This is a genomic window from Pseudoalteromonas luteoviolacea CPMOR-1 (assembly GCF_001625685.1).
GTDB lineage: Bacteria > Pseudomonadota > Gammaproteobacteria > Enterobacterales > Alteromonadaceae > Pseudoalteromonas > Pseudoalteromonas luteoviolacea_K.
The window spans coordinates 57672-115342 of sequence record NZ_AUYC01000029.1 but is presented as its reverse complement, the minus strand read 5'-3'; the positions used below and the strand labels follow the sequence as shown (position 1 = coordinate 115342).

Annotated in this window: 54 protein-coding genes (1 of these 54 only partly in view); 33 read left to right on the top strand and 21 right to left on the bottom strand. The window is 44.3% G+C overall.

The window, feature by feature from the left end; all coding sequences use genetic code 11:
• The 5 genes from N473_RS12385 to N473_RS12365 all read right to left on the bottom strand — a co-directional run.
• Positions 1-483: the 5' portion of a chemotaxis protein CheW gene (locus N473_RS12385; protein ID WP_063368173.1), read on the bottom strand. It extends 366 nt beyond the left edge of the window; 483 of the gene's 849 nt are visible here — the first part of the coding sequence; it begins with the start codon at positions 481-483; its stop codon lies beyond the left edge, outside the window.
• A 38-nt stretch (positions 484-521) separates the two neighbouring features.
• Positions 522-1628 (bottom strand): ABC transporter substrate-binding protein, encoded by a 1107-nt coding sequence (locus N473_RS12380; RefSeq protein ID WP_081221134.1) that lies wholly within the window; start codon positions 1626-1628, stop codon positions 522-524.
• Positions 1594-3708, bottom strand: coding sequence for a GNAT family N-acetyltransferase (locus tag N473_RS12375; protein ID WP_155735594.1), 2115 nt, complete (start codon positions 3706-3708; stop codon positions 1594-1596). Before N473_RS12375 ends, N473_RS12380 begins: the two co-directional genes overlap by 35 nt.
• Positions 3650-5815, bottom strand: coding sequence for a DNA helicase II (uvrD, locus tag N473_RS12370; protein ID WP_063368170.1), 2166 nt, complete (start codon positions 5813-5815; stop codon positions 3650-3652). Before uvrD ends, N473_RS12375 begins: the two co-directional genes overlap by 59 nt.
• Before the next feature lie 149 nt (positions 5816-5964).
• Positions 5965-6906 (bottom strand): chemotaxis protein CheV, encoded by a 942-nt coding sequence (locus N473_RS12365; RefSeq protein WP_063368169.1) that lies wholly within the window; start codon positions 6904-6906, stop codon positions 5965-5967.
• Positions 6907-7109: 203 nt separating this feature from the next.
• Between N473_RS12365 and N473_RS12360 the strand changes: the two genes are divergently transcribed.
• Positions 7110-8171: a potassium channel family protein gene (locus tag N473_RS12360; RefSeq protein ID WP_063368168.1), complete on the top strand. Its 1062-nt coding sequence runs from the start codon at positions 7110-7112 to the stop codon at positions 8169-8171.
• Positions 8168-8374, top strand: a complete 207-nt coding sequence (locus tag N473_RS12355; RefSeq protein ID WP_231099565.1) for a hypothetical protein — start codon at positions 8168-8170, stop codon at positions 8372-8374. The genes N473_RS12360 and N473_RS12355 overlap by 4 nt, the downstream gene beginning before the upstream one ends.
• Before the next feature lies 1 nt (position 8375).
• Here the strand turns inward: N473_RS12355 and N473_RS12350 are convergent, their stop codons facing one another.
• A complete protein-coding gene (locus N473_RS12350; RefSeq protein WP_063368167.1) occupies positions 8376-8837 on the bottom strand; it encodes an EVE domain-containing protein in 462 nt (153 codons plus the stop codon).
• Between the two features lie 74 nt (positions 8838-8911).
• On the opposite strand from N473_RS12350, the gene tesB reads away from it, so the two are divergent.
• A complete protein-coding gene (gene tesB, locus N473_RS12345) occupies positions 8912-9769 on the top strand; it encodes an acyl-CoA thioesterase II (RefSeq protein WP_063368166.1) in 858 nt (285 codons plus the stop codon).
• Between the two features lie 20 nt (positions 9770-9789).
• Here the strand turns inward: tesB and plsB are convergent, their stop codons facing one another.
• On the bottom strand, positions 9790-12216 hold the full coding sequence (gene plsB / locus N473_RS12340; protein WP_063368165.1) for a glycerol-3-phosphate 1-O-acyltransferase PlsB: 2427 nt from the start codon (positions 12214-12216) through the stop codon (positions 9790-9792).
• 524 nt (positions 12217-12740) lie between these two features.
• Between plsB and rpsJ the strand changes: the two genes are divergently transcribed.
• The 12 genes from rpsJ to N473_RS12280 all read left to right on the top strand — a co-directional run bounded on the left by rpsJ (position 12741) and on the right by N473_RS12280 (position 18554).
• Positions 12741-13052 (top strand): 30S ribosomal protein S10, encoded by a 312-nt coding sequence (gene rpsJ, locus N473_RS12335; RefSeq protein WP_005495349.1) that lies wholly within the window; start codon positions 12741-12743, stop codon positions 13050-13052.
• Between the two features lie 27 nt (positions 13053-13079).
• Positions 13080-13715 (top strand): 50S ribosomal protein L3, encoded by a 636-nt coding sequence (gene rplC, locus N473_RS12330; protein WP_010376387.1) that lies wholly within the window; start codon positions 13080-13082, stop codon positions 13713-13715.
• A 17-nt stretch (positions 13716-13732) separates the two neighbouring features.
• Complete coding sequence (rplD, locus tag N473_RS12325; RefSeq protein WP_023398458.1) at positions 13733-14335, top strand: 50S ribosomal protein L4; 603 nt, start codon at positions 13733-13735, stop codon at positions 14333-14335.
• Positions 14332-14634 (top strand): 50S ribosomal protein L23, encoded by a 303-nt coding sequence (rplW, locus tag N473_RS12320; protein WP_023398457.1) that lies wholly within the window; start codon positions 14332-14334, stop codon positions 14632-14634. The genes rplD and rplW overlap by 4 nt, the downstream gene beginning before the upstream one ends.
• Positions 14635-14651: 17 nt before the next feature.
• Positions 14652-15476 carry a 50S ribosomal protein L2 gene (rplB, locus tag N473_RS12315; RefSeq protein WP_023398456.1) on the top strand — a complete coding sequence of 275 codons (825 nt, stop codon included), beginning with the start codon at positions 14652-14654 and terminating at the stop codon, positions 15474-15476.
• A 16-nt stretch (positions 15477-15492) separates the two neighbouring features.
• The gene (gene rpsS / locus N473_RS12310) at positions 15493-15771 is read left to right on the top strand and encodes a 30S ribosomal protein S19 (RefSeq protein WP_010367084.1); all 279 of its coding nucleotides are present in this window, start codon (positions 15493-15495) and stop codon (positions 15769-15771) included.
• A gap of 12 nt (positions 15772-15783) precedes the next feature.
• Entirely contained in the window at positions 15784-16116 is a 333-nt protein-coding gene (gene rplV, locus N473_RS12305; RefSeq protein WP_010386167.1) for a 50S ribosomal protein L22, read from the top strand.
• A 12-nt stretch (positions 16117-16128) separates the two neighbouring features.
• Complete coding sequence (gene rpsC / locus N473_RS12300; protein ID WP_023398455.1) at positions 16129-16830, top strand: 30S ribosomal protein S3; 702 nt, start codon at positions 16129-16131, stop codon at positions 16828-16830.
• A 13-nt stretch (positions 16831-16843) separates the two neighbouring features.
• Positions 16844-17257 (top strand): 50S ribosomal protein L16, encoded by a 414-nt coding sequence (rplP, locus tag N473_RS12295; protein WP_023398454.1) that lies wholly within the window; start codon positions 16844-16846, stop codon positions 17255-17257.
• The gene (rpmC, locus tag N473_RS12290; RefSeq protein WP_039607538.1) at positions 17257-17448 is read left to right on the top strand and encodes a 50S ribosomal protein L29; all 192 of its coding nucleotides are present in this window, start codon (positions 17257-17259) and stop codon (positions 17446-17448) included. The genes rplP and rpmC overlap by 1 nt, the downstream gene beginning before the upstream one ends.
• Positions 17448-17705 (top strand): 30S ribosomal protein S17, encoded by a 258-nt coding sequence (gene rpsQ / locus N473_RS12285; RefSeq protein WP_039607539.1) that lies wholly within the window; start codon positions 17448-17450, stop codon positions 17703-17705. The genes rpmC and rpsQ overlap by 1 nt, the downstream gene beginning before the upstream one ends.
• A 159-nt stretch (positions 17706-17864) precedes the next feature.
• Positions 17865-18554 carry a hypothetical protein gene (locus tag N473_RS12280; RefSeq protein ID WP_063368164.1) on the top strand — a complete coding sequence of 230 codons (690 nt, stop codon included), beginning with the start codon at positions 17865-17867 and terminating at the stop codon, positions 18552-18554.
• Between the two features lie 7 nt (positions 18555-18561).
• Here N473_RS12280 and N473_RS12275 read toward each other — a convergent pair whose 3' ends face one another.
• The 4 genes from N473_RS12275 to N473_RS12260 form a co-directional block, all read right to left on the bottom strand.
• Positions 18562-18843: a hypothetical protein gene (locus tag N473_RS12275; protein WP_063368163.1), complete on the bottom strand. Its 282-nt coding sequence runs from the start codon at positions 18841-18843 to the stop codon at positions 18562-18564.
• Between the two features lie 125 nt (positions 18844-18968).
• The gene (hemN, locus tag N473_RS12270) at positions 18969-20339 is read right to left on the bottom strand and encodes an oxygen-independent coproporphyrinogen III oxidase (RefSeq protein ID WP_063368194.1); all 1371 of its coding nucleotides are present in this window, start codon (positions 20337-20339) and stop codon (positions 18969-18971) included.
• A gap of 121 nt (positions 20340-20460) precedes the next feature.
• Positions 20461-22392, bottom strand: a complete 1932-nt coding sequence (locus N473_RS12265; RefSeq protein WP_063368162.1) for a HAMP domain-containing methyl-accepting chemotaxis protein — start codon at positions 22390-22392, stop codon at positions 20461-20463.
• A gap of 324 nt (positions 22393-22716) precedes the next feature.
• The gene (locus N473_RS12260) at positions 22717-24747 is read right to left on the bottom strand and encodes a methyl-accepting chemotaxis protein (protein ID WP_063368161.1); all 2031 of its coding nucleotides are present in this window, start codon (positions 24745-24747) and stop codon (positions 22717-22719) included.
• Between the two features lie 256 nt (positions 24748-25003).
• Between N473_RS12260 and N473_RS12255 the strand changes: the two genes are divergently transcribed.
• On the top strand, positions 25004-25768 hold the full coding sequence (locus tag N473_RS12255; RefSeq protein ID WP_063368160.1) for an NAD-dependent epimerase/dehydratase family protein: 765 nt from the start codon (positions 25004-25006) through the stop codon (positions 25766-25768).
• 11 nt (positions 25769-25779) lie between these two features.
• On the opposite strand, the gene hutC is transcribed toward N473_RS12255, so the two are convergent.
• Positions 25780-26490, bottom strand: a complete 711-nt coding sequence (hutC, locus tag N473_RS12250) for a histidine utilization repressor (RefSeq protein WP_039607544.1) — start codon at positions 26488-26490, stop codon at positions 25780-25782.
• Between the two features lie 155 nt (positions 26491-26645).
• Between hutC and hutI the strand changes: the two genes are divergently transcribed.
• The gene (gene hutI, locus N473_RS12245) at positions 26646-27827 is read left to right on the top strand and encodes an imidazolonepropionase (RefSeq protein ID WP_231099566.1); all 1182 of its coding nucleotides are present in this window, start codon (positions 26646-26648) and stop codon (positions 27825-27827) included.
• A gap of 20 nt (positions 27828-27847) precedes the next feature.
• Entirely contained in the window at positions 27848-29692 is a 1845-nt protein-coding gene (locus N473_RS12240) for a GGDEF domain-containing phosphodiesterase (RefSeq protein WP_081221133.1), read from the top strand.
• On the opposite strand, the gene N473_RS12235 is transcribed toward N473_RS12240, so the two are convergent.
• Both N473_RS12235 and rraA read right to left on the bottom strand, forming a co-directional pair.
• Positions 29689-30744 carry a formimidoylglutamase gene (locus N473_RS12235; RefSeq protein WP_063368158.1) on the bottom strand — a complete coding sequence of 352 codons (1056 nt, stop codon included), beginning with the start codon at positions 30742-30744 and terminating at the stop codon, positions 29689-29691. The genes N473_RS12240 and N473_RS12235 overlap by 4 nt on opposite strands.
• A gap of 90 nt (positions 30745-30834) precedes the next feature.
• Positions 30835-31338 (bottom strand): ribonuclease E activity regulator RraA, encoded by a 504-nt coding sequence (rraA, locus tag N473_RS12230; protein ID WP_039607547.1) that lies wholly within the window; start codon positions 31336-31338, stop codon positions 30835-30837.
• A 160-nt stretch (positions 31339-31498) separates the two neighbouring features.
• Here rraA and N473_RS12225 point away from each other — a divergent pair, with 160 nt between their 5' ends.
• The 3 genes from N473_RS12225 (at position 31499) to N473_RS12215 (ending at position 35051) form a co-directional block, all read left to right on the top strand.
• Positions 31499-32020: a phosphatase PAP2 family protein gene (locus N473_RS12225; RefSeq protein ID WP_063368157.1), complete on the top strand. Its 522-nt coding sequence runs from the start codon at positions 31499-31501 to the stop codon at positions 32018-32020.
• Complete coding sequence (locus N473_RS12220; RefSeq protein WP_063368156.1) at positions 32017-33063, top strand: MJ1255/VC2487 family glycosyltransferase; 1047 nt, start codon at positions 32017-32019, stop codon at positions 33061-33063. Before N473_RS12225 ends, N473_RS12220 begins: the two co-directional genes overlap by 4 nt.
• Before the next feature lie 107 nt (positions 33064-33170).
• Positions 33171-35051 (top strand): methyl-accepting chemotaxis protein, encoded by a 1881-nt coding sequence (locus tag N473_RS12215; RefSeq protein WP_063368155.1) that lies wholly within the window; start codon positions 33171-33173, stop codon positions 35049-35051.
• A gap of 79 nt (positions 35052-35130) precedes the next feature.
• Here N473_RS12215 and N473_RS12210 read toward each other — a convergent pair whose 3' ends face one another.
• The 5 genes from N473_RS12210 to priA all read right to left on the bottom strand — a co-directional run bounded on the left by N473_RS12210 (position 35131) and on the right by priA (position 40193).
• On the bottom strand, positions 35131-35505 hold the full coding sequence (locus N473_RS12210; RefSeq protein ID WP_063368192.1) for a gamma-butyrobetaine hydroxylase-like domain-containing protein: 375 nt from the start codon (positions 35503-35505) through the stop codon (positions 35131-35133).
• Positions 35506-35541: 36 nt separating this feature from the next.
• The gene (hslU, locus tag N473_RS12205; RefSeq protein WP_039607552.1) at positions 35542-36870 is read right to left on the bottom strand and encodes an HslU--HslV peptidase ATPase subunit; all 1329 of its coding nucleotides are present in this window, start codon (positions 36868-36870) and stop codon (positions 35542-35544) included.
• A gap of 11 nt (positions 36871-36881) precedes the next feature.
• Positions 36882-37400 carry an ATP-dependent protease subunit HslV gene (gene hslV, locus N473_RS12200; RefSeq protein ID WP_039607553.1) on the bottom strand — a complete coding sequence of 173 codons (519 nt, stop codon included), beginning with the start codon at positions 37398-37400 and terminating at the stop codon, positions 36882-36884.
• A gap of 75 nt (positions 37401-37475) precedes the next feature.
• A complete protein-coding gene (locus N473_RS12195) occupies positions 37476-38015 on the bottom strand; it encodes an SPOR domain-containing protein (RefSeq protein WP_063368154.1) in 540 nt (179 codons plus the stop codon).
• Between the two features lie 6 nt (positions 38016-38021).
• The gene (priA, locus tag N473_RS12190; RefSeq protein ID WP_063368153.1) at positions 38022-40193 is read right to left on the bottom strand and encodes a primosomal protein N'; all 2172 of its coding nucleotides are present in this window, start codon (positions 40191-40193) and stop codon (positions 38022-38024) included.
• Between the two features lie 253 nt (positions 40194-40446).
• Here priA and rpmE point away from each other — a divergent pair, with 253 nt between their 5' ends.
• Entirely contained in the window at positions 40447-40662 is a 216-nt protein-coding gene (gene rpmE / locus N473_RS12185; protein ID WP_039607556.1) for a 50S ribosomal protein L31, read from the top strand.
• A gap of 625 nt (positions 40663-41287) precedes the next feature.
• Positions 41288-42529 carry a malic enzyme-like NAD(P)-binding protein gene (locus N473_RS12180; RefSeq protein ID WP_039607557.1) on the top strand — a complete coding sequence of 414 codons (1242 nt, stop codon included), beginning with the start codon at positions 41288-41290 and terminating at the stop codon, positions 42527-42529.
• Positions 42530-42590: 61 nt separating this feature from the next.
• Here N473_RS12180 and metJ read toward each other — a convergent pair whose 3' ends face one another.
• A complete protein-coding gene (metJ, locus tag N473_RS12175; RefSeq protein WP_039607558.1) occupies positions 42591-42911 on the bottom strand; it encodes a met regulon transcriptional regulator MetJ in 321 nt (106 codons plus the stop codon).
• A 329-nt stretch (positions 42912-43240) separates the two neighbouring features.
• Between metJ and metB the strand changes: the two genes are divergently transcribed.
• Together metB and metL are read left to right on the top strand one after the other, a co-directional pair.
• Positions 43241-44464: a cystathionine gamma-synthase gene (gene metB / locus N473_RS12170; protein WP_063368152.1), complete on the top strand. Its 1224-nt coding sequence runs from the start codon at positions 43241-43243 to the stop codon at positions 44462-44464.
• 4 nt (positions 44465-44468) lie between these two features.
• Entirely contained in the window at positions 44469-46817 is a 2349-nt protein-coding gene (gene metL, locus N473_RS12165) for a bifunctional aspartate kinase/homoserine dehydrogenase II (protein WP_063368151.1), read from the top strand.
• A gap of 78 nt (positions 46818-46895) precedes the next feature.
• On the opposite strand, the gene N473_RS12160 is transcribed toward metL, so the two are convergent.
• A complete protein-coding gene (locus N473_RS12160) occupies positions 46896-49343 on the bottom strand; it encodes a penicillin-binding protein 1A (protein WP_063368150.1) in 2448 nt (815 codons plus the stop codon).
• A gap of 226 nt (positions 49344-49569) precedes the next feature.
• On the opposite strand from N473_RS12160, the gene N473_RS12155 reads away from it, so the two are divergent.
• From N473_RS12155 to N473_RS12120, 8 genes are all read left to right on the top strand, one after another.
• Positions 49570-50649: a pilus assembly protein PilM gene (locus N473_RS12155; RefSeq protein ID WP_039607562.1), complete on the top strand. Its 1080-nt coding sequence runs from the start codon at positions 49570-49572 to the stop codon at positions 50647-50649.
• Positions 50637-51239 carry a PilN domain-containing protein gene (locus N473_RS12150; protein WP_063368149.1) on the top strand — a complete coding sequence of 201 codons (603 nt, stop codon included), beginning with the start codon at positions 50637-50639 and terminating at the stop codon, positions 51237-51239. The genes N473_RS12155 and N473_RS12150 overlap by 13 nt, the downstream gene beginning before the upstream one ends.
• The gene (locus N473_RS12145; RefSeq protein ID WP_063368148.1) at positions 51236-51841 is read left to right on the top strand and encodes a type 4a pilus biogenesis protein PilO; all 606 of its coding nucleotides are present in this window, start codon (positions 51236-51238) and stop codon (positions 51839-51841) included. The genes N473_RS12150 and N473_RS12145 overlap by 4 nt, the downstream gene beginning before the upstream one ends.
• Positions 51838-52377, top strand: a complete 540-nt coding sequence (locus N473_RS12140) for a pilus assembly protein PilP (protein ID WP_039607564.1) — start codon at positions 51838-51840, stop codon at positions 52375-52377. Before N473_RS12145 ends, N473_RS12140 begins: the two co-directional genes overlap by 4 nt.
• Before the next feature lie 18 nt (positions 52378-52395).
• Positions 52396-54429 (top strand): type IV pilus secretin PilQ, encoded by a 2034-nt coding sequence (pilQ, locus tag N473_RS12135; protein WP_063368147.1) that lies wholly within the window; start codon positions 52396-52398, stop codon positions 54427-54429.
• A gap of 151 nt (positions 54430-54580) precedes the next feature.
• Positions 54581-55099: a shikimate kinase AroK gene (gene aroK / locus N473_RS12130; RefSeq protein WP_036975093.1), complete on the top strand. Its 519-nt coding sequence runs from the start codon at positions 54581-54583 to the stop codon at positions 55097-55099.
• A 29-nt stretch (positions 55100-55128) separates the two neighbouring features.
• Positions 55129-56199 (top strand): 3-dehydroquinate synthase, encoded by a 1071-nt coding sequence (aroB, locus tag N473_RS12125; protein WP_063368146.1) that lies wholly within the window; start codon positions 55129-55131, stop codon positions 56197-56199.
• Positions 56199-57662: an SPOR domain-containing protein gene (locus N473_RS12120; protein ID WP_063368145.1), complete on the top strand. Its 1464-nt coding sequence runs from the start codon at positions 56199-56201 to the stop codon at positions 57660-57662. The genes aroB and N473_RS12120 overlap by 1 nt, the downstream gene beginning before the upstream one ends.
• Positions 57663-57671: the final 9 nt, after the last annotated feature.

The window sequence follows — 57671 nt, the reverse complement described above, 5'->3', positions numbered from 1 at the left end:
TAAGGCGATTGCTTGCTCTTTTTGGGCCTTGCTGGACAAGGCGAGTATTTCATCGGCGATAGTATGTAAGCGAGTATGTGGCTCTTCAAAACGCGCTAAAATTGCTTTTAAGTCTTCATTATCTGTTTTGAAGTTATAAAACCATTTGCCAAACTCTGATTGCTTGGGGTCCCTGGCTTTCGTGAAAGGCACATCATTGTGCACGCTGATCTCAAGCTCTGAAAGCCACGCTTTTTGATCTTGCTCTCTTTGCTGTAACAGCTCAACCAAAGATTGGTTGGTGTCGGACGAAGATTGGTTGTTCAGGATAAGGCCCAAATCAAAGATGGGCGTGGGTGTGCCCATGTAATCTTTCACCCCCAAAAAGCTCGGGTTGTCGTTGGGCAATGAAGTGAGGTTTCCTTCATAGCGTTCGGTCAATAAGATATCTAAAATTTTGAGCGATATTGTTTTTTTTCCTACTCGAAAATTGATCAGGTCCATGTTTGCCTCAAACATTAATTGCTTGAGCTAAGCATAGATCAATATTTTAAATAAGACCTAAATACCGGGCGCTGTGAGGTACTTTTTTGTTGCTGGTTTAACAGCGATTGTAGCGATTTATCTGTGCTCAAAGTACGTGGCATCGCGGTGGCGATACACGCTGATAGCTTAGTATAGTCACAGTGCTGAAGCGATTTCGAAAATAAGTAGGCATTTACAAACCCTTCGAAGGACTGATAAGTCATGGTTTGCTGATGTGCTTTTGATAAGTTGCGAAATAAGTTGCAGATGTCTCCATGACACGTATTGGGATCGGGCAATACTTCGGTCACCATCACATGAGCGGGCACAGTGATGTCAGCAAACAGAGAGGCGGATGATACAAACGAAACGCTGGTATAGGTGCCTCTAAAACCACCTCTATGGGCTTGATTGATAAACGCAGCAAGCGGCTCGTAGGTGCCAATCATGGCAATGGCTGTTGCTTGTGTGGTTAATATCTGTGTCAGCGCTTTTGCGATATCATTGGTATTGCGACGAAAACGTGCGATGACAACGGGCTCAATGCCTTTGTTTTTAAGCGCTTGACGGTGACTTTTTTCTAATGTGAGGCCAAATTCATCTGCCTGAATAAACAACGCAATTTTTGTGTGCCCAAGTTCATCGACAAGATAGCGAACTTGCTCTTGGGCTTCATCTAAATAGCTTGCGCGGAGTTTAAAAATAGGGAAGCCTGGGTTTTGATATAAGAATTCGGCGCCAGTGTAGGGCATTAATAATGGCAGCTGGTGGCGTTTTAAAATCTCTTTGATTGCATGTGTGGTGGGCGTCCCCATGTTACCGATCAGGGCATCGATGTGCTGATGCCTGATAAGGTACTGCGTATTATCAACCGCGCGGCTCGGCTCATAGCCATCGTCGAGTGCAATGAGTTGAATATGGGGTTGTTTAATATCTGATTGCTGATTGGCGTAATTAAAGTAGAGCTCATGGCCTTGCTTAAGTTGTTGGCCAATATGACTGGCAGGTCCGCTCAATGCGACGCTCATGCCTAATTTAATGTGTGCTTTGGGCTGTGCCGCAATCTGCGCGGATCCAATGAATAACGTGCTAATAAGGGCCGTTTTTACGAGTAATTTCAGCATAAACTTCCGATAACAGTGACTGATAGGCCAGCTGTAATTGTTTTTTAGACTCTAATTTAAGTGCTTTGGCTAATTCTTTTGGCTGATGTCGCTGTAATAATAGTTGAATTACCTGCTGTTGAGCAATCCTTGAAAGCGAATTTATGATGCTGGGCTGTGTTTTTATAACTTGCTGTATTACTGGTGCAATTTGTTGCTCTGTGGCCGTTTTACTGGCCAAGTATGTCACTTGCTTATACAGCTGTTCAGGTAGCTCTTTGTTGGGGAGTGTAGTCACTAAGCTGCGCACAAGCGTCCACGGTAACGTGGCGTACAGACTGCTCAGTGCAAAGAATAATTGATCAGCAAACCCATCTCGCTCTGCGCTGAGCGCAATTTTGCTATGACTATGTACAACCAGTACTGCAAACTCGCCGCTGGCTTTGTCTTGCTTAAAACCTAACTTTATTGGTTTAAAGCCCAGCTGTTGCCAGTAATTGAGAAGCTGAGACTGCGCGCCAAAGCTGCTGCCAAAATAACTCACTTGGCTGTTTAACTGTGCCATGACAAAGCGAATTAGCTCGCTGCCAATGCCTAGCTTTTGGTGGGATGGTGCCACCGCAATACGTACGATGCGTGCGCCTTGTGCGGTGCAATACAGGGTGTTACCTAAGAGCTGAGTAAGCTGTTGCGCCATTAAATGCCCGGCTGGTCGGCGTTCACCGAGTGCAATTTTACTGGCAAGCTCAGGTGTTAAGTTACCCTCTAAACCGACTAAACACACTGCGACGGGCTGCTGATTTTGGCTGACGACAAACAGTCTGTTGCTGGGGCTATCCAATAGCTGTCTCAAGTCATTGACTGACGTTTGATAATGCGCCAAAACCAGCAATGCAAAGATTTGCTGCAACAAGGCTTCATTGTGGATAAGGGTCTCGCGACTCACTTCGCTGTATTCAAGTATGCTCTGCGCAGGCTCTATCGCTGAATATTGACTGTCGAGTGCCAGTAGTTGGCGCATATGCTGCTCTAATGGATCACCCGCGCCATAGCGAATAGGTTCTTGGAGATGCAAGTCTAAAAAATGTGGATGCTCGGCTTTGAGATGCGCTTTAAAACGCAGTGTATAGCCGCGACCATTGCCTTCATAGCCTACTAAGGTGCTGGCAAATATAGTATTGGGATATAAAGTGAGTAACTGTTTTAAAATTGGTACCGGTATCGCAGCAGCCTCATCGATGAGCAAGAAGTCGCACTGTGGCTTGGCTGCAATCACAATATCAGGGGGCATGTAGGATAATGTCTGGCAGTGGTTTTGATTCACCGCAGGTACAGTGAGATCAAGGGCCTGCGCATAGTGTTTAAAGCCATTTTGTACTGCTCGGCGCTGCTGTGCGCATAAGATAATCTGTTTGTCAGCGAAGGCAGCAGCAATTAATCCGAGTGTTGCTGACTTGCCGCGTCCTCTGTCCGCACTGAGTAATATTGGCGTATTGGATTCGCGTTGAAAATGTCTTGTGATCAGAGCGACTAGGTGTGCTTGAGATTGTAGGTCTAAAATGGATTTCTCTGCGCAGTATTGAGCGGGAAGATTTGCTTCGCCTGATTCATTAATTATCCAGCAGTTCTGTTGTTGGACTTGGTGTGCAAAGCGTTTTAAAAAGGGGCTTTGTGTCGCCTGTTCGCCTTCAGAGAGCCAGCGTGTCAGCGCTGGATCACACCAAGATACTAGATTTGATAATTCTGGCAGCAACAGTACTAGCAGCCCACCGGATCTGACTGTGCCAGTGCATGCTGCGAGTTTATTGGGGACTATGCCGCTGTAGCCGTCATACAGGACAAAATCGAACTCCTGACCTAAGATTTGGTGCAGGTGCTGTGGCCAAACAGCCTTGTCCAAGGCGCTATCATCACTCAGAATAAGCTGCTCAGTAGAGTGGGTAAGACGTTGAAAGTACGCTTGCCCCCAGCTTCTGCTGCCACAAAGTAGCAGCAGTTGGCGGTGTCTTGCGTTTTGCAACGCAAGGAGTAATGAGTCGAGATTAAATGGCTTGCAGTCTTGCATAAGCTGTGACCAGCCACTTAGTACCGACGTCGTCAAAATTGACCTGGATACGAGATTGCGCACCAACGCCTTCGTAATTGAGTACGGTACCGGCACCAAATTTTGCGTGTAGCACACGTTGCCCAAGGTTGAAGTCGCTGTCTTCAAATGCAGCATGGCTGACCGATGCGCTGAAGCGATTGGTGGTAGCCGGTCTAGATACTTGAGTTTTAATGCGGATCTCTTCAGTACAGTCTTCAGGTAGTTCACGCAAAAATCGAGATGGGCTGTGGTATTTCTCTTGGCCATACAAACGACGACTTTCAGCATGACTGATATACAGCTTTTGCATTGCGCGAGTCATACCGACATAACACAGTCTGCGTTCTTCTTCTAAGCGCCCAGACTCTTCATGGCTTTGCTGTGACGGGAACATGCCTTCTTCTACACCCACCATAAAGACCAGTGGAAACTCTAGACCTTTGGCCGAGTGCAGCGTCATCATTTGCACTGCATCTTCGTGTTCATCAGCTTGACCTTCGCCAGACTCTAGCGAGGTATAGGCTAAGAAGCCTTGCAGTGGCGAGCTAAACTCTTCTTCTACTGGCAGCTCAAATTGGCCACAGGCATTGATTAATTCTTCTAAGTTCTCCACTCGCGCACGGCCTTTTTCACCTTTTTCAGCTTGGTACATGGCCAATAAGCCCGAATGTTCAATTGTGGTTTTGGCTTGTTCAGCCAGTTCGAGTTCAACCAGCTTTTCATCTAACTGTTCAATTAATTCAATAAATCGGGTGACCGCTGTGGCTGCGCGACCGGCTAAATGTTTTTGCTCGATCACTGCTTTGGCTGCATACCATAGTGGAAGAGACTCATTGCGTGCACAGTCACGAATATGACTCAGCGTTTTGTCGCCAATACCGCGAGTCGGTGTATTGATCACACGCTCGAATGCAGCATCATCGTTACGGTTGCTGATCAGGCGCAAGTAAGAGAGTGCATCTTTGATCTCTTGACGCTCGAAGAAGCGCATACCGCCGTAAATGCGATACTTTAGGCCTTCTTGTAAAAGGGCTTCTTCCAGTACACGAGATTGCGCATTGTTTCTGTACAAGATGGCGCAGTCTGTCAGTGCATTGCCATCTTGCAGCCAAGATTTAATTTTGCCGACGGTAAAGCGCGCTTCATCTAATTCATTGAAAGCGGCATAAATGGAGATGGGTTCCCCCTGTGTGCCATCGGTCCAAAGGCTTTTACCCATTCGTTCTGAGTTATTTTGAATGAGGGCATTGGAGGCTTTCAAAATGGTGCCTGTCGAGCGATAGTTTTGCTCAAGGCGAATGGTATCGGCATCAAAGTCTTTTAAGAAGCGTTTGATGTTTTCAATTTTCGCACCACGCCAGCCGTAGATACTTTGGTCATCATCACCGACGATCATGATGTTGTTGTCGCCACCGGCAAGTAGGCGGAGCCATTGATATTGAATGCTGTTGGTATCTTGGAATTCGTCTACCAACATATGTTTGAAGCGCTGTTGATAGTGTCGCAGAAGTGTCGGTTGCTGCTGAAGCAATTCGTAGCAACGCAGCAAGATTTCCGCAAAATCAACTAAACCGGCTCTGTCACAGGCATCCTGATAGGCTGTGTAAACGTTCAGCATAAGTTGCTCACTGGCGTCATAGGCTTGAATGTCTTTAGGGCGCAATCCTTCATCTTTTCGGGCACTGATATACCAGCTAAGTTGCTTGGCAGGCCATTTTTTCTCGTCAATATTCATTGCCTTGAGTAGACGTCTGATCATGCGCTGCTGATCGTCTGAGTCTAGAATTTGGAATGACTCAGGTAAGTTCGCTTCTCTATGATGGGCGCGCAGAATACGATGTGATAAGCCGTGGAAGGTGCCGATCCACATTCCGCCAACTGGACTTTGCAGTGTTTCCTCAACACGGGTACGCATTTCTTTGGCGGCTTTATTGGTAAAGGTTACAGCAAAAATGCTGTAAGGAGAGGCATGCTCTACCTGCATTAACCAAGCGATACGGTGCACCAGCACTCGTGTTTTACCAGAGCCTGCACCAGCCAGAATAAGCATATTGCTGAGCGGTGCAGCAACCGCTTCACGCTGCTTGTCATTCAAGCCGTCAAGTAATTCAGATACGTCCATCTTTGCGCCTATTTCGAAAAGTGAGGGCAAAGTATACCTAGCGTCGCATTTAAAGCCCAGTTTTCAGCGAATATTTCAATGGTTTAAAATATAACTGATTGAAAATTAGGTATATTTAATTTTTGTTTTACTGTCTTTTTATACAGTTTTTAGCCTAGGATCTGCTTTAAACGTTTTTGCATTTCTTGGACTAACAAATCAGGCTGAAACTTAGATAAAAAAGCATTACACCCGACTTTCTCCACCATGGCTTGGTTGAAACTGCCGCTCAGTGACGTATTGAGTATGACATAGAGGTCTTTGAGTCTCTCGTCATTGCGTATTTCATAGGTCAGTCGATAGCCGTCCATGACTGGCATTTCTGCATCGGTGATCACTGCCATCAGTTCTTTGTTAACGTCAATGCCCTCATCAGCCCAGTGCTTAAGTAGATTAAGCGCTTCTTGGCCATCTGTCGCTGGAATGATCTCTATACCTATTTGCGCCAAGGTATCAGAAACTTGACGGCGCGCGGTCGCGGAGTCATCAGCGTGCAGGATCTTGCGTCCTTGAAATTGATTTAAGATGCTTTGGTCGAGCACGCCTTCAGGGATTTCGATGTCATAGTCAATGATTTCAGCGAGTACTTTTTCCACATCGATAATTTCTACAATGTGTTCGACCCCTTCACGGTGTACTTTCGTCAATGCCGTTAAATAATGATTGCGACCGACTGTTTTCGGAGTTGGCATGATGTCTGACCAAGTGGTATTGACAATGTGGTCCACTTTACCGACTAAAAACGCTTGGACAGTTCGATTATATTCGGTGATGACTAGGTTGCTGTCATCATCATATTCAGTAGGGGGCATGCAAATCGCTTGTCGCAAGTCGATAACGGGGATAGATTCACCGCGTATATTGGTGACGCCTGCGACCTTTGGATGGGCGTTGGGCATTTTGTTTAAATGAGGTAGTTTAACGACTTCTTTTACTTTAAATACATTCAGTGCAAACAGGTGTCGACTGTGTAAATGAAATAGCAATAATTCAAGCCGGTTTTCACCTACCAACTGTGTGCGTTGATCAACTGAAGCTAACACACCCGCCATACTTTCACCTCATCATCTTGCTGCTTTTCAAAGTATACACATATAACAGTAAAAATTACGAGTTCTTTACATCAGTCAGAGTATAAAAGCAGTATTTACTGAAAAATATAGGATAAATCAAAATTTTCCGTGTAAAGCATTGACTTGTTTATGTACTCATAGATGATGTCATATAGGGATAAAATAGAGGATCAGGAAAATCAATGCCTATCGTTATGAAGCGCATGCTGTTACAAATTCAAAGCCATATCAACCGAGCCAGTTGGCAAGTCTTAGTCTTGGCGACGGTCAGTCATATGTTATTGACTTGGGGACTATTATGGCTGGCGCAAGAACAGGCGCTATTACCGTTTAATACATTTGTTTATTACTATGTGGTCACCACTTCGACAGTGGGGTACGGTGATTTAAGTGCTGCATCGGAGTTTGGTCGATGGGTTGTTGCTTTGGTGCAAATCCCGTTTGGTTTAGCGCTCTTTGGGGTTTTATTAGGGAAAGTTGGACAAGAAATTACAATATGGGTGAAAAAAGCAATGAAAGGCGATAAAGATTTCTCACATTTACATGATCACATCATTATTTTTGGCTGGCACGCAACCAGAACGGAAAAAATGATTGAATTTATCCTCGCTGACAACAAGCGTATTGAGCGACGGATCATTCTTGCCGTACAAGAGGAAATGGAGCACCCATTATTACGTTACCCTCAAGTAGATTTTGTGCGCTTAGCAAGCTTCACAGATGATACAGAGTTATCTCGCACCGCCATTCAGGAAGCCGACAAGATCATTGTGGATGGTAAAGATGATGATCATACCTTCACAACGGCATTAAAGCTCAGCCCAATGGTGAAAGATACAGCACATATCAGTGCCCATTTTATCGATGAAACCAAAGCGCAATTACTACGTGTGCACTGCGCGAATGTTGAGTGTTCAACCGCCATGTCTGCCGAAATATTGGTGCGTTCTATGCAGGATCCCGGTTCTAGTCGCATACAGGAAGAGCTGTTATCGACGTTGCGAGGAGATACCCAGTTTAGTTTGCAAATGCCGAGCTCACTGGCCGCATGTGAATTTGGTCAGTTATTTATGTTTTTCAAAGAGCATCACAATGCAACTTTGTTGGGGGTTGCCCATGACCGAAGTGGTCAGGATATGGATTTAAATCCTCCGCTAAATTATGCCCTTAAAGGTGGTGACTTTATTCACTATATTGCGCCTCAGCGAGTGTTAGAGAAAGAGGTAGCTTGGGAGCAGTTATGACCGAGTTGATGTTAATGGTTGGGATGGTTTGTCTTTACTTAGCGCCAATTGCTATGGTGGCTGGTAGTAAGCGCTCTAAAGGCCATGAGAAAAACGGCTGGTTGATAGGCACCTTGTTTTTCTCATGGGTTGCATTACTACTGTACGTGACAATGATCCCAAAAACTGGGCGAGTGAAAACTCGCCGCAAAAAACACAGTTAACTTACCTTTTTGACATCGCGATAATGTGCTGCCACTCAGTGTCTGTGACTGGCATGATGGAAAGTCTACCGGCTTTTTTGAGGGCCAGTTCAGTGATGGCGTCCTCCGCTTTAATCGCTTTTAGGGTCACCTGAGCGGGCAATTGTTCGACATATTGCACGGTGACACCTATCCACCTTGGGTTGTCAGGTGTCGATTTAGGGTCGTAATAATCACTGCTTGCATCAAATTGATACGGATCTGTTTGTGCCCCCTCGACTACTTTAGCGATACCAACAACGGCTGGGACTTTACAGCTGGAATGATAAATAAAGACCTCATCACCCACCTGCATCTGGTCGCGCATAAAGTTACGCGCTTGGTAATTGCGGATCCCTTCCCAAAATGTACTTTGCTCAGGGGCGTTTTTTAAATCATCGAGAGAGTATGCATCAGGTTCAGTTTTGAATAACCAATAAGCCATTATAAGTGCTCAATTAAAGATAGATTAGTGTATTATTATCACTAATTGCAGTAACTACAATGGTGAGGTAGCTAATGAGTCAGGTTTTACAGGATTTACTTGATTTATTGAGTTTGGAAGAAATCGAGCAGGGGATCTATCGCGGGCAAAGCCAAGATTTAGGGTTTCCACAAGTCTTTGGTGGGCAAGTGATGGGACAAGCGCTGTCTGCGGCGAAATACACGCTACCCGAGGGCCGTTACGTTAACTCTTTGCACTCTTACTTTCTGCGCCCCGGTGATGCCAGTAAACCCATTGTTTATGATGTTGAAAATATCCGTGATGGGCGCAGTTTTAGTACACGGCGTGTGAGCGCGATCCAATACGGAAAACCAATTTTTTATATGACGGCGTCGTTTCAAGGGGACGAACCGGGTTTATCCCATCAGTCTGACATGCCATCTGTACCAGAGCCTGAAACGCTGAAGTCTGCGCTGCAGTTTTACCAAGATAATGCAGAGTTGATCCCAAAAGCGCTGAGACCAAAGTTTACCCAAGAGATGCCGTTGGATATGCGCCCGGTCAATTTTCAAAATCCGTTTCAGCCGCAAAAGGCGGCAGCTAAACGTCATGTTTGGTTTAAAGCCAATGGCACCATGCCGGATGAAAGGCGGATCCACAATTATTTACTGGCTTATGCATCTGACTTTGAGTTTCTACCTACTGCTTTACAGCCTCACGGATTATCATTTATGCAGCCAAATATGCAGGTTGCGACGATTGACCATGCGATGTGGTTTCACCGCCCGTTTAGATTAGACGATTGGATGCTGTACAGTGTCGATAGTCCAAGCGCGAGCAATGGTCGTGGTCTGGTACGTGGCCAATTCTTTAATCGCCAAGGTGAACTCGTGGCGTCCACCATACAAGAAGGGGTAATGCGCCAACGCTAACGTGGCGCATCGGTATAGCGTTAAACCGTATCGTTGATAGACTGCCAGATACGTGCTGGCAGTAATTCGGTGAGAAACCCTTGCAGCTCTTCAAGCTGAGTTTCAGCATTGATAGTTTGTTGCTCCGAAATACTGATAAAGCCTTGCTCTCTCAGTGCATTGATAAAGTTACTCAATACTTTCTTGTCAAAAAACTCAGGGCTTTTGATCCCATGCAGGGTGCCTAAACGGTTTGCTAAAATGTCGCTTTCTCTTTCTAAGTCAGGACGTTTAATCCCTTGATTATTAATCACGAGACTGCTGGTGATGGCATAACGTTCAAGGGTTAAGTGACACACTTTACCCAGCATTTCTAGCTTAGCTAGAGCGCGATTGTCCTTACTCGCAACAGCCTGTTCACCGTCAAAAGTGATCAAATCATGCTGTGCGAAGCTTTCTAAAATATCGTTAATGTAGCCGCTTGGCATAGGGGTTAAAAACCACTCTTTGGCAAACAGCGGGTATAGCGTTGCGAGTTTTTGCTCACACTCTTTAACACTCATGCTATAGCGGTTGAATAGCATTTGTGCCAGCACACTGGGGACGGCAAACAGGTGCAAAATATTGTTACGATAATAGTTGAACAGCGTACGTTCTTTTTCTTTGATGGTGATGATGTCACCTAACCCATCTTGCAGTACCTCAAATTTATCGAGCTTAAGTGCATGGGCCAGAAGGGCGTCGGCATCTTCATCTGGTTGGGTTATATGCGCATTGTATTTGGCATGTTTTTGTAGAGCCAAATAAAAGCGCAATTGCTCCAGTAGCTTTTGCTTGCTCAGTGCAAATTGTTCATTGCTGAGCAGGATGGTTGCAAGCACATTAATCACGTTCAATGCAGCACTGGCGTTGATGTTCGTCATGATCTGATCGGCGACATTAGCGACTTGGTTGTTGAGCCACTGTGGTTTTGGAGCATCTTCTGCACTGATAGCTTGGCGCCAATCAGGTTGGTGTTCATTTAAGTACTGATTGAGGTTGATGGGTTGGCCAAAGTTTAAATAACCACGTCCGTAATTACGTAGGTTCTTAATGGCTTTGAATACACCCAATACAGACTCATTTTTCTTATTATTACCAGCAAGCTCTTTGAGGTAGGTGTTGATTTCCATGACATGCTCGTAGCCAATATAAACAGGCACAATTGAAATCGGCCTGTCTATGCCCTTGAGCATAGACTGCATGGTCATGGCTAGCATACCGGTTTTGGGTGGCAGTAAGCGACCTGTGCGACTGCGCCCGCCTTCAGTGTAAAATTTGACTGAGTAACCTTTAATAAATAACTGACTTAAATACTCTTTGAACACAGCTGAGTAGAGTTTATTGCCGGCGAATGAGCGGCGAATAAAAAACGCGCCTGAGCGGCGGAAAATACCACCTGCTGGGAAAAAGTTGAGATTCACACCTGCGGCTATATGCGGCGGTACTAAGCCTTGATGATAAATGACATAAGTCAGTAATAAGTAATCCATATGGGAGCGATGACATGGCACGTAAATAATTTCGTGTCCTTTGTCCGCCAGCGATCTGACCTCATCGGCATTTTTGACCTCAATGCCGTTGTATAATTTGTTCCAAAGCCAAGTCAATACGCGATCGGCAACACGGACCATGGCATCAGAATAGTTTGCCGCGATCTCGTCTAGTAACTCTTGGGCGTTGAGTCTTGCTTCATGATGACTCAAACCTTTTGCTTTGGCTTCTTCGGCAATGGCCTTTTTGATATTGGGCGCGGCGAGAATAGAGTTAAATAAGGCCTCTCTGGATGGGAGCTTAGGCCCTGTTGCAGCAAGTTGCTGACGGCGGAAGTGAACACGGGCGACCCGAAGTAGCTTTTGTGGGAGCTCTTCGACATCGGCTTTATCATTCATTAATTGCTCTACGGCAATGGGGGCTGAAAAGCGCACTAGACTATCACGACCTGAAAACAAGACGACTAAACTTTTTCGAAGCCAACTTGGTGTCAGGGAGTGGCTCAGTAAAGTGGCCAGACCTGGTTTCTCTTTACCAGGATCTCTGCCCCAAAAAACCGAGACAGGTAAAATTTGCGCTTTGACATCTGGGTTGGCTTTGAGCGCGTAGAATATGTCTTTGCTGAGCGCTAATGCATTACTGGGCTTAGCCGATTTGGAGAATAGCGGCGTTGGATTTTGCATCGCAATAAAACGCGGTACCTCAGTACTGCCAATTTTTTGTGATTGCATTGGGCTTGGTAAACCAAGTTGCTGGCACATGCGATCAATGGCTGCGAGATCGGAATGGGAGTTTAATCTCGTCACATAAAAAGTTGGCAGGTTTGGGTCGAGGCTAAATTGCTCGATTGGGTTTTCTGGCAACAGTTTACTTTTAACTAAAAGCCAATTAGTCCAGCGCGCGAGCACGTTGAGACTTTGGGATATAAAGCGCATATACAGTACCAATAATAATTTTTGTAATAGAATATCAAGGATTCACTGGACTGACCATGGTCCAGTGAGTCCTTGCGTGGTGTCGCCTACAGCCAAGTTATGATGTTTGAGGCGCCACGGATATGAAACCAAAGCACGTTAAACGGTGTTTTAAGTATAGCCAAGGCAGGTTTAAACACAGTTATTTATTAGGACGTTAGCCTTTTAATGAACTTTAATTTGGCACTTGGTTAAAGAGTTACTAGGGCGCTGAGTTTGGCGAAAAAACAGGATATCGCAGTGCGACAAATATATTGCATTTAATTGTTGCATTTATCACCAGTATCATTATAATGTGCGAACTTTCTCGGCTTCTGGCCGCTGAAAGTATAAATGAAAGTCTGGATTTCAGACTATTAAACAGGAACTCCGATTTGGAGTTCGATGGTAGAAATAAAAGAACAACCGACTTCTTAGGTATTTTAAGATAGTTTCGGCGGTTTTTTTATGCTCTTTTTAAATGCTCTTTTAATTGAGGTTTAAGAATGTCAAATCAACGCATTCGTATTCGCCTAAAAGCTTTTGACCACCGTTTGATTGACCAATCAACGGCGGAAATCGTGGAAACTGCGAAGCGCACTGGTGCTCAGGTACGTGGTCCAATCCCACTACCTACACGTTTTGAGCGTTTCACTGTATTGATCTCTCCGCACGTAAACAAAGACGCGCGTGATCAGTATGAAATCCGCACCCATAAACGTCTGATCGACATCGTAGAACCAACTGACAAGACTGTAGACGCTCTAATGCGCCTAGACCTTGCTGCTGGTGTTGATGTTCAAATCAGCCTGGGTTAATCGAAAGATTAGAGAGGTTTTAGGAAAATGGCATTAGGTCTAGTCGGTCGTAAAGTGGGTATGACACGTATCTTCACTGAAGATGGTGTATCTATCCCTGTGACAGTTATCGAAGCGACGCCTAACCGTGTAACTCAGATCAAATCTGACGCTACAGACGGTTATAACGCGCTTCAAGTTACTGCAGGCGAGAAAAAAGCAAGCCGTGTAAACAAACCAGCAGCGGGTCACTTCGCAAAAGCTGGCGTTGAAGCGGGTCGTGGCCTGTGGGAATTCCGTCTTAACGGCGGAGAAGGTGAGTTTGAAGTAGGTTCAGAACTAACTGTTGAACTTTTCACTGAAGTGAAAAAAGTAGACGTTACTGGTACTTCAAAAGGTAAAGGTTTCCAAGGTGGTGTTAAGCGCTGGAACTTCAGCATGCAAGACGCTACACACGGTAACTCTCTATCTCACCGTGCTCCTGGTTCAATCGGTCAAAACCAGTCTCCTGGTAAAGTTTTCAAAGGTAAGAAAATGGCCGGTCAAATGGGTAATGTTCGTTCTACGACACAGAACCTTGAACTAGTTCGTGTTGACGCTGAGCGTAACCTGCTTTTAGTTAAAGGTGCAGTACCTGGCGCTATCGGCGGCGACGTTATCGTTAAACCTGCTGTTAAAGCATAAGTCCTGGAGATTTAGTGATGGAATTAGCAATTAAAGGCGCTGGTGCGCTTGAAGTTTCCGAAGCTACTTTTGGACGTGAGTTTAACGAAGCATTAGTACACCAAGTAGTTGTTGCTTACGCAGCAGGTGCTCGTCAAGGTACTAAAGCTCAGAAGACGCGTTCTGAAGTACGTGGTGGTGGTAAGAAACCATTCCGCCAAAAAGGTACTGGCCGTGCACGTGCTGGTACAATCCGCAGCCCAATCTGGCGCAGCGGTGGTGTGAGCTTTGCAGCTAAGCCGCAAGATCACAGCCAAAAAGTTAACCGTAAGATGTATCGCGGTGCGATCAAGAGCATCTTATCTGAACTAGTTCGTCAAGAGCGTCTTGTTGTTGTTGAAAACTTCGGTTTAGAAGCACCTAAGACTAAAGAACTAGTAGCTAAGCTTAAAGAGCTTGAGCTGAAAGACGTATTAATCGTGACTGAAGAAGTAGATGAGAATCTATTCCTTTCATCTCGTAACCTGTACAAGGTTGATACTCGTGACGTAGCTGGCATCGACCCAGTAAGCCTAATCGCTTTCGATAAGGTTCTAATTACTGCTGGTGCTGTGAAGCAACTTGAGGAGTCATTAGCATGATCAGTGAAGAACGTCTTTTAAAAGTAATTCTTGCTCCACACATCTCTGAGAAAAGCACTATCTCTGCTGAAGCGAACAACACTATTGTGTTCAAAGTAGCAAAAGATGCAAACAAAGCTGAAGTTAAAGCAGCTGTTGAAAAGCTTTTTGAAGTAGAAGTAACTGGTGTTCGCACTCTAAATGTTAAGGGTAAAACAAAGCGTACAGGCATGCGTTTCGGCCGTCGTTCAGACTGGAAGAAAGCCTACGTTACTCTTAAAGAAGGCAGCGAGCTAGACTTTGTCGGCGGCGCCGAGTAATAAGGGGAGTTAGAATTATGGCACTTCAAAAGTGTAAACCAACTTCTGCGGGTCGTCGTCACGTCGTTAAAGTGGTTAACCCTGATCTACACAAGGGTAAGCCATACGCTCCGCTACTAGAGAAAAACTCTAAATCAGGTGGTCGTAACAACAACGGTCGTATCACGGTTCGTCACATCGGTGGTGGTCACAAGCATCACTATCGTGTAATCGACTTTAAACGCACTAAAGACGGCATTCCAGCTGTTGTTGAGCGTCTAGAGTATGATCCAAACCGTAGCGCAAACATCGCTCTTGTATTATATGCAGACGGTGAGCGTCGTTACATCATCGCACCTAAAGGTGTTAAAGCAGGTGATGCTATCCAGTCTGGTGTTGATGCACCAATCAAAGCTGGTAACACATTACCAATGCGTAACATCCCAGTAGGTACTACAGTACACAATGTTGAGCTTAAGCCTGGTAAAGGCGCTCAGATTGCACGTTCTGCTGGTGCATATGTACAGATCCTAGCGCGTGAAGGCCAGTACGTGACTCTACGTCTACGTTCAGGTGAAATGCGTAAAGTTGAAGCGGATTGCCGCGCAACTATCGGTGAAGTAGGTAACGCTGAACACATGCTTCGTTCACTAGGTAAAGCTGGTGCTAATCGTTGGCGTGGTATCCGTCCTACAGTTCGTGGTGTTGCCATGAACCCGATTGACCACCCACACGGTGGTGGTGAAGGTCGTACATCTGGTGGTCGTCACCCTGTGTCTCCATGGGGTAAGCCTACTAAAGGTGCTAAGACACGTAAGAACAAGCGTACTGATAAATTTATCGTACGTCGTCGTACTAAGTAATAGTTGAGGAATTGCCATGCCACGTTCTCTCAAGAAGGGTCCATTCATTGACCTACACTTGCTGAAGAAGGTAGAGAAGGCGTTGGAAAGCGGTGACAAGAAGCCTATCAAGACTTGGAGCCGTCGTTCAATGATCATCCCTAACATGATCGGATTGACCATCGCTGTCCATAATGGTCGTCAGCACGTACCTGTATTCGTTACAGACGAAATGATCGGTCACAAACTAGGTGAATTTGCACCTACACGTACTTACCGCGGTCACGCTGCGGATAAGAAAGCTAAAAAGCGTTAATCGGAGGATATGATGGAAGCATTAGCTAAACACAAATTCGCCTCTGGTTCGGCGCAAAAAGCACGTCTAGTTGCTGATCAGATCCGCGGACTTCCGGTTGATCGCGCGCTAGAAATCCTAGCGTATAGCCCAAAGAAAGCGGCTGTATTGGTTAAAAAAGTACTTGAGTCTGCTATCGCTAACGCGGAGCACAACGAAGGTGCTGACATTGATGAGCTTAAAGTGGCTAAAGTATTTGTAGACGAAGGTCCTACAATGAAGCGTATTATGCCACGTGCTAAAGGACGCGCAGACCGCATCCTTAAGCGTTCAAGCCACATCACTGTTGTGGTTTCAGATAGCTAGGAGATATAAGTAATGGGACAAAAAGTTCATCCTACTGGTATTCGCCTAGGTATCTCAAAGCCTTGGGTATCTACTTGGTACGCGAATACAAAAGATTTCTCTGAGCAGCTTTTTGGCGATCACAAAGTGCGTCAATACCTTACTAAGGAATTGAAAAACGCTTCTGTGTCTAAAATCGTTATCGAGCGTCCAGCTAAATCTATCCGTGTAACAATTCACACAGCTCGTCCTGGTGTTGTTATCGGTAAAAAAGGTGAAGACGTTGAAAAGCTTCGCCAAGCTGTAACTAAGCTTGCTGGTGTACCTGCACAAATCAACATTGCAGAAGTACGTAAGCCTGAGCTAGATGCTCAATTAGTTGCTGACGGTATCTCTTCACAGCTAGAACGTCGTGTTATGTTCCGCCGCGCTATGAAGCGCGCAGTACAAAATGCAATGCGTCTAGGTGCTAAAGGTATCAAAGTTGAAGTTAGCGGTCGTTTAGGCGGCGCTGAAATCGCACGTTCTGAGTGGTACCGTGAAGGTCGTGTACCTCTACACACTCTACGTGCTGATATCGATTACGCAACTTCAGAAGCTTTGACTACTTACGGCATCATCGGTGTTAAAGTTTGGATCTTCAAAGGCGAAGTTATCGGTGGTCTTCCACTGAAACAAGAGCAAGAGAAGCCAGCTAAACGCGCACCGAAGAAAGCTAAAAAAAGTGCTAAGTAAGAGGTAGCGACTAATGTTACAGCCAAAACGTACAAAATTCCGCAAGGTACACAAAGGCCGCAACCGTGGTCTTGCTACTAGCGGTAACAAAGTTAGCTTCGGTTCTTTCGGCTTGAAAGCGACTGGCCGTGGCCGTATGACTGCTCGTCAAATCGAAGCAGCTCGTCGTGCTATGACGCGTCATATCAAGCGTCAAGGTAAAATCTGGATCCGTGTGTTCCCAGATAAGCCGATTACAGAAAAACCGCTTGAAGTTCGTATGGGTAAAGGTAAAGGTTCTGTTGAATACTGGGTTGCTGAAATTCAGCCTGGTAAAGTACTTTACGAGATGGAAGGTGTTTCAGAAGAGCTTGCTCGTGAAGCATTCGACCTAGCTGCTCGTAAATTACCTTTCAAAACAACATTTGTAACTCGGACGGTAATGTAATGAAAGCTAGCGAATTGAAAGACAAAAGCGTAGAAGAGCTTAAAGCTGAACTTCTAGAGCTTCTTCGTGAGCAGTTCAACCTGCGCATGCAAGCGAGCACTGGTCAGCTAGCTCAAACTCACGAGCTGAAAAAAGTACGTCGCAATATTGCGCGTGTTAAAACGGTTATCAACCAGAAGGCAGGTGCATAATGAGCGATAAAATCCGTACTCTTCAAGGTCGTGTAGTTAGCGACAAAATGGATAAGTCAATCGTTGTTGCTATCGAGCGTCAGGTTAAACACCCGATCTACGGTAAATTCATCAAGCGTACAACTAAGTTGCACGCACATGATGAAAACAACACAGCACTAGCAGGTGACGTCGTGACTATTCGCGAATGTGCGCCAATCTCTAAGAACAAATCTTGGACGCTAGTTGACGTGATTGAACGTCCTAAGAAAGCTTAATTTTTAATTAAGTGGACTTATAAAAACCCCGGCTTTGGTCGGGGTTTTTTCTTTTTAATACTTGCATTTATACCCTCTTAGTTTCAACCTATTGCTTTGAACTTTTCAAGAAAACTAACCTCAAAACATAAACGACATTAAAGATTAAAGGATTATGTAATGCACTCTACGCGAGTGGCTGTGTTGGGCTCTTTGACCATACATGGTGTGATTGGGGGGTTGTTATTTTTAGTCGCACCGACAATACCTGTCGTAAAAAATGATAAATCGCTTAAAGTGTATGTGGTTACTATGGATGAGCCGGACCAATCAGCTATGGAGGAAGAGGTTGTTGACGCTGATGTCGTCGAAGTAATAGATAAACCACCTATTGAAGAGGAAATAAACGAGCCCGAACAAGCTCAAGAGGTCATTGCAGAGCAAACACCCGCACAGCCGATGAGTGTGGAAGAACAACCCGTACTGGAGCCTGTTCATGAGCAAAATGCTGCAACACCTAATAAAGTAAAAGTGATTAAGGTTAATCCCTATAAAGGTATTGAACAGCTAAAACAAAAAGAGCAAGCGGCTTTTTTTGGCTCTCGTCAGTTTGATATACAGGTTGGTGCGCCAGCACTGAGAATGCGCACGCCAAAAGCGCACACACAGTATTTATCCGGTGAAACCGAGGTGATTTATCGCGGTCAAGGTAAACGTGTGGTGAAATGGAAAGGTAAATGTTATTTATTTGATGATTCTTCAGAGATGGCACAAGCAGATATGCCTTCTTCTTCGGGTCAACCTTGTCCGGGTGAACTTTCTAACAATGAAGAGATGTTAAAGCGAGCACTGGATAAATACCTTAAATGAGATAGTGTCAGCGAATTAAAGTTAACTTGAGGTAACGTAGGTAAAACCAACCTGACATCCCGCCAGCAATAGGGAGTGTAAGCAGTGCTGCCCAGCCACTGACATAAAAACTCACCAATATCATGGTGATATCATAATTAAAAAGTATGCAAGGTGTATCGGCCCGCTCATTGACGACGCACGTCAGTGAGCTGGATAAAAGTTGTGCAAAGAGCACACAGAGAATAGGCGCAATCGCAATGGCCGCAAAGACCACAGATAGCACTAAATAGCGTTTGGGTTTGAGCATACTTTTTCCTTGTATTGCTTTTTTGCCAGTGTGAAACAGTGCTACTGTGAGTGCAAGCGTTTTCGGTTGAGCGTGAGGCTATGATGTGGATTAGGGGGCCCACAGTGACTGTAGGCCGGGTCCTTTTATATCACTCGCGAAAAGCGGGTATTTTTGATTTGTTGCTGTAAATAGGCGTCAAAACACATACAAATGATTCGAATGAACAAGGTGCCTTTGGCTGTGACCGTGATGGTGTTTTGGTCATTGATCACCAAGCCATCTGTTTCCAACGGGGCCAGTGCTTGCAGTGCCTGCGCAAAGTAATCATCAAAATTGATATTAAACTGCGCATTGATAGCTGTTTTATCTAAGTCGAAATGGCAAATGAGCTGCTTTATCACGGCGGCACGTATGAGGTCATCTTGATGTAAAGCGATGCCTTTGCTGATGGCATTTTTTCGCTCCAGTACTGCTTGATAGTATGGTTTCAAATCCTTCTCATTTTGTAATATGGCATCGCCTATCTGAGAGATGGATGACACGCCTAATCCTAATAAATCGCAGTTGCCATGGGTGGTATAGCCTTGAAAATTTCTATGTAGTTGACCTTCGCGCTGTGCAATTGCAAGTTCATCATCCTGTTTGGCAAAATGATCCATACCAATATACTGGTATCCTGCCTGTGTCATACGTTCAAGCGTCGCTTTGAAGATGGCCAGCTTTTGCTCTGGCGTAGGCATATCATGCTCTTTGAGTTTGCGCTGGGCGGCAAATCTGTCTGGTAAATGGGCGTAATTGAAGAGCGAAACACGATCTGGGGCTAACTCAATAAGTTGCTCTATGGTTGCTTGGTAAGTCTCGGGAGTTTGGTGTGGTAAGCCGTATATCATGTCCATATTGATGGACTTGAACCCAAGGGCTCTTGCCTGTTGTAATACCGTGAGGACTTCATCTATTTGCTGCGGACGATTCACCGCAGTTTGTACTTGGTCATTAAAGTCTTGAACGCCAAAAGACACACGATTGAAGCCAAGTGTTTTGAGAGACTCCAACATACCATTAGCCAAAGAGCTAGGGTCAATTTCAATGCCGCGTTGTGCAGTGTGAGTAAAATCAAAATGTTGCTCAAGGGCCTCGATGAGTCGCGTCATTTGCTCCGCGGTTAAAAACGTTGGTGTGCCGCCTCCTAAGTGCAATTGTTCAACTTGGTAACCTTGAAACAAAGGGGCTTGTGCGGCAATCTCTTGAAGCAGATGATCAAGGTAAACGTCGGCTTTAGACTGGTGGCGCGTTATGATTTTATTGCAGCCGCAGTAATAACAAAGTTGATGGCAAAATGGGATATGAATATACAGCGACAGTGCACGATTAGCTGAGCTGGCAATGGCACGGGTCAAGTCACTTTGCGAATACCCAGAGGTTAATGACAAAGCGGTGGGGTAAGAAGTATATCTTGGACCAGAAATATTGTATTTCTGGATCAGGGAATCTTCCCAATGAGGTAGTTTAATCACGATCGCACTCACATAAAATTACACCACACAAGTATAGGTGTTAGCTAAAAAGCAGAGTTTGATCTGACGCAATGGGGTGTTTATTAGGCAGTGCAATTAAACTGCACTGCCTGCTTGTTTACTAGAGTTGATAGCGTTTGGCTGTGGTGGCCAAGTTGTCTGCTAAAGAGGCCAATAACGCAGCGTCATTTGAGGCTTTTTCCGCGCCTTGGGCAGTTTCTTTGGCCGTACCAGTGACATCACGAACGCCTTGAGACACCTGCTGTGTCACCGCATTTTGCTGTTCTGTCGCACTGGCTATTTGGATACTCATATCTCGGATCGCAATAACGGAGTCAGATACCTGTTGCAACGTTTCTCCTGCTTGGTGAATTTGAGCTGCGGTGGTTTCTGCATTTTCAACATTACTGCCCATCAGATCGACCGAGCGCTGCGCTTCTTGTTGCAAGCGTGAAATCATCGCTTGGATCTCTTCGGTGCTCTGTTGTGTACGACTGGCTAGGCTGCGTACTTCATCGGCAACAACAGCAAAGCCTCGACCCTGCTCACCAGCTCTCGCCGCTTCAATGGCTGCATTGAGTGCAAGTAAGTTGGTTTGATCGGCAATACCGCGGATGACGTCTAAAATAGAACCAACGGACTGCGTTTCTTCAGCCAGTTTCGAAATTGTTTGACTGACGTTGTCAATATCGGCTTTCAGCGTTGTGATTGACGTGGTGGTTTGCGCAACCGCATTTAGCCCGTGTTGCGAGGACTCCTCTGCGGTAGTGGCGGTATCCGCTGCAGATTGAGTGCTTTGGGTAATGTCGGCTACTGTTTGTGCCATCTCATCCATTGCTCTGTCGGTATTTTCTAATTGTGCCATTTGCTGCTCAGCACCTTGCATGGCCTGTGTGGTGATGGCACTCATGTTGTGTGCCGTGGCGGTGAGTGTGTCAGTAGATTGGTGAATTTGTTCGATAAAGGTTCTGAGATTTGACACCATTTCTGACATCGCTTGATAAATCCCGCTATTGTTTTGATGTTGCTCAAACCGAACGGTAAGATCTCCTGCTGCAATTTTTCTCGCCATTGCCTCAATTTCACGAGGTTCGCCACCTATCGGTTGTTTGATGATTCTGCTTATGAACCAACTAAAAAAGACACCACAGACGACGATGAGTATGGCAAGTGTGATCACAGTGAATTTGGCATTGGCACTGGCTGTCTGCACAATTGGCCCAAGCTCATCTTGAGACGCTTTGATATCGAGCTTGATATTCTCAACTTGGGCGGCAACATCAGGGCCTATTTTATCAAGTACCTGAGTGATTTCTGTATTACGCTTTATGATGACTTGATAGACTTCTTCTAAACCAGCTTGGTACGCCTCAAGTGGAGTGATAAACCCTTGGAGTTGGCTGGTTTGGGATGCCCGTAAAAACTGCGTCGCTTGGCTATTTAAAGTGCTCAAAGTATCTTTGGCCAATTGATAATCACGCTCAGCATTGGCGACTAAAAATTGGTTTGTGGATAAGCGCCCTTGCTGTAAAAGGCTTCTCAGTGCACTGATCTTATTGACTTCCTCAATAGATTGGGCGTTGTCCATCATACTGCGTAGTTTACCGTCTAGCTCGGGCCCATACTTATTGAGTGTGTCATTGACAATTTGGTGTCGACGCTCGTACAAGCTAATCACTTGCCTAAAACTGCCTTCATATCTTTCTATTTGTTTCTGACTATCGGTGATGATGTTTAGTTGGGAGGAGTTGGTATACTGTGCTTTTGCTTTATCGAGCAGGGTTTCAAGGAGGTCTAAGCGCTGGTCGAACTGAGCTATATTGGCATCACTTTGATGTTTTAGATATTTTATTGCTTGTAATCTTACCTCTAATAAGTTTGCCTGAATTCGTCCTGCTAAGTTACTGTCTCTGGCTTTGGTTCGATAGTCAACGAAGTTGTTATATCCATTACTTAAACTCCAGAATGCGGTGATGGATAATACGATTATCATCAATATCATAACGCCAAATGCGCTGTTTAATTGTTGGCTCAGCCGCCAGTCTTTTATCATATGACACCCTTCAAGCTACATTGAGCTATGAGTTAAATTGCACAAAATCTATTCGTGCTTGTTATTAATATACTCGGTTTTCTAAGATTTTATTATTAATTTTACGAAAAAAAATACCCAAGCAAAGCACTTAAGATGAAATTGTTTGATTGTGATCAATAATCTGAATGGATTCATTACCCACTGAAAAATAGTGGTTTTTATTGTTTTTGTCGGGATAATTTCCCAGTTTTGTGCGTTATTTATACGCAATAGTCGGGGGGAACATGAAAAAAATTTAAGTTTGGTAAGTACGGTGCAGTTTATGCACCGTACCTGGTTTGGTTATAGTTTAAACTGATTAACAGTGGCATTGAGTGCTTTGGCAAGGTCGTTCAGGTCTCTTGCTTCGTCTGCTAATAGGTGTGCATGGTTTGCGGTGCTATTGACCAAGTCATTAATCGAGTTGAGGCTATTGTTAATGTCTTCTGCTACCACGGTTTGCTCTTCTGTTGAAGTCGCAATTTGATGGCTTTGGTCTTGTACTGTGTTAACCGACTCTGTGATATTACGCAATGCATCTAATACTTCTTGAGTTTGCTCTACCGAACTTTGTGCTCGCTCTTGACCTTGCTGCATCATCGTTGAAGCTTGCTGTGCGATTTGTTGTAAACGGGAGATCATGTTGCGAATATCATCTGTCGATTCCTGTGTGCGGCTTGCCAGACTTCTTACTTCGTCAGCTACAACGGCAAACCCTCGGCCTTGCTCACCTGCACGAGCAGCTTCAATAGCGGCATTTAATGCCAACAAATTAGTTTGCTCAGCAATGCCATTGATCACATCAATGACCGCGCCGATATTACTGGTTTCTTGCTCTAAGCCAGCGACTACTTTTGCAGCTTCACCAATGTGACTAGCCAGTTCTGTCATCACCTCTTGAGCTTGGCTAGAGCGCTCTGCACCATCGTTAGTCATGCTTTGTACTAAGTCGGAAGCACGATTTGTTTCATGGGCATTGCGAGAAATTTCAGTGACGGTAGCCGCCATTTCAGTGACTGCAGCAGACACGCTGTCGACCTGCTCTTTCTCTTGCTGTATTTCGTCGTTGGTGTTATTCGATACGTCACGCAGTTGTGCTGATGCACCACTGAGTTGTTCTGCTTGTGCTGCTGTGTCGAGCATCATGGCACGTAATTTGTCGATAAAGGTATTCATGTGTAAGGCCAATTGACCGACTTCATCTTTACTTTCAATATTAATGCGACGTGTTAGATCACCTTCACCTGACGCAATGTCACGCATGGTGTCTGTTAAAGTAATAATTGGACGTGTGATCATTTGTGTGGCAAGTAAAATCATGGCCACAATAATAGACAGGATCACGATGACAGCTGTCACGGTGCTCATTACGGCTTCGTTCACGGGTTCGTCAATCAGGCTAACTGGGATCAGAATACCGACATGCCAATCAAGTACCGGCGAATCTAGTTTTACGCTGTTGAAGACAACATAGTACTCTTGGCCTTGCAGAGTAACAGTGGCGTTACCTGCGTCTTGGCGATCGATTAGGCGTGTTAGCTCAGTAAATCCCTGTGTCTCTGAAAATTGTTGTTCAAGCCCCGCTAACCCTTCTTTGCCGCGAGGTCCTGAGTCTGTTGTCGAGAGGTTATGCCCTGTGCGTTTTGATAGATGAACGACTTTTAATTCGTTATCCAGCAAAAAGCCGTACCCTTCGCCATCAAACTGAATATCTTCGACCATTTCGTTGATTTTATTGATCTGTAAATCAACGCCGCCTACAGCAACGAGTTCACCCTGCTTGTTATAAACAGGTTGCTGAACAACGGCAGACACATCGCCGGTATTAATATCAACTGAGAGTGCACCAACATAAAGCTTGCCATGGTTCAGTGCATCTTGCCACCAAGGACGTTTATACGCGTAATAAGGTCGCCCATCAGAGAAGTTTGAAGTACGCTCATTTTCTTTAAAATATTCACCTGTTCTGGCAGAGGCCATAAACGCAGATAAGATATTTTCATCGCTTTTGCTGATACGTTGAAAGTCTTCGTTGACTTCCTCATACCCCTTGTCCCCCGTTAGACTCTGCTCTCTGACTGAGTAGCTGTCAAACCAATTAACGTTATGGGGGTTGGTGACAAAGGTTTCTACTACCCTGCCGTACTGAGCAAAAAATGACTCCATAGATAGTTTTTCAGAGTAAATATAACTCTGTGCTTCACGTTCAATACCTTGGCGTGAAATTGTTGCGATATGATTAACAAAATAAGTGGAAGCCAGCATCAATAACACCGAAATTGTGCCACCGATCAGTATGAGAATTTTTTTACGAAGAGATAAGTTTTCAAACATGACGTATTCTTTTTATTGGGACAGCGCTAACGTAATAAAACCATATCTCATTTGATATATCTAGCAAATTTGGGCAAGGTACAGACAAGATGAGATAAGCTGTATTCATCATATCGTTCCTAAAAACATAAAAAAATAGTAAAGAATCATCATATTGCAGTTGCAAATTTATAACCTAAAGCTGAGTAATTGTTGATGGTGTTTTTTATTATGCTGTACTAACATTATGACCTGATTTAGGTAAAAATAAGAAAATATGATGAATAATAAGTTAGTCATTTTAGGTGCTGGTTGGCTTGGCTGTGCGTTACTTCGTGATGCAAAATCGAACGGTTGGCACGTACAAGCAACGCGCAGAAAAGAGGACTTAAGTGAAGACATCAAAGCGTTTTGTGTGACTGATTCTGTGCTTCATCATACATTAACGCTTAATGATGCCTATTGGGTATGCGCTATTCCACCGCGTATGCGCCAAAGTGAGAGTCTGTATTTAGAAACGCTTAGGTTGGCGCTTGAAACGGCCAACTTGATGCAGTGTCGTGGTTTTTTATTGTGCTCGTCAACCGCGGTGTATGGCACCGAGTCAGGTCATTTTGATGAGCAAGCGCCATTAGCACCAAAAGAAACGAAGCGTCAGCAAATATTACAAACGGCGGAGCAAATGGTCTCTGAGCAAGGCGGTAAAGTGGTACGCTTGGCTGGTTTAGTCGGTCCAGATAGAGAGCCTGGCCGGTTCATTGCCGGTAAACATTTATCGAGCTCTTCGCAAGCACGAGTGAATATGGTACACCAGCAAGATGTGGTTGATGGGCTACTACGCATATTGTCTTGCTGGGACGATGCCAAACCTGTTTATAATTTATGTCATCCATCTCACCCTACAAAGCAGCAGTACTACCAATCGCACTGCGAGCAATATGGCAGTGAACAGCCAAGTTTTGCCAGTGATGAAGTGATTTCTAGAGTGATAGATGGATCAGCAATAACTGAGCTTGGATTTGAATATCGTCAGATGATTTAAGTGCAGTGACCTTACTTTTTGAAGGTCAGGTGACCTCCGAGGCGGTATTTACTGCCTGGAGATATCAGTCGCGCAAAGCTCACAATACCATGAGAAGACCAGGTTCTTCGAATTAACTGCAGACATGGCTCTTCATTAAACATGTTGAGCCACTGACACACCTCTTCGTTGGGCATAATGGCTTCAACCGTATGTCTCGCTTCGGTGAGTGGGGCGACTTGAGTCAAATATTCGTGTGGCGTGAGTAAAGTGAAGTCCTGCTGTAAATACGCGGGTGCTAAAGCAGGATTAACAAAGCGTTCTTCAACTTGCAGAGGTTCATCGTTCTCATGGTGGACAATCACACTGCGATAGACATGACTATCAATTTCTACACCGAGTGCTATGGCGATGGGGGCGATAGCTGAGATAGACTCTAGCGATAAAACCACGCAAGTATAGTCACCACCTCGCTCAGCGACTTCATCGGCGATATTGCGAATTTCAAGTAAAGACGACTGAGATTTAAAGCTGGCGACAAAGGTACCTAAGCCTTGGCTACGGGTTAATATGCCGCCTTCGGTTAACTCACTTAGTGCACGTCTTGCCGTCATACGGCTCACCTTAAATTGATCAGAGAGCTCATTTTCAGAGGGGACGCGCTGGTGCTCCATCCACACACCTGCACGAATTTGCTCAATAATGTGTTGTTTGATCTGTGCAAATTTAGGCTGAACTGTCACTGTCTGCTACCGTGTAATAAAAGGTTATTCATTAAAGGTGGCATAGTCATCTTGTATATACAAGTATTCTTGCTAAACTTGTATTAATTTTCTCCAACTGAGTGTAGACAGTGATTGAAGTAGATTTAGTAATAACTGATGCAAATATTGCCACGATGGATGAGCAGGTCGAAGGTGCTTATGGCATGATTGAAGATGGGGCGATATTGCTTAAAGGCGATACCATTGCATGGCTTGGTAAGGCGTCTGAAATGCCTGAATTTGATGCCTTAGCAACACCCGTTACGTCGGCCAAAGGCGCTTGGTTGACGCCAGGTCTTATTGACTGCCACACCCATATCTTATTTGCAGGCTCTCGCGCACAAGAGTTTGAACAGCGTTTGAACGGAGTTTCTTACCAGCAAATTGCAGAGCAGGGCGGTGGTATTGCAACAACGGTAAAGGCGACACGTCAGGCCTCAAAAGAGGATTTATTCGTTGTTGCTAAATCGCGATTAAATGCACTCTTAAAGGAAGGTGTGACCACAGTTGAGAGCAAGTCAGGTTACGGCTTGGATACGGAGAGTGAAATTAAATTGCTTGAAGTAAATCAAGTACTGGATGAACATCATCCAATTCAAATTCAGAGTACCTTCCTAGGTGCCCATGCTCTACCGCCAGAGTATAAAGGTGATAGTGACGGTTATATTGATCTGGTTTGCAATGAAATGCTGCCGCTCGTGGCGGAGAAAGGCTTGGCAGATGCTGTGGATGTGTTTTGCGAAAATGTCGGCTTTAGCCATGCACAAACAAAGCGCGTATTTGAGCGTGCTACCGAACTGGGCCTCAAAGTAAAATGTCATGCTGAGCAGTTATCTAACCAACACGGCAGTGAACTCGTTGCAGAATTTGGTGGCTTATCAGCAGATCATATCGAGTACTTAGATGAACGCGGTGTGATGGCAATGGCCAAATCAGGTACGGTTGCAGTTATTTTACCAGGGGCTTTTTATTTCTTGAGAGAAACTCAGCACCCACCTATCGAGTTACTGCGAGAGCATCACGTGCCGATTGCGATAGCCAGTGACTTTAACCCAGGTACTGCCCCGCTTTGCTCATTGCGTTTAATGCTGAATATGGCGTGTACGCTCTTTAAAATGACGCCAGAAGAGTCATTGTTGGGGGTGACTAGACATGCCGCTAAAGCATTGGGTTTATCAGACAGAGGTGTGCTCAGAGTCGGGGCCAAAGCGGATATTGCAATGTGGCAAATTCAACACCCGTCAGAATTAAGTTATCAGTTTGGCGTAAACGATCTGTTAAATCTGTGGATATCGGGTAGACTTATTCAATACTAAAGGTCAGTCGTGGTCGTGTGATGGCAAGATTTTCGTTGTTAAAGTATTTACTTGTATTGTCTAACATATGCTGGATATTTCCATCTTGGAGCGCGACCACACTTGGCGATTTCTCAGTGACTGACACGCTACTCTCCCCACTCTCTATTGCATTTTTTGCCGGGGCCGTAGTGAGTTTGAGTTTGGTGGCGATTGCACGGTCGCATTTTGCGGTAAATCGAATTTTACATGCTTTACTTGGCGCGTGTGGACTAGCAGTGCTTGCTGCGGTGGGCGATATTGCACTTTATGGCCTAGTGTTCATTTTATTAGTACAGATATGGCAAAGTGATAGGCTTGGACAAGGTCGGCATCTTGTCATTAGTGCATTGTGTGCAGTGTTAGCGACGTTATTGATAGTTAGCCACTTTTGGTGGCATCTACCCAGCATCTATGTCATTTTTACTTTGCTGCCCATTTTTATCAGTGAGTTATTTCTTGATAAACCACAGATTTATGAGCGAGTGCCGACAGAGCCCAATACGTTATCCAATACAGATATTCTAGGTCTGCCTGACCGTGCAGGTATTCGTGAGGCTTTTAATGACTATCGCACAAGAGAGCCAGGCACCGCAATGCTGGTTATGGTGCGGTTAGAAGGATTTCAGCAAGTAAACTTTCATCTTGGCCGTGAATTTGGCGATTTACTGCTAGCACAGTCAGCCAACCGCATGAAACAGCATTTACAGAGTCACGATGTGATGCCCATTGCAGTGGGCAATGATGTTGAGCGACTAGCACACCTTGGCGGGCTCCATTTTGTATTTGTCTGCAGTTTGGCGCACCAGCAACACCTTCATGAGCATTTATGTGCGGAAATTATTGAGAGTACGCTCAAGCCGTTCAATGTTGGCAATTGTATTATCGAAGTCAGTGCCAGAGCGAGTTATGTCAATTGTGATGAAGAGCTCGGTCAATTCGATGAATTGTTGACGTGTGTCTTTTTGGCGTTGGACAGCAGCCCAAATAAAACCATTGCTCCCTATCAGCAAAAAATGCAAATTGACAGGCTTGAACAGCAAGCGCGTTTAGCTGAACTGGCGCATATCGATTTTAAAAATGAGCTAGAGCTCTATTTTCAACCTGTCGTGCGCAATAGCGATGGTGATATCGAGTATGTGGAGTTGCTACTACGTTGGCAACATCCTAAGCAGGGTATATTAGCCGCAAGTAAGTTTATTGATGACATTCGCATTGCCGGACTTGCTTTGCCTTTAGCGCAATATGTTATTGAGCGAGCTGCGGAAATCGCATTGGCATTACGTGTGGAAGGGATCCAAATGCCATTGGGGATTAATTTATTTGGCCCTGAAATGCTGCACGAGGAGTTCATTGAATTTGTAGACCGAATTTTAGTTGAACACCAACTCATGCCGCAAGATATTATCATTGAGTGCCCATCACAAATGTTCACAACTCTAGATCAGCAAGGTGTGGCTATGGTTGCGAGGTTACGCACTATGGGAGTGAGATTGTGTGTAGATGGTTTTGGTGAGTCTCCTTTATTGCTTGCAAAGCTCCCGAAATTAGAAGTCGATTATGTGAAGCTTGGGCGCTCATTAACCACCCCAAATCAAAATCAAGGCAACTTTAAAGCGGTGGTAAGGGGCATTGTTGAAATGCAAAATGTACAAGATTGTAAGGTGATCTGTGAAGGGGTTGAGTCTCAGGAACAATTGCAATTTTCCCAAAATCTCAATGCGTTTGCTGCACAAGGTTATTTGTTTACTCGACCGCTGAGTAGTATAGGTATGATTAGTTGGCTCAAGCAATGGCGCTGGGAACATCCAATTGAAGAGAATCCCAGCCGCTCTGATATAAACTAGGTTTGTCTCGCTTTTAAGTAGCTACACACTAGGCCTGACAATACCTGCCCGGCTTCAATAATACCTTGTTGCTCACCTTGTGGATGGTTTCTGGGTGCCGCTTCACATAAGTGCAAGTATCGCGTATTGGCTTGTTTGGCACTTTGGTACACAAAATGTTCAGCATCGTTCACGCTGAATCCGCAATTAGTGTATGCACTTACTGGCATCCCTGAAATTGCATCCACATCTACTTCAATGCCCAATGGTAAACTGTGTTTGAAGCGCTTGGTTGCTACTTTGATCGCATCAGTTAATGAGGTTTCTCTTGTGACTAAAATATCTTGGTATGTGGTGTAGGTAAAACCCGCATTTTGTAGTGACGCGACGATCGTGTCATTATTTTTTTGCTCATGCATACCGACGACGTGGTAGTCAGCAAGGTAGCCTGCTTGATGTGCATAGCTGAACCCGTTTCCAGAATGTCTCCCTTCAATGGCTCTGAAATCGGCATGCGGGTCGAAGTTGATCGCTTGGCATGGGCCCTGTGTACTGGTAGACAGCGCTTGTAATAGCCCAAAACTATTGTTGTGCCCACCCCCGATTAAAATCGGCTCAAGACCCGCATCAAAAATGGCTTGAAGGACTGCACTGACACGCTCATCGAGCGTTTCACACAGTGCTCTGAGTTGTGCAAGGCCTGCTGAGCAAGTGTTGTCTACAGACTCACTTTGCGCTTGTAGGTCATGTGTAATGATTTCTCCTAGTAACAAAACATTGTTAGGAGTGAGGAACTGGTTGCAGGGTAAATTGAGAAAGCGCTTTAAAAATGCGAACCAGCCATCAGTTGCGCCACCATTACCGCAGTTGCCGCGAGGACCAATGTCTTCATTGACCGCAATCAAGACGTATTTAATGCCAAACTCTGCTGCATCATGTAACGCTTCTGGCAGTGCTGACTGTGATTTTAAAAATGAGAGAGATTGCCAAAAGCGCGTTTCATTATCTCGTGTTGCAGTGAAATCGCTGATGTTTGATTCAGTGTAAATCTTAATCCAATTGTGTGCGGTCATGGTGTTTCGAGTATTACTGTAGGTTAGAAAAAATAGCGTCAAAAGGGCGCACTGTGAATGCACCCGTTTGATGATGGAAAAAGGATGCTGTTATGCGTCGTCTTCGTCTACTTCGAGGAGTAGTTCTTCGGCAGAGATAATAATGCCAGTTGAGTCTGCATATAGAAAATCATCATCGAAAAATGAGACACCAGCAAAATTCACTGGAATACCTTGCACCCCAGCTCCTTCGCTGTCGGCACCCACAGGGATGGAGGCAATAGCTTGTATGCCTATTTCGCATTCTTCGAGCTCTTCTACATGTCGAACAGCACCATATACAATGATGCCTTGCCAATTATTCTCTAGAGCCAATTCTGCAAGATCGATGTCAATTAGCGCGCGTCGTGTGGAACCGCCGCCATCAATTAATAACACCTGCCCAGTTCCATCTTGTTGCAGTACTTCAGCTATCACTTCATTGTTTTCGAAACACTTAACCGTTTTAATACGGCCGCAAAATGCATGCTGTCCGCCAAAGTTGATAAACATTGGCTCAAGTACGTCAATGGCATCGGCGAAGTGATCACATAGATCAGATGTGCTGTAATCCATCATAGTATCCTCAGAGAATGGCTAAACTGTTGTCAGTATACTCCCATTAATAAGCTGCGCAATGCTTTGAATCAACTTACATAATTGTGTCACAAAAATGTCGCGTTATTGTTATTAAGCTCTTCTAAGCTGAAATTGTGAACAAATGTAAGCAACTACGATGAAAACACAAATAATTAAACTCGATACAGCGCTTTATTTTGCATTGTATAAGCCAAAAAGACGCAAGTGGTTTAACTGGTTGATGTTAATGCTATCTAAAAGTGGCAATGGTGGGTTGTATGTCATATTGGCGTTATTAAACGGATATTTTATGGGAAAGGTCGGCAGCATCTTTGTGCAAACAGTACTGCTCGCTTTTGCGATTGAGCGACCGTTATATTTTTTATTGAAGAAGTATTTTGCCAGGGTTAGGCCATGTGACTGTTTAGCTGTCAAAGCCATGCTTACACCTAGTGATAAATTTAGTATGCCATCGGGACACAGTGCGGGGGCATGGCTTTATGCAACGTGTTTAATGGAAGTTTATCCCGTACTGACCATCCCATTATGCATATGGGCGACAGGGGTATCCTTGTCTAGAGTGCTGGTTGGGGTGCACTATCCAATTGATGTCATACTCGGAGCGCTAATGGGCAGTGGGTGCGCATTGTTAGCTGTTGGTGTGTTAGGAGAATTATGAGAATACTTTACGGGATTCAAGGGACGGGTAATGGGCACATAACACGTGCGCGTGTTATGGCTGAGTGCTTTACGAAACTTGGCATTGATGTTGATTATTTATTTTCTGGACGTGATGAAAACGCCTATTTTGATATGGGGGTATTTGGTCAATATCAAGTACGGCGCGGATTAAGCTTCATCACGCAAAGTGGCAAACTTGATTATCGTCAGACAGCAAAGCAACTGAAGCTGGGCACGTTTGTCAGGGATGTCAGGCAGCTAGATATTAAACAATATGATCTGGTCTTTAATGATTTTGAACCGGTATCTGCGTGGGCTGCTAAGTTAGCCAAAGTGCCTGTCGTGGCGATGAGTCACCAAGCTGCATTCTTATCTCCAGAGGTCCCCTTATTTGGCGCTGGGTTTATGGAGCGTGCTTTGATCCGCTGGTTCGCACCTGCTAACGTGCATTTGGGTGTGCATTGGCAACCTTTTGCAAAAAATATTCTCCCGCCATTTATCTCATTTCATGGCTGTGTCAAAGCCTCTATTGCAAATAAAATTTTGGTTTACTTACCTTTTGAAGATTTAACTAGCATTGTTGAGTTGCTCGGTGATTTTCCAGATAGAGAGTTCTATTGTTATCACCCAGATGCCCGAGATCAGTCATTGAATCATATCCACTTACGTGCTCCTTCACGCAGTGGCTTTTTAGACGATTTAGCCAGTGCATCGGGTGTGGTGGCCAATGCGGGGTTTGAGTTGTCAAGCGAGGCATTGAAGTTTGGCAAGAAGTTGTTACTGAAGCCGCTACAGGGGCAATTTGAGCAGTTAAGCAATGCGATGACATTGCAATCTCTTGGGTTAGCGGAAGTGATGAATTACCTTAACTCCGAAGCATTAGGAGAGTGGTTGGAACATCCAGAAGGCCAAATAATCGATTTCCCTTCCGATGCAACCCCATTAGCGAAATGGTTAGCTAACGGTCAATGGCAAGATTTCGACAGCTTACACGATAGTTTATGGCAACCAATCCTCTATAACAGGAACAAAGTTGCATAATATGTAAATTCTTTGAAATATTTTTGCTTAAACATGTAGATTCGATTTCGGCGCAAGGTGAGTTTGGCTATACTGTATTGCAGGTTCTGTAATAATTAGGTAACTGTATGGCTCTACTTGAAAATCTAACCATTAAAAGGCGTTTGCAATTAAACGCAGTTGTTGTTGGTGTGGCATTGCTGGTTATGCTGGCGGTGATCATCACCGAAGCCAATACAATGCGCCAGTTGAATGAAACCATTCAATATGCAGAAGAACTGGATGTTCATGAGTTATCCATGCGTAAGTATGAGAAAAACTTTCTGTTTTACAAAGATGTAGAGGCGTTGGATAAATATGAAAAAGAATATCGTCTACTGAAAGAGAAAAAAGCCAAGTTAGAAGCGGTTTTTATTAATTTTAATATCGATCTAGGCCAGTTAGACCAGTTTGAGGTCCTTGTTACTCAGTATCACAAAGAATTTAATCGGGTTGTTGAGTTACAAAAAACCATCGGTTTGCATCCAAAAGATGCGCTGTATGGTGAGCTGAGAAAAGCCGTGCATGGTGTTGAAACGCTATTAAAGCAAAAAGAAGATTACAAGCTTTTGACGACTATGCTGCAGTTAAGACGTGCAGAAAAAGATTTTATGTTGCGTCTGGATACAAAATACCTAGGTAAATTCAATAAGCACATCGATACTTTCGAGTCTCAAATCAGAGAGTCAAGCCATGATCGCGCCTATCAACAGGAGCTGATCAACCTATTGAGTGTATATCAAACGAAGTTTAAAGGGTTGATCGATGCACAGGTTGAGCTTGGGGTAGATTTGAACAGCGGTGCATTGGGCGATATGCGCAAAGTGGTCAAAGAAAGTGATGCGGTTGTGCAAGCTATCGTACAGCAGACCAAACAAGAAATTGCTGACAATGCGGATTTTGCGAAAACCGTTGCGATATTTATCTTTGTTACCGCCGCAGCAATTGTGATGATTTTAGTGTGGTCCACGAGCCGCTCGATTATTCGTCCGGTAGAGCGTGTGTATCAAACGATTGAGCGCATTCGACGCGATAATAATCTGGGCATATTGATAGAGCAAAGTGGTAATGATGAAATAACCATTATGACCCGTGATTTCAATAGCTTAATCGAAGATTTCAAAAACCTGATTTCTGATGTAAATCGTGCGTTGGTGACCATCAATGATGCAACAGAGCATTTGTCGGCAACAACGGCGCAAACCAGTGCAGGCATGAATGAGCAATTACATGAAGCAGACATGGTAGCGACCGCAGCGACCGAAATGCAGGCCACCATTCAAGATATTTCCCACAATACTGAAGCGGCTGCGCAAAAAGCGGAATCAACTAATAATAATGCACAACAAGGGCGCAGTGAAGTCACCTCAACCATTGACCATATCATGGCATTGTCTCATTCGTTGAGTGGTGCATCGGAAGTTGTCGGGCAGCTAGAGCGAGATGGTGAAACCATCGGTTCAGTGCTAGACGTGATCCGAGGTATTGCTGAGCAGACTAATTTACTTGCATTGAATGCGGCGATTGAAGCTGCACGTGCTGGTGAGCAAGGCCGTGGCTTTGCGGTTGTTGCTGACGAAGTAAGATCACTCGCTCAGCGCACCCAAGACTCAACACAAGAAATTGAAAGTATCATCTCTACACTGCAACAGCGCACGCAGGATGTGGTGAGTATAATGGAAGAGTGCCGCAGCCAGAGTAATGAAAGTGTGGAACAAGCAGAACGCGCAGGTGAGTTGTTAGGTCTGATCACTGAGGATGTACAAAACATCATGGACATGAGTACGCACATTGCAACGGCAATTGATGAACAAAATCAGGTCGCATCTGAGGTGAACAAAAATGTAGTGAAGATCAGAGACATTGCGCAAGGGGCGTCTGAGCACGCAGCATCAAATGCACAAAGTAGTGAGGAGCTTTCTGAACAGGCCCGTGCATTACATGACGCCATCGACAAATACAAAGTATAACCTCTCAAGCGCCTAAAGCGGATTTAGGCGCATCATCTTCGAGCGTGTCTGATGATGCGTCGAGTTCACAAGCTCTGATTTAAGGGATAAATTTAATAGGCACACTGTCTTGGCTCTGGTGATGTGCCGCTACCTTGTCCTGATATTGTTGCCATAGCTGTGCGTGGTGATCACATAACTTACGTAAATACTGCCAGCTAAAAAGCCCTGAGTTATGGCCATCATCAAAGCACAGCCTAACGGCGTAATGGCCAACTGATTCAATGGTCACGATGGTGACGTTTTGTTTATTTAAGACCAGTTGAGCTTGCTCTGGACTATGACCCTGCACTTCGGCAGAGGGGGAATGGGTTCGTAAAAATTCCGCACTGACAGAGGTGTGAAGATCATCGTCAAAGGTAATGTCGAGCAGTTTGCTTTGGCGGTGATAGTGGAGCTTGGTTACTTGATACATAAACATGGGGCCAGCTTAGCTGGCCCTGTCTCCAAATTATAGGATGAAGCGACTAAGGTCTTCATCTTTAACCAGCATATCTAAATGCTGTTCAACGTATTGAGCATCAATCGTCAGTGCTTGACCTGATTTCTCTGACGCGTCGAAAGAAATTTCTTCCATCAGCTTTTCCATCACAGTGTGAAGACGTCTAGCACCGATGTTTTCTGTCTTTTCATTCACCTGCCATGCGGCTTCAGCAATGCGTTCGATGGCATCATCAGTAAAGTCGACAGACACTTGCTCTGTTTTTAACAAGGCCTGTTGCTGCTCAGTCAGTGAAGCATGCGGTTCTGTCAGAATACGTTTAAAGTCTTTTGCTGTAAGCGCTTCTAGCTCTACACGGATCGGCAAGCGACCCTGCAATTCAGGAATAAGATCCGATGGCTTCGCCATTTGGAATGCGCCTGATGCAATAAACAAGATGTGATCGGTTTTTACCATACCGTGTTTGGTACTGACCGTTGAGCCTTCAATTAAAGGCAGTAAATCACGTTGTACGCCTTCACGGCTGACATCTGGACCTGACGCTTCACCACGCTTACAGATTTTGTCAATTTCATCAACAAATACAATGCCGTTTTGTTCCACAGCAAAGATGGCTTGCTCTTTTAGCTCTTCAGGGTTAACCAGTTTGGCAGCTTCTTCTTCAATGAGTAACTTGAAAGCTTCTTTGATTTTCAGCTTGCGGTTCTTTTTCTTATCACCAGATAAGTTTTGGAACATGCCTTGTAGCTGGTTGGTCATTTCTTCCATACCAGGAGGTGCCATGATCTCAACTTGCGGCGATGTCTCAGCGATGTCTATTTCAATTTCTTTATCGTCTAATTGGCCTTCACGCAGCTTTTTACGGAAAACTTGGCGAGTTGAACTGTTTTCAGCTGGCTGTGCTTCGCCCCAAGCGTCTTTTGCTGGTGGCAATAGTGCATCAAGAATGCGCTCTTCAGCCGCTTCTTCTGCACGGTGCTTATGCTTTTTAGTTTGCTGTTCGCGGGTCATTTTAAATGACACTTCTACTAAATCGCGGATAATGGTTTCAACTTCTTTACCGACGTAACCCACTTCGGTGAATTTGGTTGCTTCCACTTTGATAAATGGTGCGTTGGCAAGTTTGGCAAGACGTCGTGCGATCTCGGTTTTACCAACACCCGTTGGACCAATCATTAGAATGTTTTTTGGGGTGACTTCAGCGCGAAGATCGTCATTAAGTTGCATGCGACGCCAGCGGTTACGAAGTGCGATGGCCACTGCTTTTTTAGCCTTGTCTTGACCAATGATATGTTGGTCTAATTCATGAACGATTTCTCTCGGTGTCATTGCTGTCATGGATTTTCCTATTACAATTCTTCGATGGTCTGGAAGTTGTTGGTGAATACACAGATGTCACCGGCAATCTTCAAGCTTTTCTCGACGATTTCGCGTGCACTTAAGTCGGTATTTTCAATCAGCGCAGTTGCGGCTGCTTGCGCAAAGTTACCGCCGCTACCAATTGCGATTAAATCGTGCTCTGGCTGCACAACATCACCATTACCAGTGATAATTAAAGATGCAGTCTCATCTGCAACGGCAAGGAGCGCTTCTAGTTTTCTCAATGCACGATCCGTTCGCCAATCTTTGGCCATTTCGACAGCGGCGCGCGTAAGGTGTCCTTGGTGCATTTCTAACTTTGTTTCGAAACGCTCAAATAGTGTAAATGCATCGGCTGTACCGCCAGCAAAACCTGCCAGTACTTTACCGTTATAAAGACGACGTACTTTTCTTGCGTTGCCTTTCATCACCGTATTGCCAAGAGAGACTTGGCCGTCACCGCCGATAACCACTTTGTCATCGCGACGAACACTTACGATAGTAGTCATAGTATTCCTTAAAAGAGGCCTTTGCCTCGGATAATTATATCAATAAATGCATAGATGAGGGCGGCTGGGCTAATTTCAAGTCCAGCCCCAAATTCCGCAATCAACGATTTTGATGCGTTGTAATCTGTTCTTGTCGCTTTCGGCATCACGCTTTTTATCATAAGGCCCTAAGCGGACACGATACCAGACTCCATTACTTCCCTCAGTACGACGGATTTCTGATATCAAGCCTGCAAATGCGATACGTGCCTTACGTTTTTCTGCCTGTTCGTAAGTTCGAAATGAACCACATTGCATTTGAAAAGGGCCTCTTGATTTAATGACCTTAACCTCAGCTTCTACCTGAGCTGTTTTCATATCATGGATAAATGTAGGTGGACGCGGTAATTCTTTCTTTTCTTCTACCACCGCGGCAGGCTCTGTGGGTTTCTGAGCCTGTTCTACCTTGGCGGGATCTGCATGTTCCTTGATAAACCACAGTCCATAGCCAAACCCCCCAGTCAACAGTATTGCAAAAGCCGCGAGGACTTTTGGAAAAGGTTTTTGTGCTTTAGGCTGCTGTTTTTTTTGGCCCTTTTTTCTGGGCGTTTTATTTATGTAATCGTGTTGTGCCATAACTGTTTAGTAGGTGTCCATAGGATCAACATCAATATTCCAACGCACGCGTGTTGCAAGCTTGTGGCTGCTGATATATTCCTTTAATTGCGTGAGATATTGATGCAAAACATTACGTTGTGTTGCTTGTATATGTAATTGATAGCGATACTTTCCTGCAAGGCGCTCCATCGGCGCCGGGATCGGTCCCAGCAATTGTATACCAGAGAATGGTTGTGCAGGAACTAGATCAGATAAAAATGTCATGACCAGATTGGCAGATGTTGCTTCTGCCCTGATGAGCGCCAAGTGGGTATAAGGTGGCAGCATGGCCTCTTGTCGTTCTGTGAGCGCATAGCGGGCGAAGTCTTGATAGCCATTATTTACTAAGTCTTGTAGCAGTGGATGTTCAGGAAAATGTGTCTGCAAAATAACAGTACCCGCTTCACCGCTTCGACCAGCCCGCCCTGCCACTTGGGTGATTAGCTGTGCCATATGCTCTGTAGCTCTAAAGTCACTTGAGTATAAACCACTATCAACATCTAAAATGATCACCAGTGCAACATCGGGGAAATGGTGACCTTTGGCTAACATCTGAGTGCCAATTAAGACTTGAGCGCCGCCTTGATGAATTTTTTCAAGCGCACTTTCTAAACTGCCTTTACGGCGTGTGGAGTCTCTATCAATACGACTGACGGGGACGTCAGGAAAGTGTGATGTGACAAATTCCTCTAGTTGCTCGGTCCCCAGTCCTGTAGGCATAATTTGTGTACTACCACAGTCAGGGCATTGATGGGGGACATACTGCTGTTCGCCACAGTGATGGCACACTAAGCGCTGCATGTTTTTATGATAAGTCGCGCTGGTACTGCAATGATGACAATCACTTAGCCAGCCGCATTCGTGGCAGATCAGTGTCGGGGCAAAACCTCGGCGATTGAGAAAGATCATCGCTTGCTTACCCATAGAGAGGGTGCGCTCAATGGCTTTTAAGCTGGTACTGGCGAAGCCGCCTTGTGTCTGTTGCGCTTTCATATCAACCAACAAAAATTGATTGTCTTGACTGGTTTGTGCGCGCTTGCTGAGCGTGAGCAATTGAAATTTGTTGTCTAACGCTTTTTTTAAGGTTTCAAGAGCCGGGGTGGCAGTGCCTAGTAGCAATGGACACTGAGTTTGATGTGCTCGGTAAGCGGCTAAGTCACGGGCATGATATCGTAAACTATCCTGCTGCTTGAACGAGTGATCATGTTCTTCATCCACTATGATCATTGCAAGAGACTGAAATGGCAGGAAGATACTAGAACGAGTTCCAATGACCAGCGCTGTAGTGGCTTGTTGTGCTCTGCGCCATGTATGAAGGCGCTCATTATCGGTTAAATTTGAGTGCCATAAGTCAATTGGCAGTCCAGGAAAACGTCGTTTAAATCGGTTTACCGTCTGAGGGGTAAGGCCAATTTCTGGCACTAGCACAAGCGCCTGTTGACCGGCACTGAGTACTTTTTCCAAACACTGTAAATAGACTTCGGTTTTGCCGCTACCTGTCACGCCTTCAATTAAAAAAGTACGAAACCCCTCAGTATGATTGATGGCACTGCATGCGGTCGCTTGTTCTTCATTTAACATTGGTTTGCTACCCACAGATAACGTTGCATGTTGCCAAGAGGTATCGGCGCGTAGCTCTTCGCGAATTAGCTGCTTTTCCAGCAAGCCTTTTATTTGTGCTTGCGTAAAGCCTAGGGTTTTCAGTTCTGTATGCGTGGCATCGCCTGCGGTGCGCAATTGCTCAATTAACGCGAGTTGTTTCTTCGCGCGTAGCTGTGAAGTGACTTGTCCTTCATCCGTTAAAGTGAGCATAGGGACTTGAGTCTTATCTACATCTTGACCATCTCGCAGTGCGCCAGGAAGCGCGGTAAATAAGGTTTCACCGAAAGGGTAACAATAATAGTGACTGATAAACTGTAAAAAATTTAAGTGCGCACTGTCTAAAATGGGGCGCGTATCGATGACGTCATCGATTGGTTTTATTTTATCAACAGGGACATCACTGTGAGACTTCAACTCTGTGACAACAGCCACGCAGCGTCGATTGGCAAATTTGACCCAAACACGGCCCCCAACACAAGGCGACATAGAGGTTGGATAGGTATAATCAAATGTTTTGTGTAAAGGGACTTTTATTGCGACAGCTGCAAATGGCATGTGTGCTCCAAGTGATCCGCCTATTGCGTAAAGTATAAATATGAAGTGGAGTGAGTATACCTCATCACTCCGCGCATGTGAGTGTAAATTGCGGACAGCCAACAGGAATAATAAAAATCTAATGGAATACTAATTTATTGCTTGTAGTTTGAGCATGAAAGACCTAAAATACGCGTCCAATTTATTTGTATAACGACGTATGGTGCCAAACTTCGGGTTTGGAGAGCGATACGGCCTTAACTAGAGGTTTCCTATGAAAGACGGTATTCATCCTAAGTACGAGACGATCTCAGCAACTTGTTCTTGTGGTAACAAATTCGAGACGCGTTCAACACTTTGTAAAGACATTCACCTAGACGTATGTTCTGAGTGTCACCCATTCTACACTGGTAAGCAGAAGATCCTTGATACTGGTGGTCGTGTTGATCGCTTCAACAAGCGCTTTGGCGCATTATCTGCTAAGCGTTAATTTCGCCTTAGTTGATAATAGAAAGCACCTACGGGTGCTTTTTTTGTGCCCGCGAGGTTGTATTTCACCCTTGAGTTCATGTCGCAAGTCCCATCTCTCACTAATAAAAATCATTTGCAATTTGGTATTGTATTAAAAAGTTGCCATATTTGTTTTATAGCATAGTCAGCGAAGTAGTCTGAATTTATAATAATCCATTGTGTGTGATCTAATGCATTGTTTGTGGTTTAGCATGAGTTGAGTGTTTAAATTTATCTTTGTTTTGAATAGTTATGCTAAAAGAATTTGCAATTAAATTTATTGAAATTCATCCAAATGTCACTAAATGCTTTTATTTTGCAATAAAAGCGGTTTATTTATATAAAGATGATGGTCATGTGCCAAAAATGGATTTTTTGCATATAAATTAACCTGAATTGGCCATGGTTAATTTGTGTAAGCGTTAATTTATTGCAGTAAATATTGATGAAAAGTGGCTTAAAAGTCGCTAAATTCCAAAAAATATCGGCTAACAGGATAGACCTGATAGTGCTTGAATTAATTTTCAAAAAAGGTATTGTTGAAAGCAGTTAGCGAATTTTTATCTCACTCTCACTTTTAACTTCTCGTAGGAAAAAATCGCGTCATGTCAGATTTACGTGAAAAAGCATTACATTACCACGCTCACCCCGTCCCAGGTAAAATCAGTATCGAGCTGACAAAGCCAGCTGAATCAGTTAAAGATCTTGCATTAGCATATAGTCCAGGTGTTGCAGAGCCTGTACGTGAAATTGCAGCAGATCCTGCCAATGCCTACCGCTACACAGGTAAAGGTAATATGGTAGCTGTTATCAGTAATGGTACTGCTATTTTAGGTCTGGGTAACTTAGGCCCATTGGCTTCTAAACCCGTTATGGAAGGTAAAGCACTTTTATTTAAGCGCTTTGCAGGTTTAGACTCTATCGATATTGAAGTAAAGCACAATACAACTGAAGACTTCATCAATACGGTTGCAAATATCGCAGATACGTTTGGTGGCATCAACTTGGAAGATATTAAAGCACCTGAATGTTTTGAGATTGAAAAAGCCTTGATTGAGCGCTGTGATGTGCCTGTTTTCCACGACGATCAACATGGTACAGCGATTGTAACAGCTGCGGGAATGTTGAATGCGTTGGAGATCCAAGGTAAGGACATCAAAGAAGCAATTATTGTTTGCTTGGGTGCCGGTGCTGCTGCGATTGCATGTATGGAGCTGCTAATTAAGTGTGGTGCTCAGCGTGAGCACATTTACATGCTAGACCGTAAAGGCGTGATCCATACGCGTCGTGATGATTTAAACGAATACAAAACATTATTTGCGAACAATACGGATAAGCGCACTTTACAAGACGTGATCGCAGAAGCGGATGTATTTGTAGGTGTATCTGGTCCAGACTTATTATCGCCTGAAGATCTGAAGTTGATGGCTGATAAGCCAGTGGTATTCGCATGTTCGAACCCAGATCCAGAGATCAGCCCAGAAGTAGCGCACGGTGCACGTGATGACTTAATCATGGCAACAGGTCGCTCTGATTATCCTAACCAAGTTAATAATGTCCTGTGTTTCCCGTTTATTTTCCGTGGTGCACTTGATGTACGTGCAACAGCAATTAACGATGAAATGAAGATTGCTGCTGTGGAAGCTATTCGTAGTATTGCTAAAGAGCCTGTGCCTCAAGAAGTCTTGGTTGCTGCCGAAGTGGATAGCCTAGAGTTTGGCTCTGAGTATATTATTCCAAAGCCAATGGACCCACGTTTACTGCCGCGTATTGCTAAAGCAGTTGCACAAGCGGCAATTGACTCGGGCGTTGCGCAAATTGATTTGCCAGACAATTACATGGCCTAATCACTGAATACAAAAAAAGCCTCACAATAGTGAGGCTTTTTTTTGCCAGAGTGATATGTGCTTAGTCTTCGTTGATCTCTGGTATATCTAATCCCATTTTTTCCATAATATCACGGACTTCTGCTGGGATTTTTTCTGGGTTATCTTTTCTTAAATCTTCATCGTTGGGTAACGGTTGCCCAGTGAAGGCATGTAAAAACGCTTCACACAATAATTCGCTGTTTGTTGCATGGCGCAGGTTATTGACCTGTCGACGAGTCCTTTCATCTGTGAGTACTTTAAGTACATTCAGAGGAATCGAAACCGTAATTTTTTTTACTTGTTCTGACTTTTTACCGTGTTCTGCATAAGGGTGAACATATTCACCGTTCCATTTAGCCATAATTGTGTACTTGCCTCAGTGTTTACCTTGAATGCAAATAAGACTGTATTTTTGCGTGCTGAGTGTGCTGCAGACGGTTTGTACTTTGCACCTTATAAATAGACACAGATTGTACAGGAAATTGGCAGAATACTCGGTCTTTTGCCATATTTGGTCAAAGATTCAGTCTTATTGGCATCCTTTATCGCTTTCGTGGCGAAATTTTATCGGTTTGAATAAGATAGTCAAATACTAGTTATTTAGCCATATAGAAGGATAAATGTTTTGACATCTTTCGATTGTTCATCTAACCTTTTAGACGTCTAAACATCCAAGTATCTAGGTGACCTATGAGCCAAAGTAAAAAGTCAACGATTGCCGTAAGAAATGGCATTGATGCTGATAAGCATCATGGTGCAGTTGTGCCTCCTCTTTATCTTTCAACGACCTATTCTTTTGCTGATTTTGATAAGAAGCGAGACTACGATTATGGTCGTAGTGGCAATCCAAACCGAGACATTTTAGCTGATACGCTGACTCAGCTTGAGGGCGGTGAAAAAGGCATAATCACAGCAACAGGCATGGCTGCGGTTCACCTAGTTACACAATTATTAAATCACGATGACACCTTGGTCATCCCGCATGATTGTTATGGCGGCAGTTATCGTTTGTTTACCTCTTTGGAAAAGCGAGGCTTGTTGAAAGTCAAAGTCCTTGATTTAACACAGCCAGAGAGCATTGAACAAATTGCGGCAATTGCGCCTAAGATTGTATGGATAGAAACACCGAGTAATCCAATTTTACGTTTAACAGATATTGAATCTGTGGTTAACGCTGCACATGGCTGCGGCGCATTGGTGGCTGCAGACAATACGTTTTTATCGCCTGCATTACAAAACCCCATCGCATTTGGTGTCGATATTGTGGTGCATTCAACCACCAAGTTTATTAACGGCCACTCTGACGTGGTTGGCGGTGCTGTCATCGCACGTACACAAGAGCTAGGTGATGAACTTGCTTGGTGGGCAAACAATATTGGGATCACCGGTTCTCCTTTTGATAGTTACTTGACGTTACGTGGTTTAAGAACGTTGAAAGTACGTTTAAAGCAACACGAGCAGAATGCACTGGCAATTGCGCAGTATTTAGAAGCTTCACCTTATGTTGAGCAGGTATATTACCCAGGCCTTGTATCTCACCCTCAGCACGCACTTGCGAAAAAGCAGCAGCATGGTTTTGGCGGCATGGTGAGCTTTGATATAAAGGGCACGCTTAAAGATTCTGCGACATTCTTAACTTCACTATCGCAATTTTCACTGGCTGAATCTTTGGGAGGAGTGGAAAGCTTAATTTGCCACCCAGCGACAATGACACATGCAGGCATGGATCCTCAGGCACGCCTTGAAGCAGGTGTTGGTGATACCTTGATCCGTATTTCTGTTGGTATAGAGGATGTTGAAGATTTATTGGCGGATTTAGAGCAGGCGTTTCATAAGGTGAACAACCCTTCAAACGGCGATTCAGATAGTGCCAAAGATTTTAAACTCTCTCCAGCACACACGGTTTTATGGTAATAACATGACAAAAGTAGTACATAAATTTGGTGGCTCAAGTTTGAGCTCTGCAGCGCGTTACCAAGCGGTTGCGAATATTATTTTGGGTCAATGCCAAGTTGGTGATTGTGTCGTTGTATCTGCAGCGGGTAAGACAACGAATACCTTGGTGAAGTTGTGGCAAAGTTATCAGCAAAGAGATGACAACGCTTTTAACGACATTTTATTGCAAGTAGAGAATCATCAAAACCTTTTGCTGACGGAGTTGTTTGATGCGCAACAGGCGAGTGCACTATCAGAGCGCTTGAAAAGTGAATTGCAAAGTATTGCAAAAGATGCGGCTAATAATGTGCTTCACGAAGCCTCTTTACTCGCTCATGGAGAGTTGTGGTCTGCGAGGCTGCTGGCAAATTTACTGTCGACGTTTAACATCAGTGCTGTAGATATTGATGCCAGAAAACTATTCACTCAGCATCAGGGCCAGTTGTTGCACGCACAGAATAAACAAGCGTGTTTGGCGCAAATTAAAACAGACAAAATTTACGTTGTGACTGGGTTTATTGCCTCTGACTGTGAAGGCAATACCATCACTTTGGGCCGTAATGGCAGCGATTACAGTGCAACTTTATTGGCCAATTACGTTGATGCAGATGCGGTATCTATTTGGACTGATACACATGGTGTGTTTAGTACGGATCCTCGTAAAGTCAGCTCAGCGATTAAATACCCAAAAGTGTGCCGTATTCAAGCTAACCTACTTGCTCGCTTAGGCAATCCGGTCTTGCATGCGAAAACACTGTCACCACTTAAAGAGACCAATATTAAACTGCAAGTACGCAGTAGCTATGATCCTGAAGCGATTGGAACAGAAATCGTGAAGCAGGGGTATAGCAAAGACAAGCGGTTTATCACCACATTTGATGAGTTAGACCTGATCCGTGTTGAAGGTTTATTAGCGGGTGAAGTACGTACATTAAGCCAATTAATACAGCATAGTATCCACCATTTTAACAAAGGTGGAGAGGATTATTTATTGGTGCCCAGCAATGACACACATACCGTGGCAACGCATTTGCAAGGCCGAGGTAATATTGTTGAATCTCACCTAAGAGGACTGGCAATTGTTGCCCCGAGCTTTGAAATACAGCAACTCACCCAGCAAGCTGCTGCGATTTTAGAGCAACAAGATGTGGTCGTGCGCTTTACGCACAGCGATGGCAGTTACGCGTTGTTTTTAACCGACCAATCAATTGACAGCGATGTATTGGCGATCCTGCATGACAAACTGGTAAACAAAGGCCGCGAACTTGCGGTGATCATTGCCGGTCTTGGTAATGTGGGTGAGGTTTTTGTTGAGCAATGCCAGAAACAAGTCGAAAAGCTGCAGACGACATTTGATTTGAAAGTGGTTGCTTTGGTTCGCTCTAAAGAGATGCTGTTTTGCCCAAGCGGGATTAATATCGATAATTGGCAGCAGCACTGGCGCAGCGAGGCGCAAAGTTACCAACAGGCTGACTTATTAGAGCGCATTGGTGAGCTTGATTATGAACACAAGGTGGTGATTGATATTACTGCCAGTGATGAGTTCAGCGGTATGTATCCGAGTTTTGTTGCTCATGATTGCCATTTGATCAGTGCTAATAAATATGCAGGCACTGCTGAGCAAGCTTGGTACGCAAAACTTATTGATCAGCTCCAAGAGCGCAATTTGCATTGGCGCTATAACACCAGTGTTGGTGCCGGTTTGCCAATTAACTTTGCGCTGGCTGATTTGCAAAACAGCGGTGACACGGTAACTCGAATAGAAGGTGTTTTCTCTGGTACATTGTCTTGGCTGTGTAGTAGCTTTGATGGTTCTAAACCATTTTCTGATTTGGTACTAGAAGCGCAAGGCATGGGGTATACCGAGCCTGACCCGCGTGAAGATTTATCTGGCCGTGATATGCAGCGTAAACTGCTAATATTAGCGCGAGATCTTGGCTTGCAGCTAGATGTGGATGATATTGCGCTTGAGCCGTTGATGCCTGAGCATTTAGCGCTGGGAGATTGGGATTCATTTTTGGCTGATCGTGCGTCGTTAGATGCGTTCTATCACCAGCGTTATGAGGAAGCTAAATTAGCCGGTAAGTCACTACGTTATACAGGTGCACTGGATATTAATGAACAAGGTAAAGTCAGTGCAAAAGTAGGTATTGCTTATGTTGAAGCTGGCAGCGCCATCGCCAATTTGACACCAGGTGACAATATATTTGTTATCACCAGCCAATGGTATGACAGTAATCCGTTGGTAATACAAGGGCCTGGTGCGGGTAAAGAAGTAACGGCTGCCGGTATACACTCTGACCTGTATTGGTTGACGCAAAAATTACGATAAAGTTGCTATGACGTACTGGTTAATTTAATCAGTAAGGTAAAAAGTTAAAGGCCATGCAATGCATGGCCTTTTTTATTTTCAGAACAGCTCTTCTTGAGCCGGTAGTTGGTCATCAAATGGCGTGCTACTACCTGAGTCTAAGACATATTTTGTTGGCGCTGTTCCGCGTTTAAAATATTCAAATCTACTCGTATAGTCATTCTTTTCACTCAACAGACCCGTTTTTAAATCAATGCGGATCGAAACTAATCCCGGTGGAGGCTCAATCGGAGCCAGTGGGGCATCTTTGAGAGCATGGCGCATGAAGCTGACCCAAGCAGGTTGTGCTGTGGTGGCACCTGCTTCACCGCCAACAATTTGCTGCTTACCTAGGTTGCTATTATAAGCTGAGCGACCTAGTGGTTTGCTTGCATCATCAAACCCAACCCACACAGTTGTTAATAGATCACGGTTAAAGCCTGTGAACCAGGTATCAACTGCATTATTGGTGGTGCCTGTCTTACCTGCTAAGTCTTTTCGCTTGAGCGTTTGAGCCCTCCAGCCTGTGCCCGTCCACCCCGTTTTATGGCGCCAGCTACCGCCACCCCAAATAGCACTTTTCAACGCATCTGCGACCAAGAAGGCATTTTTTTCGGAGATGATTCTGGGCGCGCATGTATAAGGGTCTACTTCGAGCTCCTCTTCGCTGCAAACACGTAAAGGGCTGGCAGTACCCAGCTCATTACCAAATGCATCTGTGAGTTTGTCTATAAAGTAAGGTTCAATTAAATGGCCGCCATTAGCAAATGCACTCATGCCTCTAGCCATTTCGAGTGGAGTCATGGCTGCGCTACCTAAAGCAAGAGATTCACTGCGTACAACATCCGCATCATCGAAACCAAATTTCAGAATATGGTCAGCGGTATTTTCTAGCCCGACGCCACGCATAAGGCGCACAGATACCACGTTTTTAGACTGTGCAAGTGCCCTGCGGATACGAATTGGACCACTGTATACATCTGGACTGTTTTTTGGGCGCCATGCGACGCCTAGGCTTTTGTCCCAATGATTGATAGGTGCATCATTGATAATCGTTGCTAGTGTATAGTCTCCCTCTAAAGCCGCCGAGTAAATAAATGGTTTGATGTTTGAACCTACTTGACGTTTTGCCTGTACTGCACGGTTGTACTGGCTTTGTTTAAAACTGTATCCGCCTACTAAGGCTTTAATTTGGCCACTTTTTGGGTCGAGGGAAACTAAGGCACTGGCAGGTTGCGGCAGTTGGCTTAACATCCACTTTTGATTGACTGCACGTACCCAGATTTGCATTCCGGGCTCTAATATATCGGCCGCTGTTTTTGGTGCACGCCCTTGGCGTCGCTCTGTTATGTACGTTCTTGCCCAATTTATGGCAGGCCAATCTAAATTGATCACCTCACCGGTTTTGAGCATAACTGACGCGGATTGTTCATCAATGGCAGTGACCACAGCAGCATGTAAAGGGGCAATGGCTTTGACTTTTTTAAGTCGCTCAGTAATTTTTTGTTTATTCCATGGGGCTTCGTCTTGTTGCCAATATCTGGCACTTGGGCCTCTAAAACCATGGCGCATATCGTAGTCATGAAGGTTATTAATCAAAGCTTGCTGGGCAGCCGCTTGGGTGCTTGCATCAACGGTTGTATAAACGCGAAAACCTGAGTTGTAAGCTGTATCTGCACCATATGTGTCTACCATATAAGCACGCACCATCTCGGAAATATAAGGGGCATATAACTCAATTTCAGCACCATGACGCTTGGCTGTGATGGGTGCATTGATGGCATCTTGGTACTCGGCTTGCGTAATGTACTTTTCAGCAAGCATACGGCCTAACACGACATTACGCCTTGCTTTAGCACGGGTTGGGTTACGTATTGGGTTGAGTGCTGATGGGGCTTTTGGCAATCCCGCGATCATAGCCATTTGTGGTAAGGTTAACTCACTAAGCTCTTTGCCATAATATACTTGCGCAGCGGCACCAATACCAAAAGAGCGGTGGCCTAATTCGATTTTATTCAGATATAGCTCAAAAATTTCGTCTTTGCTCAGCAGGCGCTCAATGTGCAGCGCAATGAAGATTTCTTTTACTTTTCGTATATAGGCTTTTTCGCGGGTTAGGAAAAAATTCCGTGCAAGCTGCATCGTAATCGTACTTGCCCCTTGCTTCTTTTGTCCTGTACTGACAAGGACAATAAATGAGCGAACAATCCCGATTGGATCAATACCGAAGTGCTCATAAAAACGGTTGTCTTCGGTGGCCAAAAATGCGTTTAGCATCGGTTCAGGCACATCCGTAATTTTTACAGGTATACGTCGCTTCTCACCAAACTGGTTGATGAGCTTGCCATCGCGAGTGAATACTTGCATTGGGGTTTGTAGTTGCACATCTTTAAGCACCTTGACGCTAGGAATATCGGATTTCACATAGAAATACAAGCCGATCAAAATCAGTACGCCAAAAAGGCCAAAAACGAAAACAGTCTGTAATAATCTTTTTAATAAATTCACGAATTTATCCCTACTGAGACTCCCAATTACAAGTGGACGCTGTTAGTATATCCTGATTAAAAAACGATTAATAACTTTTGCGTAAATTCTTCAACCCGAACAGGTGTAAAATAATGCACCGTTGTTGTTTGGTAAGTATAATGCATAATACTTAAGGCGTATCAAATGTTAACTCCCAAACAAGAACGCCAAGATAACGACTAAAACTGATACTTGGGTAAATTGCATGTTCGATCAAATATTTAAAAAGCACGCGCCGTTGATGGTTGGGGTGGATATTGGTTCACACTGTGTGAAAGCCGTACTCCTAGCTGAGTCTAGTGCAGGATACCGAGTAGAGGCTGTGGCCATCGAACCATTGCCCAAAGGCGCGATGAAAGAACGTGCTATCCAAGATATTGAAGCCATAGGGCGCGTTATTGCTAAATTGAAAAAACGTCTCCCCAAAGGCACTCAATTTGCATCTGTTGCAGTATCAGGTCAAACCGTTATCACCAAAATGATCTTTATGGATGTTTCGTTAACCGATGCTGAATTAGAATCTCAAATTGCCATTGAAGCCGACAGCCTGATCCCATACCCATTGGACGAAGTCAGCTTGGATTTTGAAAAGTTATCAGTCAATGAGGCGGATCCTTCCAAAGTAAATGTTTTACTTTCAGCTGCACGTACAGAGAGTGTTCAAGCACGTGTTGGTGCACTTGAAGAATCCGGATTAAAAGCAAAAGTTGTGGATGTAGAAAGTTACGCGTTAGCCCGCTCTGTGGATGTATTATACGAGCAGCTACCGTCCGATGCATATGATAAAGTCGTCGCTATTATTGATATCGGTGCGGTTGTCACACTGATCAGTGTGGTACAGTCAGGGAAAACACTTTATACGAGAGATCAAGTATTTGGTGGTGAGCAATATACTAATAGCATCGTGGCCTACTATAATAAAACTTTTGATGAGGCGGAACTCGCAAAGACCACTGGTGACTTGCCGCCAAATTATACCTTTGAGGTACTCGCTCCCTTTCAAACATCTCTTTTACAGCAGATAAGGAGAGCGTTGCAGATGTTTATGACCACCAGTGGACATGACCAAGTTGATTACATCATTTTGACTGGTGGGACGGCACTTGTAGAAGGGCTGGATAGGCTCTTGGTTGATGAGTTGGGCGTACACAGTATTATTGGTGATCCATTTGCGAATATGGAAATTGCTCCTAAAGTAGATAGAAGTGTGCTGAATCGTCATAGCGCACAATTCTCGATTGCGACTGGACTGGCTTTGAGGAGCTTTTCTGCATGCCACATATAAATCTTCTTCCTTGGCGTGAGCAACAAAGACAAGCTTCACAGCAAAAGTTCTTAACGATTTTGGCTGCCATCGTTGCTACGAGTTTGGCGCTTATGTATCTAATGGGGACGTTTTACGATGGCCTTAGGCAAGGGCAAGAAATTAAAAATCGCTATCTTCAAGGTGAGATTGTTAAGTTGGATAAGCGAATAGGTGAGATTGAAGGACTGAATAAACAAAAAGAAAACCTGCAAAGAAGAATTCGCTTGATTGAAGTTCTACAGAGCAACCGGAATTTGGGCACGCAAATTATTGATGAGGTCGCTCGGGTTGTGCCAGCAGGCGTGTACTTAACAAGTCTTGAACGCACAGAAGACATGATCAAAGTTGTGGGACGCAGTGAATCAAATAACCGCTTATCGCAAATGCTTAGAGCGGTTGAGTCTTCTTATTTGTTAGAAAAGCCGGTGATCCAAGGTATTGTGGCTGGCAGTAACGATGATAGGTTACTCAGTGATTTTATGATGCATTTTTATGTGAAATCATTTGAACAAATGGAACAGGAACGTCAACAGGCTGGCAATGCTCAGTCAGGAGTACCTAAATCGTGAAACTTGACATCAAAGCATTGCAAGAAATCGATTGGAATGAAGTTGAACTAGACAACATTGGCGAGTGGCCGCTCCCAGTTAAAATCTTATGTTGTGCTTTGGTTGTGCTGATCATGCTAATCGTTGGTTACACTATGCTGGTATCCTCTTCGATTGATCGATATGAAGCCTCCGTGAATAAAGAAGAAGAGCTGCGTAAGAGCTATAGAATAAAATATGGTCGTGCAAATAACTTAGAGTTATATCGACAGCAAATGTTAGATATGGAAGATCAATTTTCTCAGTTGCTGAGAAAGCTGCCTACTTCAAATGAAACCCCTGGTTTACTTGATGACTTAACGTATGTCGGGACTTCGAGTGGTTTAACGTTCTTGAAAATTGGTTGGTTACCTGAAGTTAAAAAAGAGTTTTATACTGAGCTGCCAATTAACCTTGAAGTGGTAGGCAGCTATCACGAGTTTGGTGAATTTGTCAGTAAAGTTGCTCAATTGCCTCGGATCGTGAGTTTGCACGATTTCAGAATTGAGAATGCCGGCAATAATTCATTGGTCTTCGGTGTCGTAGCAAAAACGTATCGATATGAGCAAGGAGAAAACCAATGATGCGGTTAGCTCCGGTGTGTTGCTTAATGCTGTTTTTGGCAGGGTGTAATGATGATACAGCGGAGCAAAAGGAATATATTGATAGAGTGCAGGCAAGTGCAACTCCTTATATAGACCCGATTCCTGAAATGATGAGCTTTGAACATTTTCCATACCAAGCTTCAGATCAGCGTAGCCCTTTTGTTGCTCCACAACCTGAAGTGATTGAAAATAGATTAGTACAAATAAAAAACTGCTTGCATCCAGACCCGGAAAGAATGCGAGACCCGCTTGAGAAATTCCCGTTGGATAACCTTGTTATGAAAGGCATAATTGCCACGACTGCGACGACGTGGGCATTGATTAAAGCCGCAGATCAAGGGTTATATCGAGTGAGAGAAGGGCAGTATATGGGGCTCTATCATGGTGAAGTGGTAGGTGTACACTCTGATAGAATTGAGTTAATGGAACTTATCCCCGATGGTTCTGGTTGTTGGAAAGAGCGACTTACAACAGTTGAGATGCCAGAAGCTGATGAAATGGGCGCGAGTGAATAATAAAAAGGTGATGTGACTATGACGCGCAACTTAGCAAATAGTTTTGCGAAGACACTGATTGGCGGTGCATTTTTAGGGGCTTCAATGCTCTCTTATGCAGTCCCTATGCTCTATGATGTACGTTATAACCCGATTGATACTGGTGAAACCGAGTTACAATTGGTGTTTGACGAGCAGTTAGAAGGTGAACCACAAGTACAGGTATTAAATGACCCAGCGCGTTTGGAGTTATTTTTTTCTGGCGCAGAGTTTGAAGAAAGTCTCAAGCAAATGGATATCAACACTGCTGGGATCCGTGCGATAAATAGCAGCATGGAAGCCGATGGATTTAGAATATCGATTGTACTTGAAGAGCTTAAACTTTATAAAACCACGGTTAAGAATAACTTGGTTTACTTACAAGTATCAGATCAGCCCATACCTGATCCTGAGACACCAGAACAAACCAGTCAATATATCAATGGCATTCAAAGCATCGACTTTAAACGCACCAGTGAAGGCGCTGCACAAATTCTAGCATTTTTAGATTCAGCTCAAAGTGCCATAGATGTGCAACAAGTCGGTGATAAAATCATTGCTGATTTTCATCATATAAGTATTCCCGATGAACATTTGTATGAATTGGACGTAACCGACTTTGGCACTGTGGTCAGCAGGATTGAGACTTTTAGAGAAGATGGCAAAACACGTATTGTGATAGAGCCGAATTCAGCGTTTAAGTTTAATTATCAGCAGTTAAATAATATTTTTACCCTGACCGTGGAAAAAGACAGTAATGAGTTTAATTTTGGCGAGAATAAGTCGTACCAAGGCCAACCTATCACGCTGAATTTTCAAGATATTCCTATAAGGTCGGTATTGCAGATCATTGCGGATACCAATAACTTTAATTTGGTAACCAGTGATTCTGTATCGGGAAATATCACTTTGCGATTGGATGGAGTACCTTGGGATCAGGCGCTGGACGTTGTACTGCGTGTAAAAGGGCTTGATAAGCGCATGGAAGGCTCGATCTTGATGGTGGCGCCTTCTGAAGAGTTAAGTGCGCGAGAAGCTAAAGAATTACAGGCGAAAAAACAAGTCGAAGAACTGGAGCCTTTATATACGGAGTATATTCAGCTCAACTATGCCAAGGCACAAGAGTTTTCTGATTTACTGAAAACAGATGTGAATTCGATAATTAGCTTACGGGGTAGTGTGTCTGTTGATACAAGAACAAACACTTTGTTGATCAAAGATACCGCTCGCAGTATCGAAAGCATTAGACGCATGGTAGAAAAGCTGGATGTGCCGGTAAAACAAGTCCGCATTGAATCTAGAATGGTCACCGTGACCGACAATATCCAAGAAGATTTAGGGATCCGTTGGGGATTTAGTGATCAGCAAGGTAATGACGCACTTTCAGGTAATTTAACTGCCGCTGATTTATTGTCTGGAGGTACTATCCCAGGCCTAGAAGATAGGCTCAATGTTAATTTGCCTGCACCCGCTACTGCGGCGAGTATCGGAATGCACATTGCCAAATTATCAGATGGAACACTCATTGACCTTGAGTTATCTGCGCTAGAGCAAGAAAATAAAGGCGAAATTATCGCCACACCGAGTATTACGACGGCGAACCAAAAAACCGCGCGTATTGAACAAGGTACGGAAATCCCATTTGTGGAGGCTTCGTCAAGTGGTGCAACAGCGGTAGAGTTTAAAAAGGCCGTGTTAAGCTTAGAAGTGACGCCACAGATAACGCCTGACAATAAAATTATTTTAGATTTAATTATCACTCAAGATACACGAGGTGATACAGTACAGACCGCAAATGGTCCCGCGGTTGCAATTAACACTCAACAGATCCAGACTCAAGTATTAGTTGATAATGGTCAAACAGTTGTACTCGGTGGTATTTATCAGCAAGAAACCACAAATGCAGTGAGTAAAGTCCCGTTACTTGGGGATGTACCATACCTAGGTGTGTTGTTTAGAAACACCAAAGAGATTAATGAAAAGAAAGAGTTGTTGATTTTTGTCACGCCCAGAATTATGAATGATAATTTGTAATGGCGATTAATTAACAAATAAAGGTGGAATTTACGCCTTTTGACTTGAAATGTTGAATAGAATACTGAGATAATCCCCTCCTTAATTTTGGGGCCAGGTCGTTAGGCGGGGTTTTATTTCAAATTTTAGAGTTCGTTTGTACTAAAAAGATATGGCTGAGAAACGTAATATATTTCTAGTAGGCCCTATGGGGGCTGGTAAAAGCACAATTGGTCGTCACATTGCCGATCAGTTACACCTTGAGTTTTTTGATTCGGATCAGGAAATTGAGCGCCGCACAGGTGCAGATATTGCTTGGGTCTTTGATATCGAAGGAGAAGAAGGTTTTCGTAAGCGTGAAGAGACTGTCATTTCAGATTTGACTGAAAAGCAGGGCATTGTGCTGGCTACAGGCGGTGGTTCTGTGATCAGTAAAGAAGTGCGCAACAAACTGTCAGCTCGTGGGATTGTAGTGTATTTAGAAACACCCATTGAAAAACAAGTGGCTCGAACACAGCGAGATAAGCGCCGTCCTTTGTTGCAGACTGGTGAAGACTCAAGAAAAATTTTAGAAGATTTGGCTGAGCAACGAAACCACTTATACAGTGAAGTGGCAGATATTGTTGTACGCACTGATGAGCAAAGTGCGAAGGTAGTCGCAAATCAAATTATCGATAAGTTAGATTTTTAATTGCCAATATAAATAAGGAGGGTGTAGTGATGCTTGAATTGAATGTGGATTTAAACGAGCGGAGCTATCCCATCTATATTGGACAGGATCTGCTATCAGACAAAGGGCGATTGATTGAACATATTGGTCAAAGTCGCCCTGTTATCATAAGCAATGACACCGTTGCTCCTCTGTATCTCGAAGTGGTCGAAGCACAACTAAGAGACTTATCCCCCTTACACTTTATTGTTCCGGATGGTGAACAGTACAAGTCACTTGAATGGTTTGAAAAAATCTGTGCATTTTTACTTGAACACAATTGTGGCAGAGACACTTGCTTAATTGCGTTAGGTGGCGGTGTAATTGGTGACTTAACCGGGTTTGTGGCGTCAGCTTACCAACGTGGTGTGCCATTCATTCAAATACCGACGACGTTACTTTCTCAAGTAGATTCATCAGTTGGTGGAAAAACCGCGGTTAATCATCCCTTAGGGAAGAATATGATTGGTGCGTTTTATCAGCCAAAAGCGGTATTTATCGATACAAATTCACTAAAAACCTTACCTGAACGCGAGTTTGCTGCCGGCATGGCGGAAGTGATTAAATACGGCTTGATATACGATGCAGACTTTTTAAGTGTTCTGGAAGATGACGCGGGACTTTTAAAATCGCTAGACACAGCGAGCTTGAATCAAATAATTTATCGCTGTTGTGAGATTAAAGCTGAGATTGTTGCTAAAGATGAAAAAGAAGCTGGACTTCGCGCGCTATTGAATCTTGGTCATACATTTGGCCACGCAATTGAAGCACAAATGGGCTATGGTAACTGGCTGCATGGTGAAGCGGTTGCGGCAGGTATCATGTTGGCGATGTCATTAGGCCAGCAGCGTGGCGATATGTCTGAGCAAGAGGTTAAACGAGTGAGTGACTTGCTTGAGCAGTATGACTTACCAACTGCCCCACCTAAAGAAATGACTTCTGAACAGTTTATCCATCATATGCGTAAGGATAAAAAGAATAAGAAAGGCAAGATCAGATTTATCCTGCCAACGTCGATGGGGGAATGTGCATTAGTAGACGACGTGACTGATGACAATGTAGGTCATTTAATAGGGCAGTAATGCAGTCACAAATATTGCCAAGTCGTGCAGCCTTGGTTGATAGAATTGCGATGCAATTTGAATATGGGCAGAGCTTAATTTGCCTAGTAGGCAGTTCTGGCTTAGGAAAGAGTTATTTAGCGGAAAGCTTTATCACTGATAAATATAGCGACTTCTCTAAGGCTTTTATTCAATTAAGTGCGCATTCTAAAGATGTCGATGTGGTGCGCCAACTTATGGAGCACACCTTTCGTGCGCCGTTAGTTGATCAAAAACTTTCTTTGACAGAAAATTTCTTTGTCCTGAATAGTGAGCAACCTGCGGGCCCTTGTTTATGGGTACTGGACGGCGCAAGACACCTCAGTGATGAACTGATTGCCGAACTGCAAAATTTAGTGGTGCGTGCACCTAACACCCTGTATGTGTTAGTGACTGCACAAGCTCCGAACATGCTGCCAAGTGCTTTGGATATTCATTTAGAGCCACTGTCTCTTTTTGAATCTAAGCAACTGATGAAGATGTTTTTTCCAGAATTGCCATCGGATGATGACCCTATTTTTTCAACATTTATCTCAGAAGCGCATGGTAACCCAAGTGTGTTACTTGATTGGCAGCAAGATGATCAGCAACTGGATCTGCGAGCGAATATGCCGTCAAAGGGGAAGCAGAAGCACTTATTCATTGCTGCTTTTTCACTGATCTTAACTTTGTGCTTAATCGCCGCTTTATATAATAAACAGTTACTCGATTTATTCCAGACAAAACAAGCAGTATCTGAGCAAATCGCTGTTGTCGTTGCAGAGCCTACAGTATTAGAGGCCCAACAGGTTTTGGATGGGCAATCAGGGCAAAGTGCTAGTTATTCTCCGCCGACATTGGGAAAGCCGCTTGAGGACAGCAGGGGGGAGCCACACAGTGAAGAGGTACCAGCTATTTTAGGTGCTTTACTTTCAACCCCAGCACCGAGTAACTTGAAAAAAGAACAAGAGGCAGGGGCGGCAGAAGTCATAACGTCATCTGATGTACAAAGTCTCAAAGGTAACCGTAAACCAAAGGTATCTGATAAGCCTGCTATAGCTTCTATGCCAAGCGATTCAAAAGTATTGTTGAAAGAGTCGCAGCCTAAACCTTTATCTGAGGTTGAGTCCTCAGAGAAAAAACAGCCTGATGAGGTTACTGTGCGATCCCTCAATGATAATAACTGGTTCTTAGCAAGGCCTGATCAGGAGTGGAGTATACAGTTACTTGCTGTGACCGACGAAAAGGTAGCGACTGATTTTATCAATAAACATGACTTGCAAAATGTGAAAGTTGCGCAAGTAATGCGAAGTGGACGCACATGGTGGTTTGTGACAATCGCACCATTTGCGCAGCTTGATGATGCACAGCAAGCACGTGCTAATTTAAGTACGGATTTACTAGCTGCAAAGCCTTTTTTTAAACGGATCTCTCAAATAAAGCAGCAAATCCAACAGTCACAGTAAAAAAAATAG

Excerpts from the sequence above, each read along its gene's own strand:
- N473_RS12380 (WP_081221134.1), bottom strand. The coding sequence starts at position 1,628 with ATGCTGAAATTACTCGTAAAAACGGCCCTTATTAGCACGTTATTCATT.
- uvrD (WP_063368170.1), bottom strand. The coding sequence starts at position 5,815 with ATGGACGTATCTGAATTACTTGACGGCTTGAATGACAAGCAGCGTGAA.
- N473_RS12365 (WP_063368169.1), bottom strand. The coding sequence starts at position 6,906 with ATGGCGGGTGTGTTAGCTTCAGTTGATCAACGCACACAGTTGGTAGGT.
- N473_RS12360 (WP_063368168.1), top strand. The coding sequence starts at position 7,110 with ATGCCTATCGTTATGAAGCGCATGCTGTTACAAATTCAAAGCCATATC.
- N473_RS12355 (WP_231099565.1), top strand. The coding sequence starts at position 8,168 with ATGACCGAGTTGATGTTAATGGTTGGGATGGTTTGTCTTTACTTAGCG.
- N473_RS12350 (WP_063368167.1), bottom strand. The coding sequence starts at position 8,837 with ATGGCTTATTGGTTATTCAAAACTGAACCTGATGCATACTCTCTCGAT.
- tesB (WP_063368166.1), top strand. The coding sequence starts at position 8,912 with ATGAGTCAGGTTTTACAGGATTTACTTGATTTATTGAGTTTGGAAGAA.
- plsB (WP_063368165.1), bottom strand. The coding sequence starts at position 12,216 with ATGCGCTTTATATCCCAAAGTCTCAACGTGCTCGCGCGCTGGACTAAT.
- rpsJ (WP_005495349.1), top strand. The coding sequence starts at position 12,741 with ATGTCAAATCAACGCATTCGTATTCGCCTAAAAGCTTTTGACCACCGT.
- rplC (WP_010376387.1), top strand. The coding sequence starts at position 13,080 with ATGGCATTAGGTCTAGTCGGTCGTAAAGTGGGTATGACACGTATCTTC.
- rplD (WP_023398458.1), top strand. The coding sequence starts at position 13,733 with ATGGAATTAGCAATTAAAGGCGCTGGTGCGCTTGAAGTTTCCGAAGCT.
- rplW (WP_023398457.1), top strand. The coding sequence starts at position 14,332 with ATGATCAGTGAAGAACGTCTTTTAAAAGTAATTCTTGCTCCACACATC.
- rplB (WP_023398456.1), top strand. The coding sequence starts at position 14,652 with ATGGCACTTCAAAAGTGTAAACCAACTTCTGCGGGTCGTCGTCACGTC.
- rpsS (WP_010367084.1), top strand. The coding sequence starts at position 15,493 with ATGCCACGTTCTCTCAAGAAGGGTCCATTCATTGACCTACACTTGCTG.
- rplV (WP_010386167.1), top strand. The coding sequence starts at position 15,784 with ATGGAAGCATTAGCTAAACACAAATTCGCCTCTGGTTCGGCGCAAAAA.
- rpsC (WP_023398455.1), top strand. The coding sequence starts at position 16,129 with ATGGGACAAAAAGTTCATCCTACTGGTATTCGCCTAGGTATCTCAAAG.
- rplP (WP_023398454.1), top strand. The coding sequence starts at position 16,844 with ATGTTACAGCCAAAACGTACAAAATTCCGCAAGGTACACAAAGGCCGC.
- rpmC (WP_039607538.1), top strand. The coding sequence starts at position 17,257 with ATGAAAGCTAGCGAATTGAAAGACAAAAGCGTAGAAGAGCTTAAAGCT.
- rpsQ (WP_039607539.1), top strand. The coding sequence starts at position 17,448 with ATGAGCGATAAAATCCGTACTCTTCAAGGTCGTGTAGTTAGCGACAAA.
- N473_RS12280 (WP_063368164.1), top strand. The coding sequence starts at position 17,865 with ATGCACTCTACGCGAGTGGCTGTGTTGGGCTCTTTGACCATACATGGT.
- N473_RS12275 (WP_063368163.1), bottom strand. The coding sequence starts at position 18,843 with ATGCTCAAACCCAAACGCTATTTAGTGCTATCTGTGGTCTTTGCGGCC.
- N473_RS12265 (WP_063368162.1), bottom strand. The coding sequence starts at position 22,392 with ATGATAAAAGACTGGCGGCTGAGCCAACAATTAAACAGCGCATTTGGC.
- N473_RS12260 (WP_063368161.1), bottom strand. The coding sequence starts at position 24,747 with ATGTTTGAAAACTTATCTCTTCGTAAAAAAATTCTCATACTGATCGGT.
- N473_RS12255 (WP_063368160.1), top strand. The coding sequence starts at position 25,004 with ATGATGAATAATAAGTTAGTCATTTTAGGTGCTGGTTGGCTTGGCTGT.
- hutI (WP_231099566.1), top strand. The coding sequence starts at position 26,646 with ATGGATGAGCAGGTCGAAGGTGCTTATGGCATGATTGAAGATGGGGCG.
- N473_RS12240 (WP_081221133.1), top strand. The coding sequence starts at position 27,848 with ATGGCAAGATTTTCGTTGTTAAAGTATTTACTTGTATTGTCTAACATA.
- N473_RS12235 (WP_063368158.1), bottom strand. The coding sequence starts at position 30,744 with ATGACCGCACACAATTGGATTAAGATTTACACTGAATCAAACATCAGC.
- rraA (WP_039607547.1), bottom strand. The coding sequence starts at position 31,338 with ATGGATTACAGCACATCTGATCTATGTGATCACTTCGCCGATGCCATT.
- N473_RS12225 (WP_063368157.1), top strand. The coding sequence starts at position 31,499 with ATGAAAACACAAATAATTAAACTCGATACAGCGCTTTATTTTGCATTG.
- N473_RS12220 (WP_063368156.1), top strand. The coding sequence starts at position 32,017 with ATGAGAATACTTTACGGGATTCAAGGGACGGGTAATGGGCACATAACA.
- N473_RS12215 (WP_063368155.1), top strand. The coding sequence starts at position 33,171 with ATGGCTCTACTTGAAAATCTAACCATTAAAAGGCGTTTGCAATTAAAC.
- N473_RS12210 (WP_063368192.1), bottom strand. The coding sequence starts at position 35,505 with ATGTATCAAGTAACCAAGCTCCACTATCACCGCCAAAGCAAACTGCTC.
- hslU (WP_039607552.1), bottom strand. The coding sequence starts at position 36,870 with ATGACAGCAATGACACCGAGAGAAATCGTTCATGAATTAGACCAACAT.
- hslV (WP_039607553.1), bottom strand. The coding sequence starts at position 37,400 with ATGACTACTATCGTAAGTGTTCGTCGCGATGACAAAGTGGTTATCGGC.
- N473_RS12195 (WP_063368154.1), bottom strand. The coding sequence starts at position 38,015 with ATGGCACAACACGATTACATAAATAAAACGCCCAGAAAAAAGGGCCAA.
- priA (WP_063368153.1), bottom strand. The coding sequence starts at position 40,193 with ATGCCATTTGCAGCTGTCGCAATAAAAGTCCCTTTACACAAAACATTT.
- rpmE (WP_039607556.1), top strand. The coding sequence starts at position 40,447 with ATGAAAGACGGTATTCATCCTAAGTACGAGACGATCTCAGCAACTTGT.
- N473_RS12180 (WP_039607557.1), top strand. The coding sequence starts at position 41,288 with ATGTCAGATTTACGTGAAAAAGCATTACATTACCACGCTCACCCCGTC.
- metJ (WP_039607558.1), bottom strand. The coding sequence starts at position 42,911 with ATGGCTAAATGGAACGGTGAATATGTTCACCCTTATGCAGAACACGGT.
- metB (WP_063368152.1), top strand. The coding sequence starts at position 43,241 with ATGAGCCAAAGTAAAAAGTCAACGATTGCCGTAAGAAATGGCATTGAT.
- metL (WP_063368151.1), top strand. The coding sequence starts at position 44,469 with ATGACAAAAGTAGTACATAAATTTGGTGGCTCAAGTTTGAGCTCTGCA.
- N473_RS12155 (WP_039607562.1), top strand. The coding sequence starts at position 49,570 with ATGTTCGATCAAATATTTAAAAAGCACGCGCCGTTGATGGTTGGGGTG.
- N473_RS12150 (WP_063368149.1), top strand. The coding sequence starts at position 50,637 with ATGCCACATATAAATCTTCTTCCTTGGCGTGAGCAACAAAGACAAGCT.
- N473_RS12140 (WP_039607564.1), top strand. The coding sequence starts at position 51,838 with ATGATGCGGTTAGCTCCGGTGTGTTGCTTAATGCTGTTTTTGGCAGGG.
- pilQ (WP_063368147.1), top strand. The coding sequence starts at position 52,396 with ATGACGCGCAACTTAGCAAATAGTTTTGCGAAGACACTGATTGGCGGT.
- aroK (WP_036975093.1), top strand. The coding sequence starts at position 54,581 with ATGGCTGAGAAACGTAATATATTTCTAGTAGGCCCTATGGGGGCTGGT.
- aroB (WP_063368146.1), top strand. The coding sequence starts at position 55,129 with ATGCTTGAATTGAATGTGGATTTAAACGAGCGGAGCTATCCCATCTAT.
- N473_RS12120 (WP_063368145.1), top strand. The coding sequence starts at position 56,199 with ATGCAGTCACAAATATTGCCAAGTCGTGCAGCCTTGGTTGATAGAATT.